The organism is Cupriavidus sp. CP313 (assembly GCF_054072015.1).
In genome coordinates this window covers 168,515-213,626 of record NZ_JBSVZB010000010.1, presented here as the reverse complement: position 1 = coordinate 213,626, position 45,112 = coordinate 168,515, and the positions used below count along the sequence as shown (strand labels likewise).

The window sequence follows — 45,112 nt, the reverse complement described above, 5'->3', positions numbered from 1 at the left end:
CGCCGCTTCGAATAGCCGTGCTTGCGTACCTTCCACTCGCCCTCACCGATACGCGCAAGAGAGAAAAAATGGACATCAGCCAGAGCCCTGCAAATACTAGAATCAGCAGACTACCGGGTGTCCATAGATCAGCAGAAAAAAATGGACACAACGACCGTCAGAATGTCCATTTCCAGTCGCAAGTTTCGCAGCTGATTTCGAGTGAAGATGCCCGCCGCAATCTAGCGTAGCTGCAAGGGCAGGACGCTACCGCCACGCAGCGCGGCCAGTTCCTTGCGCAGGCGAAACACCTGATGGAGCAGGGCAAGTTCACGAGCCAGCGATTCGTCAAGCTGTGCCTGCAGATCCTTCGCGTCGCCCTTTGCGCGGTTCAGACGCTCGGTGAGTTCGAGCTTCGGGCGCCCGGCCACTGCATTGGCCGCGTCGATCGCTGCGATCAGTTCGGTGAACTGTGGGCGCGACTTCTTGATGCTGCCCTTCTTGCGGCCCGCCTCGATCGCCACGGTGTCGTTGTTGATACGCGCACCCTTGCGGTTCTTCAGCCGCTCAAGAGCGGCATAGTAGTCGGTCATGGCGCCGCTCATGCTGCCTCCGATTTGATCAGTTTCTCCTGCGCTTCAAGCAGTCGTTGCAGCGCCTGCGCCTCGATACGGTATTCGACGCTCGTCTCATCGACCGCGCGCAGCTTCGCGACCGTAACCTGCTGCGCGTTGATCACGCGACGAAGCTTCGATGGCACGACCACGAGGTTACGGCAGTCCGATTCAAGACAATCCAGACGCATCCAGTCGAGTGGCGTCGACTTGCACTGCTCGACACTGGCGCAGCCGCCCAGCACCGTCTCGCGGTACGCCAGCTCGCCCTTCACGAACATCCTCATCGTCTGCTCGCGTGAGTAGACCGACACAGGCGAGGCCTGCACGGCACGGCTCTGCGTCCACGCTGCGTGGCCGCCGAACAGCCGCACGTCAGAGAACAGCACCTGCTCGGCGTATGCAAGGTACTCGGACAGGCCCTGTGCCCCGGCCCATTCGTTCGCGAAGTGGGTCCTATCAGTGTCGATGAAGCCCTTCGCGAATGCCGAGCCACGAGCGTAGTACATGCTCATCTCCTGCGTGATGTGCTGCAGCTGACGTTTGAGCGTCGGCAGCGTCACCAGTCCGCTGCGGTGCGCGTATAACGCGAGCGTCCTCCGAAGCTGGTGCCGCGTGAACGGCCACTGCCGCCCGACCGCGTACTTCGGCTCGTCTTCCCACGCGCGGTGCATGTCGACACGCTTTAGTTCAGCGATGTCCTCGACCGTGATCGTCGGGAAAACGCGCTCACGAAAGGCTTCGATATCGTTATGAACGGTACTCGCCGCCCGGTTTGCTACGTATCCCATATGCAGTCCCATCCGGCAGAACAGCAGGTGCGAACCGTCCGTCGATTCGGCGTAGCCCTGCGCGCCGTGTGCACGGTGTGCCTCTCCCGATAGCCGTTGTGCGAGCCCGACAGCACGGGCGGCGAGCGGGCTGGTCACCCAGCGTGCGCGCCTGGGACGCCCGCCCGACAGCTTGGTCGTGATGCCCTCGATGGTGTAGTGGGTTACGCCATCCAGACGGGTCTCGCTCAGGCAGTCGTATGGGAGGCTCTCTGCTTCTGTCGCACGCATGCCGGTGAACGACAGGATGACAAGCTGGCATAGCGCCCTGATCGACGCCACAAGCGACGACGCGACGTAAGGGACTGCCTTGTACCCGAAGTGTGCAGCTACCCTTACCAGTTCTGAAGGGACGGACGGACTCTCGCCGGCATACAGTCGTGCGAGGTAGTCTGACAGCACGTCGACGATCCCTTCAGCGACGCCGAGGTCATGTTCACAGGCCAACAGGAAGTGCTGGTAGATCCGCGTCGGGACGACAGGGTGTTGTGAGTTTCCAGCACGTTGCGCGAAGCGTTCGAGCAGAGGCTTGTGCAGTTGTGCCAGTGGTACGCGCAGCCCTGTGGTCCCGACGCCCAGACGGTGAAGCTTCACCAGAACTGAATGAAGGCGCTGGGCCTTCCTCTCCATCCCGGGTTGCGCCACATAGTCGAAGACAATAGCGACGCTGGACAGCCCCTCGTAGAGAGTAAGCTCACGTTCGGCGGCAAAGAACGCGAATCCCTTCAGGCAGGCTGAGCCAGAGTTAAGCGTACTGGACGCCGGTACCGTGTCGGTCGCTTCGTGCATCAGAAAGTAGATCACCTGCTTCCACTGTCGCGTAGTCGCTTCTGAAAGGGCTCGACTTGCGCCGTCAGGCAGGTGGCCCCTGAAGTAGATATGGGTGCGCGGCCCAATCGTATATGCCCGGATGTCCCAGGCAGCGTCACTAAACAGCGAAACAGCGTTCGCAGCCTTGTCGCGCGTAGCCACTGTATCGTCCTCGACACGATACCAGTCGGGGCGCTCAGCGATCGGCGCGATCAGCGTGTTGTTCATGCCACCCCCAATTCGTAAAGCTGGTCGAGCTTGGCCGACCAGAAAGCGTCCAGATTCCCATCGACATCAACGTCCTGCTCGATCTGATCGACCAGCGCGGCGTCGCGCTTACGCAGTTCATCCAGCAGGAAGTCAATGCGGCGCAGCACCGCGCCGAACGAACTGTCGTATTGCTCGATCGAGTCGGCACGTCCGCTCACGAGCCTGACGCAATGACGGCAGCCCAGCAGCTTGTGGATGTCGGCGGCGTCAGCGTGCACGCGATACTGGTCGCAGAAGAGACATCCTTCGGTCGAGCGGCAGTCCGGCTTCACGGTGACTGAAGCGGCGATCGGCACTGGCTTGCGGAATTCGATGCAGACGCCCACCGCGCTCCTGATGCTGCCAGCCGGGTCGTCGCCGGTCTTCAGCACAGTCTTCTCGACCGAAGCGAGGAACACGCCCATCTCGGCCTTGTGCGCGGCGTCCGTGCCGTTCGAGTACGAACGCAACGCTGTTTCCACCGAGTGCCCCATCAGCCTGGCTGCGATGACAGGGCCGTGGTTACTTACCGCCCAATCCTGCTTTGCCGCACGCCACTGACGTGCGCTAATGCGCGGCAGCACGATCCCGAGCGTGTCGAGTCGATCATAAAGAAGGGTCAGAAATTGGGTTGGGAGAGGCATGGGCCGTCGTCGCTGCGGGCTATGTCCGACTACGATGAACAACGCGTCGCAGCCTGCGTCCTGTACCAGATACTCGCGCAATGCGAGATACGCCTTGAGCTTCGGCATGAAGCCCAGCGAGACGGTGAACGTAATCTCTTTAGCCCCTGCACGATACTTGACCTCGCGAAACTTCTGACGCACAACCGACGCATCCTGCAGGCTCGCGGCAAGCTCCAGACTCCACTTCATGGCCAGCAGCTGTGCGAGGTTGACGCCCGTTTCGGCCAGAAACAGCGCGGCAAAGCAAAAGACGGCCATCGAAGCGTGTGAGCGCCGGATCTCTGACTGCGCGTCCTCGTTCGCCGCCGCAAGATGTTTAGCCGCACTTCTGGCGATGTCCCCCGAACGCTTAGAAGGGTTCTTGGCTTCAGCCTCAGCCATGCGCATCGTGAGTTCTTCCCGGGTGCGCGGCTCTCCCGTTTCCAGATTCCAGCCAGCCAGGCCGTGAGAGCCGTCGCCTCCGCGACGATGGTGTCTGCGCGGAACAAGGCAAAGACTCTCACCGCGCGCTGTGGTCACGTGTACCGGGTACGGCTTGAAGTCGAGCACCAGCGTGCTGATACCGCTGAAGAGCGCGTCAGCCCACGCGAGCAGGGTGGCCTGGGCTTCGGCGTCAGGCACCGCCGTCGGCACCGAAGCATCCCGTTGGCGGCCCAGCACCCTCGCGTCGGCGCAGAAGTCGTCGTTTCGGAATAACTCACGTAGCATCGACAACAGACGGCGCTGACTGATGTCGACGGAATTGCGCTTCAGGTTGCCCAGCGAGACCTGTTCGCGCCTCTCACGGAAGTAGCGATGAACCGCTTCCGCCGTAGTCTTCTCGTGACAGAGCACCTGATGCAAGCCCTGCCTGTCGGCCCAGTTGACGAACTCAAGCACGACGCGCAAAGCACCGTCGACCGTCCTTGGACGCATCGCGCCAAGGGTCATGCGCCCGGAAAGCTGCGTCACCAGCAGGCGTACGACCCTGGCGCGTTCACTGCTGAAGCTTGTGGGGTCGAAAGTGCGTCGCGTACACCGCAGGCTCGACGCGTCACGCTTCAAGTAGCAAATCTGCCCGATATCGGAACGTCCGCTCATGCCTTCCCACCTGAGCAGCGCGCGCTCGGGATGTAGCAGTGTTGTACCCTCCGCGAGCGGCATGCGCACTTCTTCGTACTGGCGGCTCATGCAGCCACCGCCGTGTCAAGGGTGCGCGCGACCAGCGTCGACAGGTGCACGCCCCAGCCATCCTGGACAGCGTCGAACAGCTTGCAATTCTCGCGGTAAGCGAGGTAGCGCTCGGTCGTAGACGGTTGCACGTGCCACATCAACTGCCGCAACTGATCGAGCGCCCGCGTGTACTTCGTCTCATTCGCTGTCATCGTGTCGACCATGTTCAGCCCGTAGGTCGCGCGCAGATCGTGGAAACTGAACTCGTACCTGGGGTTGCCAAGCTGCACGCGCATCATGGGTAACAGTTCGTCCCTGATGAACTGGCGCACGGCCTGCCCTGTCTTGACGTGGCGGCGTACCTGCGGGCCAGTGCTGACCGGGCCGCGCGACGCGCGATCCTCGTAGAGCGGCGCACCGCGATAGCTGAGAAAGAGCGGCTGGACGGGATGATCGCCGCCGTCTGCCAGCTGGCGACGCTTGCGCGCGCGATCGCTGTGCACATAGGTGTAGAGCCGTTCATAGAAACTGCGCGGCAGGTGCAGCACGCCCTTGACCCCGCCCTTCGTGTCGATGCCCGTACCCGGCCCGCAGGCGAGACGAATGTCGTCGCCGTGAAACTCGCCCGGTTTGCGCATCACGTGTCTCGCGCGCACGGTCAGTACCGTCTGAATGCGGGCGCCCGTCAACAGCGCGAACAGATGAACGAGCGTCATCTCGGTATTGCCGAGAGTGGCCAACGATTCAAGCAGCACCGACTGCTCGGCAGAGGGCAGCGGGCGCAAGCGACCACCGTCCTGGATGTGATCGTCCCACGGGTCATCTGCGCGCCGGCCACTGATCGACAGGTCGGTGGTCTTGACCTCGATCGCGCGGCTGAAGCCCTTATGGTCTCTGAACTCGATGAAGCGGCCAGATTCGGCCCACGGCGCGTTCGCGGGCCTGAAGCCTGCCTCGGTCATGAGCCAGCGATAAAAGCGCACTACGGCGCCCATACGACGCCTGGCGACGCCCGGAGACAGTTCGCCTGCCTGCACGGCCAGCCTGATCGAGGCACTGTAGCGGTAGGTTGGACGTTGCCGCTTGTTCGCGGGGAATGCCAGCCAGTCAACGCCCTCGTTATCCAGATAACGACGGAACGCCACCAGGTCGTCAGCAATGCTGGCGAACGTCAGCATGTTGGGCGACGGCTTCGACTCAATCATGTCGATGAGCCACAGGTTCGCCTCAGCCCACGGTGCGCCGTCAGCGAGCCGGACAACAGGAAAGAGAGGAAAGGTGCCTGTGATCCACTGCGGGCGGTCGTCGCGCCGCTTGCCGGTGTCAGGGTCTGCGAGTGGGACAGTGTGATAGATCGTGCCGCCCTCGGGCGTGGTAATGCTGACCGGCGTCGCGCCGGATGTGTTGCGGTCAACGACCTCGGTCAACGGCAGATGCCGGATGGTCGTTCGTCTTGCTGTCATCGCCCAGATCCTCATGCTGTGTTTGAGTGGTCGTCCTCATTAACACAACGTGCGAGTATCAAGAAATCGTTCCTGGCTTGCGCATACACCGAACACCTTCAGGCCGGTGCTGTCGACCACCAGATGCAGCTTTTGCCCCGCGCGCAGCGCGGGCAGAACGACCTCCAGGTCCTGTGCGCGACGGCTCAGGGTCGAGTAGTTCGGCACCGGCAGGTCCGCGAAGGCAAGCTTGCGCAGGCTTATGGCAAAGCCTTGGAGCGCGCGCAACGGCAAGTGGAACACTTGCTTGAGGCCAAGCAGCATCTGAATGACGGCATCCGGATAGACGCACGGGCGGCCGCGCTTGGACACACCCACGCCCGGCGACGCCAACACGCTTTGGTCTATCCACATCGTGACGTCTCCCCTTGCAATCAGACCGGCGTTGTATTGCGCCCAGTTCTTGACGCGATAGGTGCCCTTGGGCTCGGCTTGCTTCTGTGTGTCCCTGCGCATCTTCCCGGCAAAAGACGAGAATCTACGCACCCGGCCCGATTGTTTACAGCGCTATCTGCTCAGACCGTTGCGCGTAAACGTCAACTCGCCGTGCGCAGGGCGGATTTGTGCAACAACGCCAGGCACGACCGAATGCCAGTTGCGCACTTCTCGTGTCGCGCATGGCTTAGCGTATCCGTTTGATCTAATTGAGTCCAAGGAGGAGGGACATGTGCAACAACTACATCCCTGTGCAGGCCCAGTTGCTGCGCGACGTCTATGGCGTAGAACCTCCTGCCGAGGCATACCCGCCGGAAACCTGGCCCGACTATATGGCCCCGATCGTGCGGCTCGATGCCGCCGGCGGAAGGCTGGCTGTGCTGGGCAACTTTGGCATGATGCCGAAGTCCCGGATTCCACCCGGTGTCAAACCCTTTGAGACGACGAATGCCCGATCGGAGACTGTTGGGGAAAGGAGAACATTCTCGGCAGCCTGGAAAAATGGGCAGCTCTGCCTGGCCCCAGCATCCGCGTTATTCGAACCCAACTACGAGTCCGGGCCAAAGTCGGTGCGGTACCGCATCTGGGAGCGTGACCAAGAGAACTTTGCTATCGCCGGCCTGTGGCGTGACTGGCCGGACGGCTTCACATCCTGGACCATGCTTACGGTGAACGCCGAAAACCACCCGCTGATGCGCCGCATGCACGCCCCAGGGAAGGAGAAGCGATCGGTGGTGATCCTGCATCGCGATCAGTGGGACGACTGGTTGAGCTGCAGCGACCCAGAAGTCGCGCGCACCTTCCTCAATCTATACCCCGCCGATCTGATGGACACCGAGCCCGCGCCCAGAGCTTCGCGAAAGTCGAAGCCACAGCAAGCCTCCGATCAGGCAACGCCAGACCTTCCGTTCTGAAACGCGAAGCAGCGCCAGAACGGTTGGCGAACAACAGGCACGGCGCGGCACAAGTATCAAGCCCACCCCCGTGGGACGCGAGTGATGATGATCGCCGACAGGCGAGGCTAACCCATCGCCGTCAGCAAGGCCTTTGATCACGCTTCAACGTCACCGCATGCTGCTCGTCGTGCTCCGCGACCTTCTCCAGCAGATCTGCCGGGACATCGAACTCATCAAGGTCATCCGCATTGGGGCACCACATCTTGCCAGCGTGCTCGAGGCAGTCGAGCAACGCATTCTCCGGGGTGAGCGCCGGCAGCCCGTAGACAGGCTCACCCCAGGGAGAGAACTTTCGATACCACCGCATTGACCGTTTGAACACTTCCACACCTTCCATAGAGGGATGGCTGCCATCGTTCAAGACAGCGATGGCTACAGACTGGGGGATCTGCGTGATCCACCCGTAACGGTGCAGGACAGTTGGACCGATTACGACGGCAGATGGGTACGCCATCTTGATAGCGTGCGCGCGATTTTCTTCCCAGTTCGGATGTGTGACCAGATTGTAGTAGAGCCCGAGGCGGGGCCCGGCGGCATGCACCATGCCCTGCTCTTTCCATCGCGCAACAGTTGCCTTTACGGCAGCGTGGTCCTTGTCGAGCAGCATCGAGATGTCGCGCAGCGAAAACACCGCCGGCATTTTGCGCAGCGTCCTAAACGAGTTCACGGCTTCTCCGGGGCGATCCGGACGGGTTTGTCCTCCGGCGCGTTCTCGATCAGGATCGTGACCGCTCGCGAGCAATGGAGCTTGGTGACATCCACCATCTCCTGCACGGTGTGTGGCCACATTGCACTCCACATCGCCGGGGCGATCCAAGGTTTCAGCCCCACTTCCATGCTGGCCATCAACTCCTCGTTCGGCTTCTCCACCAAGCCCTGCAGACCCTCAATCGCGTCAAAGGCAGTCTGATCGTAGAGCGCCGCGGTGTTGTCCATCCAAGCAAGGAACTCCGGCACGTCGCCAAACACCTTGTCAGCATTGAATGCCTGCCCCGTTTCCGCAGACCCATCGCGCAGTTGCGTGGTGAGGAACCAGACGTCGAACACATCCCTTGGCTTCAGTCGCCCCCTGTGCGCGATGGCATTGAGCTTGTCAAAAAAGATCTGCTTGGGTGTCGCAACATTGAAGATGGGACGGACCGTCGTATAAAGGGTCGCGCCTCCGCTCGGGGCTAGAGTCCGGTGTACACCTTCGTAATGCGCTGCCTTGTCAGGCGGCACCTGCCAGAACTCGGTCTTCACCTTCACCTTGCCGACCACGTCCGGCAGGGTGATACCAATCTGGAACATGGCGAGCTGCTTGCCCTTTCCGCTCTTGTCGGCCAAGTCGACCTTGGCACCTGGATAGAAGGGAACAATTGCGTGCTGGACCTCGCGGGCGACGAGGTGCATTGCTTCGGACAGCTGCTCGGGCCTGACGTTGCCCGCGATGAAGTCCAGGTCCTCCGAGAAACGAGGGGAGGCCCAAGCCAAGGCTAGAGACGTCCCCCCCTGGAACGTAAGGGAATGGCGATCGAAGTCCGCGCTCTGCGACAGAGCGTTCAGGGTCAAGAAGTGCGCCAGGCTGGCCACTTCGCGTTCTGTCTGTGGATCGAGGGCCTTACGGGACGGTGCCATTGAAGTGTCTCTTTTCCGACATCCCGGGGAGTTCGCCCGGGTAACGTTTAGCTCACCACTTTCTGGCGAATTATAAGGCACCCCCGTGAATCTACCAAACACGATACGGTTTCCCGGAACTTATCCGCAACTTACTCGGGGAGGCCAGCCAACTTTCAAGCATGAAAGCGGTTCAATCTTAGAAAATTAGGGCCACACATACCGCTTACATGGATCAGAGGCTGCGCGTGCAAATACGATACGGTATTACGTGTCCTATTTACTCTTCCGCAAGGGCCTCTTGACGGCGTGCCTTCTCGCTCATCAGGCGGTCAACCATCTTGCGGGCCACGGTGGCTACGATGCCGTTCTCGTCCGCCTGCTCGTCGGCTCGCATGTTCATCCGGGCATCCTGGATTGCATGGCGGGCAGTCCCCGAGGGAAACGCCTTTGCCAGCTCTACAAGCCCACGCCAGGAATCACCACCGAGCCTTTCAACCACAGCCCGTCGAACACCGACGTCCAGCGCCGATGAGTTAAAAGCCCACCGCTCCAGACTGGAGGCGCTGTTATAGAGCAACTGCGAGACGTCACCTCGCTCGGCGGTCTTGAAGAGGCCGAAGAGCGGCGCACCCTTCTCGGTCGGGCCCAGGCAGTCGTTGGTGATGATCCGACGCTCGGATTCGCTCAGACCAAAGACCTTGGCCACCTCATGGGAAGCCTCCTCCGAGCCCACACCTAGGATGAAAAAGTTGGTCGCGTTGTCGCGCAGCGGCTTCGGAAAGTCCTGCAACATTTGTGACGACAGTAAAGGAACCAGGTTGTACTTGCGGCCGACCCGGAAGTCCTCGACGACGAGCGACATGACTGCCTCCTTCCCAGATGCCATGTGGAACTCGTCGTATTCCAAGAACTTCAATGTCTCCCACATGATCTTGACCCGTCGCGCTTGGTAGGCCTTGTACCGCTCGGGCATCAGCGGCTCGACCTCCTCCCACTTGAGGAAGTAGTTCTTCGCGCCGAGCTGCCGTGCAAACAGGATCATCATCTCCGCGCGCCGCTTGCTCTCCTCGGAGACCGACGAGGCGACCACCTCTTCCAGGTCAATGGCCACGATACGTGCGTCACCCAGATCGAAACGCGTAGTGGTCGAGAAAAGCGCATACTCGCGCATCGCTGTGGAGATCGATCGGGTGAATACGTCGGTGATAAGTTCACCAGACTTTGCCGGCGTCTTGGCGTAAAGGTCCTGTACCGATTTCATCCGGGCCGCGGCCACGAGCGACTCGAGAGTGGGGACGGCAAACCGCTGGGCCGTGGTAGCTGCGTGGACCTCGCCCAAATCAAAGAGCTTGTCGACGACCTCCCAAACTCGCGGGAGGCGATTCTCGTCAATCGAGAACCCAGCAGCGACGAGGCGTTCTGAGATCTCCGGGTCGAGCGCATACTGCCAGCGCTTCGCGTTGATGCTCGAGCGGTCGACGTCGCCGTATGCAGCATCAATGACAGCACCCACATACCGACTGCCCTCTTCGCCCAGGCCTGGGCAGATGGCAAGCACCATCGCGATCTGGAAATCCCGCTCACGCTCGGTTGGCCGTTCCGCCCCGAGCTGGGTGTCAAACATGTTGATGGCGAAATCCGGCGTGTTGCGCAGGCGGATTGACACTGCCTGGTGGCGTTTGCTCGCAGGAAGCATCGCACGGAGAGTCTCTACCAGGGCAGCCGAGGACATGCCATTGTCGATAATGGTCATGTACGGCAGCTCGGACAAACCCGGCGAGAAGGCCAGGCCGGCGTTGATGACGTTCATGAGGAACGATTTGCCGCGTCCGGGCGGCGCAAAGATAAGCGTGCCCCAGAAAGCCTGGATTGTGGTCCCAAACCCAACCGGATAGGGCTTGCCCTCGCGTGTGCGCAACAGAAGCTGCCCCTCAGTCCACGGAGAAGCAGGTCGGAACACCGGCAGCATGCGCGCAAAGGTCCCGATCGGACCGGGCAGGAAAGGGGCCGGGCTCCCGCGTCCCAGGCCGGGAGCGGCTGCCACATGCAGCGAAATCGGATCTCCAGACTCGTTGCTCGCAGTTGAGCCACCCCAATTCTGGATGTCCATTTTCACCTTGGCCAGCTGGTCGCAGGTTTCCTCCTTGCTGCGCGCCCAGGTCGAGCAGACAATCCGGATTGCCGCGATGTACATGCCGCGGTCCCGCATCGCTTTGAGCGAGTTCCAGGCATCTCGCAGCGCCCGATTGTGGGTGCCAAATCCACCAAAGAATCCGGCGAACATCTGGTCGAGCTTCTTGAACTCCAGGCCATTCGGGCTGATCTCGAACGACAAGGCAACCGGAAACTCCTTGCCGATCCGCTCCATCAGGGTCGAGAAGCTGGGTGCGGGATCGTCATGCGGACAGACGTCCATTTTGATGGCGCCATACCAGAATCCCGCCCTGCGGCAGAGTTCAAAGTCATCATAGACCTCGGTGGTCGGCTCGCTGAAAAGCTGGCGCGCTAACGGTGCCGGCATGGCATGGGCAATATCCCCCTTGCGCTGAAGCGCCGATGCGGTCGGTGCCCTGAATCCGAAGAGATCCGGCCGCCAACTGCCAGGCAGGTCGCTGCCGTTGACATAGCGCCCCAAGGCGGCGCCGGCCTCCGCGCAGTCAAGCTTGTCGATCATCAGGCCCAGGCCTGCCTCCTGGTTCTCGAAGTTGTGCTGCAAGCTCTTGAGCATGGCGTCGTGCCGCGCCTCGAGCAGCCCGGCGACTGGAACAATGGACTGAGAGAAGTCGGCATTGCCGCCACCGACGGCATTTGCCTTCGCCGCGGCCGCGACCTGGTCAGCAGCGGCAACTGTGGCGCGGTCAGCCTCCTTTTGCGCGAGGCCACCACGCAAGGTAAAGGCGGCCATTAAGATGGTCTCATCGCTCGCCACGGTGCTGAGCAGCTGGATTCGCTGCCTAAACCATTCCCGGGCATGGTCGCCTGCACCGAGCCGGGATGCCGTGTTGATAGATGAGTTGAGCGCCTCAGTGATCACCCGCTTCGTCCCATGCGGGGCTGAGAGGTAGCCAAACGCGACACTGTGCTGGCGCCCAGTTCCATCGCCAAGAATCGTACGGAGCTGGTGCCCAAGGCGATCGGCGAGCCTGTCAAAGTCGTCCGGACCGATATGTCGCTTGGCGCCCCGGATGCGAAAGTAGGACACCAGGTCGCCGGTCGACGTGATGAAGGTGTTCGGGCCAACAGGTGAGATCAGTGCAACCCGCGACTGGATATCCCCGCCGAGGAAAAAGCCGGAAAGGTAATACAGGGAGCGCTCCAGGGCGCCTTTGTTCACGATCGCCAGTGCCATGATGGCCAATACGACCACAGCGATCACAATGTAGGTAGAAATCATGTCGAGATTCAGTATCGGTCTATCTCAGGCGCCAGTCTCACGCGTGCGGTCTGCAGACGGCGGCTGCACCTGGTTCATCGTTGGGATCAAGGGGGCGGCTTGGCCCGCCGCGACATCGACCTGCAGTTGTTCGGCAAAGATCGCCATCAGGGCGCGTGTGCCCTCTTGCCGTTTGTCGCTCTGCGCGTACTTCTGGTAGAGCATCGTTGCACGCACCGCCGACTGCCTCGCCCCGTCCATTGCGAGATCGTCAAGTTCCACGATCATTTGCAGCCCACCACGGTCCAGCAAAGGCAAGAACGCGGCATCCGGCCCGGAGAAAGGCTCGAAGAAATCCGGATATCGGCCGGTCGTAATCAGTTCGTTTTCCATGTCAACTCCCAACTTCCACGTCATAGCTATCCGACGTCGTCACGGTACCCAAACCGCCCTCTCCTTCTTCACAAGGCGAGACGCCAGGCACCAGCGATTCAGCTGCGGGATACATAAACCCAAGGTCACGCTTGAACGTCAATAGAGCCTGGAGCTGGTCCTCCCGGACGCGTAGGCCAATCTCTCCGTCGCCGTAGCGCCTGACGAGAAACCCGGCTGCATGAGCGCGACAGGCGACCCCAAACATGAATCCCCGGTCATAGGCCCGCAGCCATGCTCCGGTGGCCGACGCAAACCGCCCTTTACTCCCTTGATAGCACTCGGCGGATAGGACGGCATCCAGATGTGCTTTACCCACCAGACCAGCGGAGTAAGACATGGTCAGTTGGGAGCGAACCGCGAGGGGTACCGGCATCTGCGATGGTGCTGCCAAGAGACAGTAGCCTCTCTCATTTATCAGCGCAGCGTGAACATGTACGCGGCAGAGTGGTCCCAGCCAGTCCAGCTCCGGCCCGCACGCCCAGAGGCGGAGTTGTTGCTTCCTCTTCCCCGTCTGGCCGAAAGCAGCAAGTGCGACCACATCCGGCGCCGTTTCACTCCAGTCGATAGCAAGGTTCACAAGTGTTGGCAGCCTGTCAAATCGCTGACCTTGCCCGACCTCTACCCAGTCCGCCCCCGCCGGAACTAGTTGAGCCAGTAACTGCCTGGCATACGCCAGGCGGTTGAACCGCAACGTCACCGGTACTAGCCTCTCGAGAGGCTCGAACGGCCAATTCGGAGCGGAGCGGTCTTGACAGGCGTGGCCGAGTCGGCTGCCAATCGAGTCGGCTGATGCCTTGTGCGGTGGCTCCATGCGCATCGCCATGGCAATATCTTCGGAGAGAGTCTCGCCATCTAAAGGCGAACCACCATCCAAGTCCCAGCCGTACACCCTCGACGCGACGGCCACCGCCCTGGACATGATTGTGGCGATTGCCACTCCCTCTTGCGCGTTCAGTGGGTAGCCGCGCGAATAAGCCAGTCCAAGATCGTAGGCAATGTCCGAGATGCTGGCGCCAAAATAGTCGCTTGCCCGCAGCCCGGGATGGGTACGAGAGATGCCCCGATCGGGCACGTTCGCCACCCAGAACATGTCCGTGCGAAGGTCGTTCATCGACCGGATCCGCTGCGGCAATGCATCAGGGAGATATGCGGTTCCCGCACCACGCTCCTGCGGGTCATCGAAGATCACCAGACCACAAGCAGTTGTCCTTTGGATCGGCGCATGGATTGCCAGCGACGGCCTTGCCGCAAGCGCCATCATAGGTTCTCCTTCTCGACGACGGCGTGCGTATCGAGCTTAATCAGTGTCCGTGAGGACAGCTCCGTCCAGCTGGATACGGGAAGGCCGCTCTGCTCTCCCTGGAGCTTGCTTCCGATGGCGGTGAGCAAGTGCTCGTGGAATGCCAGGCGCAGGTCCTCCACCGCCTCGCCCCGATGCGCGTACTCCGCATCGGAAAGCGCCAGCATGGCAGCGTGGAAGTCCCGCGGGGAAGCGGACCCCCAACTGGCCTTGGCGAATACAGTTGCTTCGTTGACTACCTGCAGGACTTTCAAGGCCTGATCTCGTTCGCGCGGGTCGATAAGCGCGCACGCGATCGCTCGATAGAGATGGTTGAGGTCGCCGGCAGAAATGCCACCATCGGCTACTGATGGCACGCGCATTAGGCGGGTCTGCAGTGCAATCTTCTCCCCCTGCGACCGCGCCGCTGGTGTGCGTTGGCCCACATGATGGTATGGGTGACAGAGCGCGCAAACCCCGGCCAGATTGCGAGCGCTGATATCGTCGTGATTTCCGTTGAGGTGAAGTGCCTCGGTTGTGGACTTGCTGCGAAATCCGCACACCGTGCAGGTGAAGTTTGCCGCAGCGATTGCTTTATCCTCAGCGAGCGCAATTGCAGCGTCATGGCTCTTGGCGCCTGCCGTTTGTAGTCGACGTTTGATGCCGACAAGTAGAGCGTTCACGAGCTCCTCCGTACGCATGAGTGAGATCGAAGGGTGCCGGGTGCCTAACACCCTGCCCGGCCAGGTTGGGAGGGGTCGAGCTCGATGATTGGGGCATCGAACTCCCAGGTAGGCTCTGGTAACTCTGTCCTTAGAAGCTCTGCTGACGACCGATGTCGCTCGAGCTACCGCCCGTGGTCTCAACCAGAGTAACAATCACAAACCAAATCACAATCAGGCCGGCACCGCCGCCGAGGGAGTAAAGGATGTGACCAACTTTCACGTTCTCCCGGTCATTGCTCCGGTCCTTGATCAGCTTGAGTCCGTACAGGACACCGGCCACGCCCATCACCAGCGCGATATTCACCAGCGTGGTCACAGACGCCTTGGCTGTGGCGTCGATGTTGCTGAGCATGCCGACAATACCGCCGGCGGCGTAGGCCGCCTTCGACGCATTCACACCCATTAGCGCCACAGCTGCCCGGGCGAACGAACCTTTCCATGCCGACCAGGTTGTAGCACTCAGGCGGCTCGCTTTGTTTTTGATACGTTGCATGTTTTCCCCTATTAATCACCAAAGAATTCCATCCGCACGCGGCGGAGTTCCCACCCAAGATGCGAAGCGACGTTGGGTACATCGCTTCGGCTTAACCTCCGAACCAGCTGCCGGCCAGACCGCCGATGTTGACCAGGCAGGCCCCGCCGAGCACATGCCAGAACCCGCGCCACCCAAGGTCCCTGCCGCCGGCCGACGCACCCTCACTGAGAGAGTTCCAAAGCAGCAGTCCACGAAACACAGCAGCCCACCCAAGCGCTGCCAGCCAGTAGACCGCGACGCTCACCACAAACATGAGGGTTTCGTTGCCGGCAACTTGACTGGGCATATACGAGAGCGCCTCGCGCGGATCCGAAATACCAGTGCCGAACAACAACTCGACGGTATTGCCCGCCACCGTGGCCAGCTGGGCGAGTAGCGCTGCGATCAGGAAATTGATGGCTACCGGACCGATCGTTGGCTGTCCTTGACGATGGCCCTTGCTAGCCGCGACGAGCTTACGCAGGCCGCTGAAAGCGATCCACGCCGCGCCGAGAACACACGCCCCCGAGGTCAGTAGCGAAACGAGCGCCTTGCAGAACGCGATCGATCCTTCCAGGAACGCTTGCCAATCCATCGTCTTGTCCCTTGGCTCACTTCACGCTGATCTTGCCGCCGTCCGCCAGGTAGACGGTGGTGCCGGCCAAGCGCGAAACCTTCACGCCATCGATCTCCGAGCCAACGGTCACCACGACCAGACCCTTGCCATTGGTAACCCACGCCTTCTCGGCCTTGCCCGTAGCCGGGTAGGTCGCCACCGTCCGATAGCCGCTCCAGCTCGACGGGTGCTCCGCCTCTGCCTTCGGCGCGCCGGTGCCTCCCGGCTTTCCGCGTACGACATCGGCTTCGTACGCAAGCTTGGTCTGTTGTTTCGCTTTGGCAGCATACGCCGCAGTTTGTTTGCGCGTGCTTTGATCAGTCGAAGTCGGCGCGGTCTGGCTCTTCGACTCCAGAGCAGCTACCCGCTCGGTGAGGGCTGCAATCTTGCCCTTGACCTCAGCGTTCGCCGCCTCGAGTGCAGAATCCCTGGCTTTTAGGTCGCTCAAGCCCGAGGCATCCGTCGACGGTGAAGCTACGACCGCCGGCTGCGCTGCCGCCGGCGCCGGGCCAGGCGCGATGGCGCTAGCAGGAGCAGGGCTCAAGTCGGACTTCGCTACAGCGATCGTGTCTGCAGCCGGCTGGATGTCGGGCTGCCGCGCCGCTTGCTGGGCAATGATAGGAGCGGCCGGCGCCGGTTGCCGCGGCGACTGACTTGCAGGTTGAGCCTTCACCACCGGCTCCGGCACGTACTCCTCTGCAGCCTGGTTCGAACGGCTCATCTTTATCGCCAGCCCGGAGCCAACGACGCCCACCAGGGCGACCGCCACGCCGGCGATCAATACATTTGCGGTGCGCTTCTTCTTTGCCTTCTCGGCCTCCGAGCCTCCCGGGCTCGCGGAAGCCGCAGCTGCGGCACCTCCGGCATTGTCAGCGCGCGATTGCGCGGTGGCCGCAACCGCCTCGCTTTCCCAATTCGGGTCCGAGGCCCAGGGGTCGTGGGATGGCGTGGCTGCAGTAGCCTGTGAATCAGCAGCAGCTGCTGCTGCAGCTGCCGGTTCCCGGTGTGTCGCCGGATCGTGAGAAGGCAGCGGGTCATCCCACCCGGTTGATTCAATCGTCATGCCAGAAGACATTCAATCTCTCCACTATCAATTGCTGGTGAATCAGCGAGGCCTACTGGCCGTGATCCTGTCAGTCGGCTGACATCACGGGTTGCCGGAAAAGCACACCGATCGCCGTCCGCGTGTCAAGCGTTCCCCGATTCGGGCGATTCGCATATCGCTGAGTCTCCCGCTCGGTAAGCTGCATGCTCTTCTCGATCCCCTTGCCGATACCCTGGTCCATCGCCTGGCTGGCGGATGGCGCTGGCTGCTGGACCACAGCATTGCCATTGACCGTCGTCCCGCCCACCACCACGGTGCTCGGAATATAGGTTGTCGGCGTCGTACCGCGCGCCGTGAAATACGTGGACGCGCCCGCAAGGCCAGCGACCAGCACGGGCATCACAAACCGCGAAAATGGCCGGTGATCGATGTCGGCATTCAGTGCATCCGAGGCGGTTTGCTCGTTAAGCAGTACAGCATCGACCTTGTAGGACTTACCCTTCCAGTTCATCGATGTCATGTGCGCGCTGACGTCCTCGCCCTGCGCAGATAGCACAGCCTCCCCGGTTAAGAACGCACCATCAAGTTTACCACCAACAATATACGCCGAAATATATTTGGTTCTGTCTGTGTCGACAGGCGAAGCCAGTTGGCCTGGGAAAATCTCCAGGCCCGCAACGATCTGTGTGCCCTTCGCTGTGGGTGTTGCCCCGGCGGCGCTCCCGGCTTCAGCAACGGCCGCGGCTGTAGTCGTCTTCTCAACCGTCGTGATGGCTACCGCCACGCCCTTGGCTGGCGCCATCGAACTGACGATTGTGGCGAGCTGGCGCTCCAAGCCCTTCTGGATATGCTCCAGCTCCGCTTGACGGGTGTCGCCGGAAACCCCGGGGCTAGCTTGTCCGGTCACCTGAGCGGCACGCGCACCATACTGCTGATAGGACGACGAGCCAGGACCTTGTCCTTGGCCTTGGCCCGGATCGGGATTCCGGGCTCCGACCGGCTCTTTGGGCCCCAGGTCGGCGGTATCGCCAAGATACATTCGGCCTTCCCGACGAGCGGCCTGCGCCTCGTTGTGCTGAACGTACGCGATCCGCTCCTTCATCGCGGGGCTCAGGTCCTCGACATCCCTGTTGCGCTGGGAACTGGCGGGTGCTGCAATCTGGCGCAGGTCGGCGGTTGACTCTGGCTTCTGCTGCGACTTGTTGGCCACCATGGCTACGGCCGTCACCAGGATAACGCCGCCGAGGATCGCGCCGCCGATGATCAGCAGATTTCGTTTGGCGCCAGCATCCAGCGGGCGCCGCGTCTTCTCTTTAGTATCGGTCATTGCTCTTTTGCACTCATTTTCATGACACCTGCCTTATCGCCACCACCGACACCGGGAGTCAGCCCCTTGATATGGACAGCACGGATCTGGCCGTCCACCGAGACGCGAAGTACTGGCACAGCGGGCAGCTCATAGACCGTCGTGCCGTCAGATGACGGCAGAACCTGGTAGGGGCCGGGAGAGGCCACCATGGCTTGAGTGCGTAGGATCAGCCGGCCACTGGGGTCTTGCCACGCCAATGCAAGAGGTAGATCCTGGACTTCGAGACGCCGGGCCCCATCCGGGGTCTGGCCGTAGAGGTAATTCTCCAGACCACGCTCCGCAATTCCCACGCGCGCAAGGCCACCCGCGAGCCGTGCCGGGGCGTCAGGCGAGCGACCGGGGACGATCAAGTCGGCGCGGTAGTCAATCTCGCTCTGGCTGGGAACCACGGTGAACGTGAGCGGCGTCGCCAGCCCCTTGAGCAGGACAGTCACGGATCCAGAAGCGTGGTCCGAGTTGCTCTCGACCGTCACCACGTGCGGGCCCAGCTGGGTAACCGTCATGGCCTGCTCATAGAAATTGCGCGCCTTCTCGATTGGCCAGGGATTTCCCGACGAGTCGAGAAAGCTGACCGTTGCACCCTGGCCGCGGAAGATCCGCACAACCGGGGGCGTCGCGCCTGGAGAAAGGTCGACCACAAAGCGCGAGGCGATCGGCTTCGCAGTGTTCTTTGCCGGCGCGGTCGCGGCGCCGGAGCGCTTGTAAAGCTCCTCGATGAGCGCTCGGGTCGTGGCAGCATCCATCGGCGCAGTTTGATCCAGCGCCTCCTTCTTCAGGTCAAGCTTCGGAGACGGAAGGGGCTGCGCGCTCACAACATTGGAAGTTTGGCCGCCGCTGCCGCCAGCCTTTTGTTGCGCGTCCATAGTTTGGACGCCAGCGGCTGGCGGGGTTGGCTGGTTGGACTGCGTTGCCGGTTGAGTGTTCGTTGCCGCGGGCGGCGCCGCCGGGCCTTGCGCCTGAAGCGCTGCGGCATTGCCAGCCGCCAGCGCCAGAGCTGCGGCTACGGCCGCGTAGACACGCGGATACTTCATGAGGGCGATACCCGCGCCTTGCTTACTGGTCATCTTGTCATCCCGCGTATGTCACTCGAAGAGAGCACCGCCGCTGTCCTGAATTCGCATACGCATCAGTACCCACGCAGTGACGACGCCCAAGGCGAACTGCGTCGGGGCGGTTTCCATCGCGTCCAGCAACCACGAGCGTGGGCCCGCCTGGACGCCGATTGCGATCTTTTCGAGGTATTCCCCATGTTCCTGATCGAGTTGATCGAAGAGCGTCGCGCCTTGCGTTGCAGCATGCCGGCCAACCTCCAGGAGGGGCCCGGTAAGGTCCGGTCCCAGTTCGAGCTGCACGTACTCGCGGGTGATGGCTGGCATGCGCTTGATCATAGGCTTGCCCTCACCTGTGTGAAACAGCAGCATGCCGTGTACCAGACCGACAGCTAGATCGGACGGCGCTGAGACTTGCACCCGTTCCAAGTCGCGCTGCGTCCTTGCAACCCTGATCTGCAGTCCGCCGACAGAGCGCAGCCACGTCGAGTGCGCCTCGTCGGCAAACGAACTCTGCAAGCGTCCGATTGTCTCTGTTGCCCCAACCTCGTCCCTTAGTCTTTCAATGTCGCCCACGAAATAGTCGACGTCCCGCCCGATGCCCTTTTCTAGCAACCGCACCGTACTTCTCCAATTGGCTTATTGTTCTTCTTCGCAGCGCCGTACCCAATATGGCGCTGCACCCTTGTCTCCCCGGCCTCTTAAGGCGCTATCGCTTCTGATATGGCGCTAGCTGCATCGAGTCGATTGCGACTCCTCGGGTGTTTTCTTCTAGTGGTACGCGCACCACCCGCACTGTGGCCAGCCGCTGCAATGGCGCGAACGATCCCGATTGACCGTTGTAATAGAGGGTGACCGGCGCCTGCACATCCCACGTAACCCGTCCGCCGGCGAGGTACGGCCCACGTGCAACCGTGGCAGGCTCGGTCACGGACGCCATGACCAAACGTCGCTCACGCAGATCCTTGAAGAACGGATCGATTGCCGTGGCGTAGGCCTTTCCACCAAGCTCCGTGTAGCACGGCATGGCGTCATTGAAGGTTCGCCTGTAGTTCACGAAGTCATGCGAAAAGGAGCGCCGCACACACTCGTCAACGGTCGAGAGCATTCGAGTTTCTGTGACAAATGCTTGATCCAACGGCACCGTCTTGATCACTGCCCCGGTGTCACTAATTGCCACGACGTCGGTGCGGCCTTTCATCAGCCGGATAAGCAATGCGCCATCGATCAACAGCAACGTCAAGGCGATCGCCACCGTGATGATTAGAGCCGTCAGAAGCTTGCCGATGTACGCGGCGTCACTGGTACCGTTCTCGCCCGGTCGACCAATGACGACCGCGAGGGCCGACTCTGCGGCGGCGAGCGCGGGATTTTTACGGGGCGCGAAACTGGAGGGTTGCATCGTCACTTACTCTTTCACTTCAGCCTATCGGCGTTCTTCTCTACCCAGGCGCGATTCGCTTCCCGAACTGGCCCGGTGTAGACCGACTTTGCGCCGGCGTTGTTGCAGCTCAGCGTGTCCATGGGCACTACCCAACCGCTACCGGAAAGGCCGACCAAGCGGGAGCATTGGGCGCCAATGGCCAGAAGCAGGGTGACCTGCGCTACGAGCAGCACGGCGATCACGATCAGCGTGACTCGGATAGAGCGAGCCAGAATTGGCGCGATCCATTGTTGGGCCTGCGCTCGCGAAAGTGTGACTTCGGTGTTCATTGCAGCTGATTCCCCGGCAAGGAGACCGCATGGGGTTGGCTTGGGCCCTACCCGCGCGGCGTCCGTGAGACCCAAGACAGGCGGAGGCGTGAGCTTGCGGACGTCAACATCAGAGCGCGCGGCTTCGTACGCGGCCTCGAATCGCTTCGCATATCGTTCAAACTCAAACCCGTTGCTTGGGTCAGGGATTTCCTTGCAAACGGTCGCCCAGCCGCCGAGGTGAGAGATCGCCTTGGCGACTTGCGGGTTGTCCAGGTTGGGGCTGCGGTATGGACCATGCCTCTTCACAGCTTGGACAACGTGATCTAGCGCCAGCCGCGGGGACACAGCGCTAGCACTGCCCGCGTCATCGCAGTCCTTCCCTGAACAGTTCGACCACTCATCTCAACCTCCCCAAGAAGACCCTTACGTCAGATGCTCCCGGGTAGGAAGCAGAGTTGCGCGGGTTAGTGGCATGCCGATATATTTGGTAGCACACCATTAGTGCGCAATATATCACTAGCAAAACTTGAGTGCAACCTTTCGGACACGAGAGACCTGATGACGACTTCCTTTCGATTTCCCTCTCAGTTCGCTGGCACAAAGTCGGCCGCTACCGGGCGGATGCCAAATCCGGAAACGACAATGACGACGCCGAGTCCTGTGCCTAGCCATGGGGCGGGCAAGGAGATGACCGGCGCGTTTTCGCCCGCTCCGTTTGGAATGCTCACCGTGATTGGCATCCCAACTGAAGTCTCGGACTCCCCGCCGGCTATCCGCTTCGGCACGCTCGCGGTCACCATCACCCCCGAAGATCTCAGTCAGATCCGGGGGGCGCTTGCCGGCGCGCCCGACAGCGCGGTGTTTGCCGTGTCGGCCGCGCTCTGCGGCGGCCAATGGAAAGCGCTGAGCTGCGTGCCAACGGTCGCCGCTCACCTTCCTGGCTCACCGGCGGTGGAGGCCCAAAGGCCCAGCGCCCCCGAGGCACCTCCGTGCACCCAAACCGCCACGCAACACGCTCGCCAACACTTGGCCCAGGACGAGCTGACTGGCCGCGGTGCCGGTAGACACAGCGGCCAATCGGCTCCCCGATTCACGACCAGAAATCCGATTGCCAAGTCAACGGCGGCATCGGCTGCTGCCACATCTTCGTCAGTCTCGTTTGCCCGGCATGCGTCTCAAATGGATCGCGCCCCTATGCCACAGACCCAGCTTGGCGAGATCGAGGACCTCGACAAGATTCAGGACATTCCCTATTGACTGCACGTCATATCGGCAGGCGATCACGGTGACTTAAGTGATGTTTAAGGCAGATTTATGAATTTCTTTCCGAGTTGAAAACATAGCGATTGCATCTGACGCCATATTCGACCCGCCGCCGCCAATGGAAGATGACGGTGAGACCGTCGAGCACACTGCTCGCATCGCGAGCCATGGCTTGACGGCGCCTTCCGCTGACGCGCTTACCGCCGTGGAGAGCGAGCGCGTCGTTCTGTCGCGGGTGCTCCGCAGTAGTCCGGACTTGGCGTTTGCTCAGCGGTTGGTCGGGTTGGTCGGTGAGGAGGACTTCTCGCTTCCCGCACATCGCGCGATTGCGCATGTGGCATCCAGCCTCCTGGAAGGTGGTCACTGTCCCTCACCGACCGCGGTGCTGGCCAGTGCAAAGGCCAAGGGACACGACGTTGGCGGCGTCGAATACCTGGCGCAGCTCGTTGCTGACCCAGTCTGGGCCAGGGCTGACGAGGCCGTTGTGCTGGCTGACGCCGCCATCGTGCGGGACCAAAGCGCGCGCCGCCGGATTCGAGCCAATCTACTTGGCCAGGTGGCGTCACTTGGCGGTCGCAGCGTCGAAGAGATCCTCGGCAGCGTTGTAGACGAGGCTACCGGCCTGGCTGACCGGCAGGCCGCGGGCGCCGGCCCGCGGCACATCAGCGGCGTGGTCGAGGAGATAGCCGACGCCGTGCTCTCCGACGAGCCGCCCACAACGGCCGTCTCCACCGGCTATCCCCCACTGAACGAGGCGCTGAACGGCGGGCTGCGGGATGGTGAGTTCATTCTCATAGGTGGCCGGCCATCCATGGGGAAGACCCCTTTGCCCTCAATCTCGGCCGGAACATCGCGGTGAATCGCGAACCGCTCCGAGGAGGCGGCCGCGCTGTCGTGGTTTTTTCCTTGGAAATGGGGGCCGCGGCGCTGGGCATGCGGGTCGTTTCCAGTGAGTCGGGCGTCCCGCTGCGGATGCTGCGCAGACACCACCTGCCCGACGAGCAGATCAATATGATGGCCGACGTCATGCACAGGTTCACCTACGACCAGGGGATGCGCCTTTGGATTGACGACCGGCCATCGCGGACCCCCGAGGATATCCGCACCGCGGCCCGCCAGTTCAAGCGCGAGCATGGTGAAATCGTCGTGGTGCTGGACTACCTGCAGATCGTTGCCCAAAGCGGCCGCGGCCGCGAGGACGAGGGGCGGCATGTAAGCCGGGTATCGGCGGGCCTCAAGCAGCTGGCCAAGGAACTGAACTGCCCGGTGATCGCCATCTCGCAGCTGAACCGCTCCCTCGAGCAGCGCGCGAGTAAGCGGCCAATCCTCGCGGACCTGCGTGAATCCGAGGACGCGGACATCATCCTATTCCTGTACCGAGATGTCATCTACGATCCCAACACCCCAGATCCCGATGCGGCCGAGGTGATCATCGCCAAGCAGCGCGACGGCGCGATCGGACCGTGCATTCTTCGCTACCACGGCGACGTCGGTCGGTTTGCCGCAGAGCTATCTGACTACTAGCCCCCCACAAGTGTGGGACCTACATCCGCCCCGCCGTTGCATACTCTGCACTTGGCGACACCCATATGCGACTGGCAAGTTTCGCATTAGACTGAGCATCCGCAATAGGTTAAAATGGCGAGGCTACCCCTTTGGTGGGGGGTTAAGTTTTCGCGCGTCCGTCCGATGGCGTGCCGCCTCAACCGGCCGAGGCCAGCTCTTGACGCAGCCTGGTAAGGTCTCAACCAGCAGACTTGGGACTTGGAAAGGTATCTGACGGGCGGTTGAACCGTGCAACACTCAGGAACTAAATGTCTCAGAAGAAGGCGGAAGCCAAGCGCGACGAGGGGCAATTATCGCGTATTCAACGACTAATACGCGATTATCGTTCCAACGAGAAGTTGTTTCGCCCGCTCACGAAGCAGGAGGTTGCCGAGCGAATCGGCAACCTGCCTCACCGTGCGGCCCTCGAGAATATTGAGCGCAAGCAATCCGGTGAATTCGATACGCTGGGTTTGCAACGGCTCAACACTCAGACCGTCCTCTTCATGCTGGGTTTGACGCCGAACCAGAGCATCAGCTATCAAGAGTCCGAAATTGCGTCTGTTGAGATGGAGATGTTGCTCTATTGCTACGAGGCCAAACCCCGACACATGTCGCTCGCCCTGCAAGGTTGGCACATGGACGACTTTATCGCCTACATTTACCGCGATTTTCTACTCCTGGCCGGCGTAGCAAGTTCGTTGGCCGAGTCGTCCATGCACGCGAAAGAGTATTTGCGAGCTGCCAGCCGCCCCACGCTGGAGGATAAGGCTGGGCGGATTCGAGTTGGCATTGCCACGCGCGTCACGGCAATGTTTGACCGACACCAGACGAGCTTCTATCGCTGGATGGCGCCTGAGTCTGGCCTGAGGGAGCAGCGCAATCTCATCGCGAAGCTACTGGAGCCGGACGACGACGCCGGGTACACCTGGGGGCGCCTTGCGCACTATAAACAGGTCCGAGAAGACCTCTACGAGCTTTCTCGTTTCTGCTGGGAGGCGCGCGGCGTGGACATCGACGAGAAGGCCTTTCCGCCTGAAGACCCTGCCTTCCTGGAGCAACGCCCTGTCCGTAGGGCAGCAGCCCAGCCTCGGGCTCGGAACATCGGCAAACGCGCTGCTTGAGCGATCAGATTAAACCCGTAACAGCCAAGGCCAAATTTCATGGATACCACCGAGACCCGCCGCGCTCAAGCGGAGCGCGCTGCTGCAGCTCAAGCCGCCGCCGCAATTGGCACAGCTCGTGGCACTAGCACGAGGGAAGAGGCACCGCACCTTGCGCGGTTCGGCTGTGTGCGCTTGGTGATGACCAGTTTCGCGCCGGAGGACAAGAAGATCCGCGGCGTCTCGCTAAAGCACGCTTCGGTACCCCTGTTGGACGACCAGGTCGAGCTCGACGACGCCGACCCGACCGCGAATGTCGCGCGCTACCGCGCTCGCAACGTCTTGACGGCCGTACCAGCCAAGAACCGTCTGAATATCCAGATGGATGCGAATCTGTACGCGAGCAGTCGGCAGATGTCCTTGCACGTCGCCCATTTGCAGTATCGGATCATGGATATCGAAGAGGGACAGCAGAAGGAAGCGGACATCCGTGCCACCAGGATTGCCAAGCGGGGCGGCAATGAGCTGAACAGTGATACCCGCATTAGCACCTGGGACGTCATGCGCAGCTGGGCCCGGATTAAGCCGCTCGATCTCACGCAGCTGCGGGTGCTGGAACTAGGCGACGCGCCCAAGGATATCCTGGCCTATCTGCATCCCTACCTGGTCAAGTGGCTCGACGAGGCCGGCTACGATGGGCCTGCGGTGGTCGCCGAATATAAGCCCTGGGGCACTCGGTACTGCAACCTGCTCGCGCGGGACTATCCCTTCATTGCGCACCGGATCTTCAAGTTGATTCCCGATATGCGGGTCCTCACCCACACGGCGCGAATCTTTGATTCCAAGATCGAACGCAGCGTCTGCTCGTTCCGCTACGATCCTGCCCTGATCGAATCACCTTTCATCCTGGACGCACCCCACATCCCTGTCGAGGTTTAAGAAGTCCGCAGATCTAGCCCGGCCCTCTTCGGAGGGCCTTTTCATTGGCAGTCCGCCGCGCGCTCGGTCGTGGCGCCTTTGCCTTCCCCCCTACTAAAGTTTGGTTCGCGATTGCCGACATAACAGGCATCCTCTCGTGCGCCCCGAAGGGAGGCTCCTTCGCCTTATCAGGGTAAGAAGAAATTTGCGTGGGTCACTTGTGGATCGATATTCTGATCTTACTGAACCCCCCAACAACAAGGAAAAATCATGAAGAAGAGTCTTGTCGCAGTGGCTGCCCTCTCCGCCCTCCTCGCGGCATGTGGTGGCGGCGGTGGTGACGGCGGGGACAGCCCTGCGACCACTCCGACCACGCCGACCACTCCGACCACGCCGCAGGCTCCGACGTCCGTCCCGCCCGCAACCAGCGTTCCGACGCCAACCTATGGCGCCGCAGATCAGCGACTCTCCGCCTTCGATGCCCTGAACACGCTCCGCCAGAAAATGGGCGTTGGCATGCTCAAGCAAGATGCTGTGCTGGATCTCGCCGCAGAGAACCATCTCAACTACGCGAAGGCCAACAACACCACCTCCCACCTTGAAACGCAGGGTTTGACGGGCTTTACCGGCGCCAATCCTTACGACCAGGTTGTCGCGGCCGGCGGTAGCAAGAACCAGTGGATCGGCCAGGAGCTTGGCAAAGCGGGATATATGAGCGGAGCCGAGTGCGTAGGGTCATTCCTGCATTCGATTTATCACCTGCAAGGCGCAACGAGCGGTCAGGAGACTGTTGGTATCGCATTCCATGACAACCTCTGCGTGATCAACTTTAGCGTTGTCACCGGTGCAAATGGCGGTGGTTACGGTCTGCCGCAATGGGGCGGCCAGCAACTGGCTGCAAACGCAGTAGCCTACTACCCGCTCGACAACGATACCGTTGTGGGTTCCTTCACGCCCGCAAGTGAGTCGCCAAATCCGGCACCCGACCTGGCCTCGGCAGGTACGCCGATCATGTTCCGTGTGGGCGCGCCCAACGCGAACGATGTGCTGACGGTGAGCTCCTTCACGCTTACCGGGCCGGGCGGTGCCTCGGTGCCTGTACGCGTTCTGGTAACATCGACGGCGCAGTCTGGCTCGATGTCCGGCGCGATTGCTGACTCGAACCTGTACGCAGGTGTCGTTTTCATGCTGCCCACCGCGCCCCTGGCTGCTGGTGCGTACACGGCTACCTTCGCAGGCGCTCGCAACGGTGTTGCGATCAGCAAATCGTGGAGCTTCAAGGCGTTCTGATATAGCCGATCCTAAGTTCGACGCCAAGAATGAGCAAGGCCCGCACTATGCGGGCCTTTGTTATTCCTGCTCAGTTGATCCACATATTGTAGTTCAGCATATCCGCCTCCCTCTATTTCCTACAAACTTCGTACACGCCGAGTCCCATGTTGTTGCCATTGCTCTGGTAGCTTTCCTTATTGGCGCCGGTGCGATATCCACTCGCGTCGATGCCGGCAACCGCCTGAGCGTTAAGGTCAGGCCACTCCATCCAGCCCGTCCACATTTGGGAGGCGACGACGCTGCCACCCCAGAGAATTTGGTACCCCTTGCCTTCACAGCCACCATCTGCTGTACATTGCCCCATATCACCGATAGCGATGCTATAGACATAAGGCTGATACAGGCACGCCGGCGGTGGTGGCGGCGGTGGGGGTGGTGGCGGCGGTGGTGGCTGGTTAATCGCACACCAGGGCATGCCGTTGGGCCGCCGTTCCCAATGCTGGTCCGCGCGACAGGTAGCTACTGTCATCGGAGGCGCCGGCAACTGGATCAGCTCAGCCGAGGCGTTTGGCGTCCATGTAGAGCCCGCGGCAAGAGCCACTGCCAGCGTCCGGAATGCATTTCGCACAGATATCCCTCCTATTGTTCTTAGTACGAGCAACCGGTGGTTACAGTGCCTACCAGTTGTCCCCCAATCGCACCCACATCATTTCCCGAGTACCAGGCGGCCGGAGACACGGCACTTGCCTGCGCGTACCAATATGTGCCGTAGTCGTTCAGCCAGAAGTAGACGCCTTGGATCGGCGGCAACACGTTCCCGGTGACGTTCACCATCTGCTGCTTTGGCGTGTAGAGCGCCCACGCCGTTCCGCCCGGACAGTAGTCCTTCCCGATCGTCACCCCGTCGGTAACGTTATCGAACTTGCGATTGATGGTCATATTCCCAAAGGCATTGCGAAAAAGCCTCCAGACGCCGCCGCGGCAGATATAGCCGCGACTGTTCACATCACTCATCACTTGATCTGCAAGCGAGCACGGTGCGCCGTCATAGATCCCCTCTAAAGCGTTGCCAACCGGTTGCCACTTACCATAGCCGCATACCACCAAGCTAGCCCACGTGTTCTGGTTCCGGCGCACCGACGCTTCTTGGCTACAGGCCGTGCCGGGAACGGCAGCAGCATAGAGATAGCTGTCCCTGTTGACCACCGCATCTTGCGTCGTCATCCGATTGGAAATCGTCGCCCGGGTAGCATTCACGTCCTGGGTCTGAACTGTAGTGGCTGTAGCCGTCTTGGCATTGTTGATATCCTGATTGTTCATGTCGATCGCTGTGTTCATGCGATTCAATTCAGGACGACCAGGTACGGCATTGCGCCATAGATAATCACCACTTCCGTCGCCGTCAGACGAGAAGAGTGCGGTTGCAATATGGCCAGCGCCAGGAGCCATGCCAAAATCACTGGCCAGCGCGCTCCATTGCCCGTCAGGCGCCTTGATCAAGTTGGCGTTGCTTGGTGCGATATAGCCACCGACGCCTCTTTGCATGCGAGCGATCCGCTGTGCGTTCTTTGGGCTGATGGTGGATCCACCAGAAGTGACGACAAGCGCCTCAAGCTTGGTTGCAGTCGCGCTAGGTCTGCGCACGACGATGTTGAAGCTTTGACCATACGGTGTGGTCGCACTCACCCCAGACGCAATGTAGCCGGCGTTCCGGATCGTCGCAAATGGGATGGATGTTGGCGTCGTACCGCTAAGCGCGGCCGTCACCGTCCCGATGTTGTCGTCGAGGTATTTGCGGGCCCCCTTGGCCACCAGCAACTGCTGATCCGCCGCGCTGCGGTTTACCAGCTCATCGGCGTAATCACCCAACATCGGCCACATCATGCCGAGTACGGAAACGATGATCGTCAATGTGACGGTCATCTCGATCAGAGTAAAGCCTCTCGCGCGGCGTCGACCAGGCCGGTTCCTCTTGTTGATCATGCTGTCTTGAGTACCTGATTGGTTGCGCCGCGGCGGGCCTGGTGCTCGATATCGTTTTCGAGGGTCTGGAGCTTGTTGTCCCGAATCTTGCTGCGAATCGCCAGGCCATCCTCACCGATGCACGACAGCGCCCGGACCGACAGCTGGCGCCCACCATTGGGAAGAATCAGCATGGTCTGCCAGATCACCATGGCCACGCCAAGCGACAGCATGTATCGCATGCTCTCGCTACTAGTACCTCCCTCGCCCGAGGAGGCCAGGATCGCAAGTTTCTCAAGCGCCTGCGATGCCGATCCGGCGTGAATCGTCCCGAACGTAAGCTGCCCGCTGGCCGATGCTCGGACAACCTCTGATGCGGCGGCACTATCACGGATCTCGCCAACCACAACCATATCGGCTTGCATTCGCAAGGCCCGCAACAGCGGCTCCCGATAGCCGCCGCTGAGTCGACTGGCGGGGAACTGGAACATATACCCGCCGCCATGGGCTCCGGACAGTTGCTGCTCGATTGGATCCTCCACGGTTACAGCGACTCCGCCACTCATATGCAGGCGCTGGACGACGGTGCTGAACAGAGAAGTTGACTTCCCTACCCCCGGCTCACCCGCGAACAAGACCAAACCCTTCAGATTGCTCGAAAGCAGATTCAGGCCTACGTGCCGCGGTAACCCCAGATCCCGGAATGGCTTGAGTGTGCGCTGGAACTGCCTAAGCACGAAGAGCACCGCACCAGTATGGTCTGCCTGCGCTGTTACCCGATAGAGCCGATTGTCTTCAACGATGCTGAACTCGGGCACCTGGGTCTCACTGTACGTGGCCTGGCAACGACCACGGATCTCATCGAGCTGCGTCTGTAGCTCGGGCGGCGCAACGTCCACCAGCTGACTTGAACCGGTCAGATTCTTAAGCAGCGCAACCTGCGGATGCAGGTACAGATCAAGGAAGGTCAGGTCCCCAAGTCTCATGTCGTCGTTCCTGTCGATAGCTGAAGCCGGACGCGAACACCTTAGAGGCACGGCCGGCAAATAGGCACGGGCCTTAGACGTCCGCCGACGACCAGATCAGCGTTACACGGGTGGCGGTGCCACAGAGCGTAGTGGCCGTAGCGGTGGTAACGGTCGCCATGTCGATCGTCGCCGTAGCGCCGACCCCGACCGAGCGGGGGATGCTCTTCTTCACACCAGTCACGAGCTTGCGGCACTCAGCGTTGGGAATGTTCGACGAGGCGATCGTCACGGTCCCGCCGCTGTCGATCGTCGTGAGCGTGTAGTTCCCGCCATAGGTATTCTTCAGGACGCCACCAGTGATCGTGACGTTTGAAGGGATAGTGTTCTGATCCTGCAGCGCCTGTACCAGGTTTGCAGAAGCCGGGTAGCCCTGAGACGAGCGGATATCACGCAGGGAAGCGAAAAGGTTTTGGATATTGGTCGATTCCTCCAGTGCCGAACCTTTGGTGATCGCCGTATTGCTCAGGCTACCGGCCAGGGCGTAGATGATCACCGCGATGGAGATAACAACCATCAGTTCGATCAGGGTGAAGCCACCCTGGGCAGCGTGCGCGCTTGTCTTCAGATGGCCACGGATCTTCGATTTCATTGCATTCCTCTCTAAGTAATGTTCCCGCGCTGGCCGCGGCACTAAATTATATCTTTTGCGTTAGTCTTATGCGCCGCATTAGATGAGATCAGCCCAAAGTTCCCATCGAGCTCTGGATCAACCCGAAGATCCCGAACACCATCACCAGCAGCAAGCCGCCGGCAAACAAGATGCCGATCGCCAGCAGATAGCGGCCAATCACTCGTACGGTTTCCAGTGATCGCTTCATCCATGATGAGGCGAACAGCGCCATGCTTTCCTCGAAACCGTCGACATCGGAAACCGCCCGAAGGATGTGGACAGCGCGAGGATCCGGGAACTCATACCCGGCTGCATGCATGGCCTCCCCTAATGTCTTCCCTTGATTGATCCCGTGCAAGATGGCCCGAACTCGGGTCCGCAGCCATGGCCCCCCCTCCTCCGAGAGGAGTAGCAACGCTTCACTCATCTGGATACCGGCTTTCAGCATCACCGACATGTTCACGAGAAATCCAGAGCCATGCAGCGCACGATAGAAGGACCATGGCGGGATCCTGTCTAGGTAGACTCGGATCTCCGCCTTGCTCAAGTTTGGAATCGACCAGGCGATTACCCCCAAAATCACAGGGAGGAGGAACACCAACGCCCAGTAGTTGTTCACCATGCTCGCTACCTGGTTGAGGAGCCGCGCAGCGCCATCCCAGCGGTCAGGTGGCGTAAGCTTGGACAACTTTGGCACCACTACGGTCGATATCATGTAGAGCATCCCGAAGGCCGAGCCGATTACGACCACTGGATATCCCATCGCGCTGAGAATGGTCCCAACCATCTCGCCTTTTGCCGCCAACATGTCGGCCACCACAGCGAGCTGGTCCTCGAGGTTGCCGGCCTCCTCGCCGGCCTTGACCAGCGCTACTTCTTGAGGCGAGCCCCATCTCTCCAGTGCCTCGCCTAGTGACTTGCCCTCCCGGATCGAGTGCATGATGTCTGCCAGCATCAAAGCTGCCGGCCTGCTGGGGCGACGGCCTTCGCTTGACTCGATGACGTAGAGTCGGTCCAAGGCCGTTAGGATCTGTAGGCCCATCTTCAGCATCAGGGACATCTGGTTGTAAAAGTCGATCCGCGCATCCACGCCAATCGCCTGCCGAGCTCTCCAGTGCTGCAGCTGTTCCCACAGTTCCACTGCCTTCTCAAACACTTCTGCTCCTTACGCGGCGCGCAGCCGGCTACCTGAGTTTGATGTACCGCCAGCGACACCAATCATGCGCAGATCGGTATCGAGCGGCGACACGTCGGCCTCCCCGTCTCGGGGATCGACATCGCCAGCGTTGATCCGCCTAATCATGGCTTGGCATTTGGTAACTCCGCCCAGCTCGGTTACCCAGTACTTTCGAGCCGCGATCTTGCCTCGATCCCGATAAATGTCCATAAATTCGCCGTTGGGTACGACAGTCTCTCCGACCATCACCCGGCCCACTGCACCGACGCGGCATTCGATACACCCCCTGCCGCGAAGACGGATGTTGGTCGGATCGCAATAACGCTCGATGCGCTCGATCAGATCCGCCGGCAACTCATGCTTGTGCTCCGCGTACGGCTTGGAGCAGGCCTTGCACAGCTTCTTGGTCAAGGACTGATTCACAAACCCCGTGGTGAGCATCGGATCAAGGATCATGCTCGAGTCAACACCGAGATCGACCAGGCGCTGTGGCACGGATGTGGCGTCGTTTGTATGCAAGGTCGTCCAGACCACGTGTCCAGTCATGGCCGCGCGGTATGCGGCGATTGCCGAGGATTTGTCCCGGATTTCGCCAATCATTAGGACATCCGGGTCCTTTCGCAGAAGATCGGAGATCCCAGTCGACCAGGCCTGGGAGATTTGCTGCTCGGTTGCCCCTTCTGCATTCAGCGGCGTGGCCAGCATGCCCGGGACGCTGTACTCAGGGGGATCCTCAATCGAGATCGCCCGAATGCCGGTAGGGCGACCACGACCACCCGCGGCTGGCGATCCAGCCATCCGCTGGCGGCCCTCCTCCAGCGTCTCTCCCATGATCACGGACAGCGTGAGCGACTTACCCGAACCGGTTGGCCCGGTCACAACGTTGATCCCATAACGAGACCTGCGCATCGTCTTCAGATCCTCTATCTGTTCTGGGAGGAAACCGAGTGATGCGATCGAGCTCGCCGCCCGATGCTTGCTGTACAAGAGCCGGATCACCATCATGATGCCCTTGTCGGTCGGCCTCGTGCTTACACGGGCACCGTAGATGCCCATCTGCTTGACATAGGCAGAGCTCAGCCTTGCGTCCTGACTGCGGGTAGTCTTAAAGGTCTCGTCGGCAACATCGCACATGGACTGGTAGATAGAGGACATCAGATCCCTGACGTGCTGCGCCGACAACTGGTAGAACTCGTACAAGTCGCCGTCCAGCCGAAACTCAATCGTTCCGACCTCGTCCCCAACAACCAAGTGGATATCGGAGGCATCCTCGGCAACGGCCTGTTTCACGTAGCCGATCACCTCGGTTTGCCGGTCCGACGCTTGGACCTCGTGTGCGCCCACCTTGCCCGTTTCGCCATCGCCAGAAAGCTCGCTGTAAAGAAGCTCCAGCTCGTGGTACCCAACCTCCCGTGTGCGGATCGAATCGCCCCCTCGCGCGCGCACCAGCTGCAGATAGCTCTTGACGTGTGGGTTAAGTTTCTGGCCGGTCAGGACATGCAGCACGCTGTCACTGGTGAGACACAGCAGCTTACGCGCCGCGTCATTGGCCGGATACAGTCCGCGCGCGGCGGACCATGCAACAAGCCCCCGCCTTCGCGCGTTCGCGATCGCATCGCGCACTCGGTCTGTCGCTTTATCCATCGTGCGCCTCTATTGCGCTTTGATTTGCGAGATGGGTGGCTGGCCTACCGTGACCGGAATCATCGCCGGCGGCGACAGCTGCGCGTTCTGGAAGCCCGGTTGGGTCACTGCCTGGGTTTGCGGCGCCGCCGCTCCGGCCTGGCTGGCGCTGCGCTCAGAGGCATACTTCAGTCGAACAGTCTTCTTCCCGCATCGAACCGGAACGCCCCGCTCTGCCGAGTCGGATACGGACTCTACCCGGCAACCGCTTCCACGCAGCCGCTCGCCGGCGCCAAGCTCCGCTTCTTGTCCGTCGGGGTACGTTACCACTGCGAACAACTTGCCCGATTCGCCACTGATGCGGGCTACGACTGGCATCCCAGTGTCCTTCCGCGTGGCCTCGGCGGCTGCCGCCGCTGCCTTAGCGCGGGCCGAAGAGCCTTGAAGCGCCTCGAGCTCCTGCTGCTTCTTTGCCAGCGTTAGCTGCGCCTCCACCACCATCGCCTGCTGGTGAAGGCTAGACCAGACGGCAAGCGATCGCTTCTGCGCGACAACGTCCGCGGGATCGTCTTGCGCCGCGGCCGCTGGCAGAGCAAGGACTGCACCGACTACTAGGGCAATTGCAGACCGAAGACTACTTTTTTGCATATACCACTCCATTGATCGTCCATTGCAGGCCAACTTGCTTTCCGGCCCCAAGCGCATCACCAGCGCCGGCCGAGAGTTTGACTTCCGAGATCACCAAACCGGGACCGAGGAGCGGTCCCATGACCTGGTCAATCGGAAACGGACTGGAAACCGAGAACGTGTACTCGTTCCACCAAAGATCCGGCACCTGCGCCTGAGCTTCGCCAATTAGCTTCACCAGGCTTGGCGGGGGTGGCTCTTTTGGCGGCGGCTGCTTCTTGGTGAGCTCGGGTACCTTCATCACATTCAGGCGCTGGAAGCGGGAGTTCCATTCCAGTTCAGCCTGCTCTGACGTTGTGAGGTGTACTTCCCCTCGCGGCAACATGGGAGCTTCGGCACCAACTGGTCCGATCGCCGTTCCGACCTCCGGTGTGACGCTCACGGACGGGAAGTGCGCCCGGGCAGCTGCCAGGAAGCTGTCCTCGCTGGCACCAGGGGTGCGGTCGTAGCTGACGGTCATGCGCGTGCCATCGCATGTCACGCTATTGAAGCGCCAACCTTCAATGACGGCGGGAATTCGGTCGTCATCTACAGTCGCATCCATACACCGGCTGAGCACCGTCGTGGCGGCCGGTTCATGTGGCCACTGCGGGATCGGGGCCTTGCGTTTGACCTGCTCGATGGCCGCCTTTCGTTCCCTCTCGAGGTTCTCAGCGTCGCGCGCAGCGGTGATTGCCGCCTGCGTCGCCTCTTCCTTCTCGCGGGCAACGTTAAGATAATGCTGAATGAGTGTGCCAGCGAGGGCAACCGCCGCGACGCCGCCGTACAGGATGACCTCGCGCCGTCCAAAATCCGGGCCGGTCGATCGAATCGGATATACGCGCGCACGGCCCGAGCGGGCCCGCTTCAAGGCGTCATGGCTCAACACCGCGTCCAGGCTGAGGCTCTCAGCTGAGGCGAAGAAACTCCGAGGCGCATAGATCTTGGCCCAAGGCAGCCCCACGATCTCGTCGAACCGCGCCCGGACGCTCGCCTCGCTTCCGGCCATGTCAGCCTCAGGAATGATCGCCCCATTGTGCACGCCGGCCATCACGAACATGCGCTCAGTGACCTCGAATACGCCGAGCCAGGACGTGCCAAGCTGATCCGCAAGCGTCGGCACCAGCGCCAGTGCTTTCCGAAACGGCCGCGTACCCGGCGCGGTCACAACGTAGCCTATCTGCGTCATCGAGCCTTCTCGCACGACGAACTGTCGGAGGCCATATTGCTTGGTGAATCCCTTAACCTCTCGCATGAAGCCCTTTGGCTTGGACGCCGACTGCCAGAGCAAACCGACAGCATAAGCCGTGCCCGCAATCACAATAACGTCCGTGGTCGGCGCCAGACTGGCCGTGCGGCCACCTCTCTTAGCTCTCGCCATGTCCGCCCTTTACTCGACGACCACGGGTGTCACCAAGAACACCATGACATCCTTCGAGGTTTTGCGGCTCTGATTTCCGCCCAGGAGCCAAAAACGCGCGTCGCCCGTGCCGCTGCGGGTGGTGTCATCCCCCATCTGCTCAAAGCCCGAGAGCACCCAGGTTTGGCCGGCTTTCAGCTTCACCTTCTGGCTGAGGATCCGGTTATCCAAATCTGGAGCTTCCATCTTGGAAGTACCGGCTTCGATGCGACGCAGATCAAGTAGCGAACTCAGGTTGACGTCGTATCGAAGTAGCAGCTCCTGACCATCGAGCAACAGTGGCAACAGGGACATGTTATAGCCGGTCGTGAAGTTGCCAGGCACGAGAGAGATCTGGTTACCCACGTTCGAGACGGCCGTACTGGAGGAGCTCGCAATGTAGGTCTGGCTGCGGCCAACCTGTAGTGGCGCAACCTGAAGGTTCAGCGTTGTCACGGACGCAGTTGTCACGGTCGACACTCGACCTTGCGTCGACAATGCATCAACCATCGCTTTGGTGCCTGCCCACGGGCTCGTGGGGCTGACGACGCCAAACGACGCCGATCCACCGCCCGTCGGCACGGAGAACGCCGACTTGAAGTTGATGCCGTATTTATTGAGCGACGAGTACACGGCGTCCCAGTTGAGCCCAACGCTGTCTTCGTCCTTCAGCGTGACGGTGAAGGCCTGAACGCTAAGCGTCACCTGACGGGTAAGGCGCTTGTTCTCCGCCTTCACGTAGGACTCTACGCGAGCAATACCGTCCGCACGGTCAGTAACCGTGACGGCCATCGTCGCCGGATTGAGATGCGCCTTACCGATGTTCGCTGTAACAAGGGCATTCAGAGTATTCTGCATCCCCTCGATCATGTCAGTCTGGAGTTCGAGTTTGGTGGACTGGCGGCTGCCTGCAGAGTCAAACTGATTCGATGCCTGCGTGCCGCTGCCGGTGGCCGAACTCCCGCTCGTCTTGCCTGACTGGACGGTCGTATTGACGTCAATCTTTCCCGGGATGATGTCCAGGTTGAATACCCGGGTGTCTACGTAGTAGATCGTGATGCCGCTATCGTCGACCTTGTAGCCGAGGCCGAGGCGAGCGGTAACAAGGTCGAGAAGCCCTCGAAGCGGCCGGTTACGCCACTGAATTCCGGTGATGACACCGCCCTGACTAACCCCGCGCGGCGCCGACATCGAACTGTTGGCCAGGCTTATCGTGTTTCCGCCACCATTGAGGTTCGGCGACGGCAACCCGCCCGCGGGTGTCCGGTTGGACGCTGTCGCCGGCGCCCCGGGCGAGCCAATGCCACTAAGCTGCTGCAACGCCTCCTGGGTAACGTTGACCGCCACGCGGCACCGCTTCGCTACGTCGTCAGCAAACTCGCTGATCGATGTGGGCGCATAGGGGCTGAAGGTCACCATGCAGTCCAGAGGGCTCTTCTCGCCCTTGCCCGCATTGCCACCAAGCGGAATCGGTGAGTCATCGACGTATAGCCCGGCCCCCTCGCGAATAGCCGAGTACGGCGACGAAGCCGGCTTCTGAGTGCGCATGCCGTTGACCAACGCCGAAGCCTGGTCGGCGACCTCCTTGCCCTTGTCCATCCCTTCGCTCACGCGCTGTAGCGCGCAACCGTTGGCCAGCAGCACGGCTGCCAGCGCGGTCGCCCCAACGCGGGCGACTCGGGCGTTGCCAGCTCGCTGGCCAATCGTGTCGTGCTTCATATTGTCTGGCCTCAGTTGCGCTTGTCCACGACTTCGAGAATCCCCTGCTCCTTATGGAGCACCACCTCGATCGGGCGCTTCACTCGCATGTACGGCGTCATGGTGCGGTCAACCGCCTCAAGGAAATCCCCACTCCACTCCATATCGGGTGCCGGATAGTCGGTCGATGCATTCCAGCGCAGCTTCCATTGGCCAGTACGGTCGACCCATTCCTTGAGCACCTGTTTGAGCGTCATCCCCTTGTCAGATTGGGAGACCCAGCGTTCGATCGGAGCAGGATTGAACGACGGCTGAGGGGCTGGTGAGCCCGCCGGCCTGGCCACTGGTAGCAACGCTGCAGGATCCTGATAGACGGGCGGCGCCAGCGGGCTGGACGAGAGCTGCCGCGCAGGCCCCAACTGTTCGGCCAGTGCCATCGGGCTCACGCGCATCGGTTCGATGCTCACGACGCTTCCCTTTACGCGCACCACCACCCCTGCGCGCTCGGCGACCGTGCGCAACGCTGCGCTACGCGCGACACCTTGGGGGATCACCACCGGCGTCTGCAGCAAACCCGACTCTCCCTCGAGCCTGATCGGACCGAGGATTGGCACCAGCTGCGCGATCAGAGAGTCCGCCAGGGGCATTGGGCCATATGGTCCTGGGTACGGGGCATACCACTCGGCCCCGGAGAAGTCGCCCTGCAAGGCATCCGGACCACGACGGGCTGCGCCAGGTACCACCATCGCGATGGAGGTCGCGGCTACAGCACCCGAAGGTGCAGCCGGTGACTGCGGTACAGCCTGCCGCTCATCAATAAAGCCAAACGCGGAGCTTGCCGCGACCGCCGTCGCGATCATTGCCCCCATACGAAGGGTGCTGCGACGCTGCATGCCATTTTTCAATTCGATTCCTCCACGGCCGCGCTTGCGGCAGTCGTCATATTTCATTTTAACAGGTAACGCCGAATTATCATCAATGGGGCCAACCGTTTTGATCGGATCTGCTCAGTACTCCTCGCCGGGGTCCTGCAGGCGGGAGAATCGGCGCACGTGCCAGATAGGTCGCGCTGAAACCCGCTCTCCTCGCAGCTTTGACCGGGCCCGGCGTATCATCCAGCTGAGCGTGTATCCCTTTCGCTGCAACCACCAGACGACGGCGGTCATGATGATGGCGAAGCCCATCGTCCACAGTCGCGCGTAGAACAGACATACCAGCATCGGGAAGCTGCAATACGCCGGGATGTTGGTGAATGGTAGCCCCATACTCTCGGCAGATCTCACCCAATCCGCGATCTTCATGCCGCCTCCAGAAGTAGCTCTCGGCTCGATGGGATCCGGTGAGTTTGCCCGTGTTCCTCCAGGAAGGCAGCTGCCTCGCGGATCGTCATATTGGTCACATCGCGGAATGCCTGAAAGTCCAGAACCCCTTCAGCGACAAGCGGAAGCGCCTGGTGGTCAAAGGAGGCTTTCCGCTGCTCGAGGAGCTCACGGGTGATCGATCCCCACCGCTCAAACGGCTGCTGCTCCAGAGCGCGTTTGACTTCGCGGTCAATCGTCAGCCAGGAGCGCACGGCAACACGCTTGCCATCGGTCGTGCGAGGAAGCTTTTGCGCGATGGCCAGCTTCAGGGTGTCGAGCAGCTTGTTTGCGGCTGCCGGCTGGGCCTCCTCAGGGAAGAAGCTCACCATGCGCGCGAAGACCTCTGCCGGGGTGTCCACGTGCAGGGTGGAGTAGACCGCGTGACCAGTCAGAGCCATCTCGAAGCAGGCGTTAATCGACTCGCGGTCACGCGACTCGCCCATGACGATGACGTCCGCTTTGCGGCGCATGGCATTTCGGCCGGCTTCCGCGAAAGATTTCAGATTGCTGCCAATCTGGACCTGTGATGGTTGCGGGGTTTGGCCGTAGCCATAGCCATAGGTGAACTCGATCGGGTCCTCGAAGGTGATGATTTTGACTGGCGCACCGGGCGTCTCAAGCCTGCGTCGGTTGGCGGATGCCAGTAGCGTCGACTTCCCGGAGCCGGTGGTACCGACAACCAGAACCAGGCCATAGCGCGGAAACAGGTTGTCCGTAATGTCCTGTGGCAGGTTGAGTTCGTCATAGGGCGGCGGCGCCTCGGGCACCACCCGCATCGTGATAGAGATCCCGCGCGCGATGCGGCCCACCCGCGACCCGGTCGCGTTCATCCGGTACCGGAGCACGCGATCAAAGTCCCCGGGCACCGCCTGGATCTCGACTTCGGCGTCGATTGGCTTGCCGTCGGCTAGTTGCGACACGCCAGAGCCGTCATACAGGAAGCTTAGCGCGCGCTCGATCTCGGTACCCTCAAGCATTCGGGTAGTCGCCTTCACCTGCTTACCATAGACCTCGACCCAGCCGTAGTCCCCGGACTGGATCAGGATATCTGAAGCAACAGATGTGGCAGCCCGCAGGAACTCGTAGAACTCGTCCCGCGTGAAGTTGACACTGAGGGGAAATGGCAAGCTAGATCCGCTCATGATCCGCTCCCTGCCCGGGGCGAGTCTTGCCACAGCGGCGCGTGGTATCCACTGCGTACGGGGACCGGCATTGGCGCAGGATCGGCGCGCGCGGGCGCCGAAGGGAGGTACACCACCCGCTGATAGGTGGGCGGTGGGGCGGCCTGCTGCTGAGCCAACTGAGGATAGCTTGGGCTGCTGTTCCAGGCCCCATGGTTCGCTGCCGGCGGCACCGGAGCGGCCATTGCCACATAGACTTGCTGACTGGCGACCGCGCTGGGCTGGCTGCCATACATCGCCGCCCCTGCCGACTGGGCTACCTGTAGCGCCTGGAGAGCCTTCATTGAGGCGAGTCGCGCCTCTTCCGCACGCTGTGCGAGCTGCGCCGCCTGCTCTGCCAGCGCCCGCATTTCGTCCACGGACGGAGCGTACTGGTGCGTGCGCGGAAGGCTTTCGATCTGAGCCACCGAGGCGGGGTTCGGCATGGCCGGCGTCATCACCTGGATCGGACTTTGGCCGGTTGGCTGTGGCTGGGGCGCCGGCATACGAGGCGGTACGGGCGCCGGCTGGGGGCTCATGGGGGACTGCGCAGCGGGCAGTTGCTGAATGAACCGCGTCAGGTCGTCTTCTGCCCGGAGAGGTTTTTGACTCGGCGGTGCGGCCGGCTCCGGTGGGCGACGCATCATCCGCTCAGTTCGCTCGGTGGCCGCACGAGTCTCAGCAGCGGGCGTGGCCATGAGGGGCACCCAGCGGTCTGGCTTCGTCACGAAGTCGCTATTGACCGTGATTCGGAACAAGGTGTCGCCTACGACAATGGTGTTCGGATCGTCCTTGTTGACGATGTCCTGTGTGCGGGCAATTTCGGGCAGGCTCACCATTCCACGTTGATACAGATCGTAGAACGTGCGCATGCCGAGGTAGACCTGCTTCAGATTCGCCAGGTTGTTATCAAAGATCTCTTGCGCCTGGCGCCGGCCGTCCTCGAAGGCCGCCTTGACCTGCTGGTCCCAGTACCTGCGCTCCTCAGCGTCCCGCGGCAGCAGCTGCTCGTTCGTCGGAAGCGCTGGCATTTCGTCGGCAGTCGGCAAACCCATCAGCAACCAGTCGCGCCAGCTCGGAGAGCCGCTCTGAAAGCGGGCCGGCTCGGAAATTTTGTAGACCGCTCCGGCAACGCGCATCGCGCTCTTTGAGACCGTCCGGGCGTTCTCGGTCTTGATGATCACCGGGGGTAGAACGCCCTGTCCCATCACCAGGTCACCAAAGCGGAAGCTGCGATCCAGATCCGCTTGGCGCCGCTCAATCACCCGTCCGATTTCCCGTGCACGCTCGATCATTCCGGTCTGCGTGCCTATGGCCTGCGCCGTCGCCCGAAGCGCCGCAGTACGCACCGGTGACAGCAAGACAAGCTGGTCGCCCTTTGTCGGGTTCAGCAGTCTCTGCAAGTTCTCCGAGCCAGGCTGGGCGTGCGCAGCCGTACTGGCCGCGACTTCCCAGGCCAGGCCGACGACCACCGCCATCAGCTTGAGTTTCATATATACCCTTCCTTGCGTAGCAGAGAGAAAGGCGGCCATCCGCCAATCATTTTTCGTATTGTAATGCTGCGACGAATTTTAAAGCAGCGGATGAAAGGGCTTACCGGTACCGGATCTCGATCAGATCGTTGCCCAAGACCACGTTAGCGCGCTGACCAAACTGCTTGTCGACATCACGCAACAGGTCCTCGAACGTCATTCCCTGGGAGTCAACAAAGACAAACAGCGGAAGCCGGGGGTTTGGGCCGGTTACCTGGAACCTCATGCCCCTCGATCGCGCCAAAACACTCAGCAGCTGCGCCGCGTCGCCCTGAAACGAGCCGGAGAGGTACTTGCCACCCAACGCGGCCGGCTGCGGCGCGGCGTCAGCTGCCACACTCCAGCCGGGCAGGTCCTTGACTTGAGAAATTGCACTATCAATCTGCGCGCTGATCGCCTTTTCTGCTTCGGTGGCGCCAGAGCTGCCGGGGGCTGCAGCGCAGCCTGCGAGGGCGGCTACTACGCCGATTGCACCGACGAGGATCAGGCTGCGTACGTGCGCAGCGTTCGCTCGAATCATCACTTTTTCCACTTCAGTTGAGAATTTCACTATGGGCAGTGGTTGTTGTTCTCGTCCCAGTTCCGGTCGCCGTCGCGCTTCCATTGGCAGTCCGCGCAGACGTCGCACGGTGGCGCCATCTTCGATCCACAACGCGGGCACGCTCCGGTGGGCGTGCACACCGGGCACACCCCTTCCAGCCTGTCAGCCGCAGGGTTGTAAATCCCAGGGTCACCGCGGCAACTCCGACAATGATTTGGCCACTTGGCCAGCCAAGCGGCGCGAGCAGCTTCAACAGCCGCCTTCCACTCGGACTCGTCGACCCGGAAGGGGCCAGGGGTAGAAAACGCCATAATCAGGGGATGGGGAGGGACTTGGTCTAGACCCTTATTCTTCGTTCATCGTAGGAACGGCTGCCATGGCAGCCTGCCCTTCTTCACCGCCGTGCTCAAGTGCAAGCAGTGCGGCCTTCAGTTCCGGCGACACCGCCACAATCCGGCTACCGGGCGCCGCGGCCGTCAGGCAACCAAGCTTCTGGCGAAACCATACCGCCAGGTCGGCCATCGCATTTCGAATGACCAGGTCGTCGGGACCTAGGTCGTACCGATCCGCCTGCGCAATCTCCATGAGGGTCTTCATTTATTGCTCTCCGAAGTTCTAGTTCGTCAGCCCATGAAGGCTGACGCCTTGGATTTCCCGCTACGCCGTGGCGGCCCGGGTTGGGTCAATTCGGCGTTCGCAGCAAACCCGCCCCGCGAAACGGGCGGATCTACTGGGGTCGGCAGCGCAGCCGCAGTCGGCAATTGCCGTTGCTCCTCCACTGGATACGCGGCGCCCGCCGGCGCATGTCGGCTCGCCGCAGCCTGCGCTGGCGGAGCTGACGCGGCAGGCGCCGCAGTCTGTCGACCCAGCACCGACCCGTCATTGCGATGCCTTAGGGGTGAGCCCTCTGCAAGCAAGCCGTCCTTGGCCACTTGGATCAAGCGGTCCCCCTCAATCGCTCGCAGCGCCATATCCGCTTTCGCGCCGAGCTTCAGAAGCCGAATCACCTCGGTACTACGGCCACCGCGGCGGCCGGCGCCGGCCTCGAGGTATGCCAGTTCGGGATGCTCTTCGAGGCTGATCGTGAAGTTGAGGCGAATGTCCGGCACGGCGCTCACCGTTGGAAGAGGCTTGCGTAGGCGGCCTTGTACATGCCGCGCGCGTTGGCGAATTCGGGCTCGTCGGGGATCCAGATGCCCTCGGCCGGAACGCCCGGGAAGACCTGGGCGCGACGGCTGGCAAGCAGTCGTGCCCCACCTCCGACGAAGAGGGTGCGACCGAAGATGCTGGCATCTTTCAGGCGCTTCGAAACCTCGTGGCCAACCTGCACCGCGAAGTCATCCAGTGCGTCGCTCACCATTTCGCTGACGTCGTGCTTCTTCCCGTACAGCATGTAGGTGCCGGTCTCAATTGCACGCTTGCGATAGGCGAAGGGAACCTCTTCCTTCAGCTGGAAGGCCTCGCGAAGGCGGCGGTCGAGTTGGTCATAGAGGTAGAGCGCGCCAACCTCTGCTGTGCCGGACTTCTCCGAATAGAGCCCAGCCCCGCCCTCCCGGACGACAGCGATGTCCGTAGTCTTGCCCCCGACGTCCACAACCGCCACCGGCATGACCTCTGAGATCTCGCTGAACTCCGGATCCTCGTTGCCATCGAAATCGAGCTGAGCGTCCAGGAACGCAGCCACCGCTTCGGAGATCACTGCGTGGTCCACCACCGTAGCAAGGGGCGCCAGACCTTCGGCTCCCGCCGGACGAGCGAGGGGGCGCAGCAGACTGCTCTTCTTCGCCTCAATCAGCTCAATGTTCTTGCTTCCTCGCAGGTAGAACCGGTCGACCGGCAGGCCGGTGACGATAGACACCTGGTGGCCGGCCACGCCGGCTTCGATCAGTGCATGCGCCACCAGGGCGCGGTTCACGCTCGAGGTCGGGTAATCCGCCGATCGGGTATCAACTGCGGGTGCCGCCACGTCGCTCGCTGTGATGGTCACAAACTCGCCGTCCGCCGTTTCGTAGACATTGTCGGGGGCCTGACTGTCATGGAACTGCGCCGTCAACAGCTTCCCTGCCCAGGCGCGGGCCGGCATGACGAAAGAGCGGCCAGGCCCAGCGACAACCTTGATACCAAAGTGACCGTCGTCCACACCGACCGGATGCACGCCGCCGGCTACGTCATTGAATTGGTTGCTCGCCATGATTTCCTCGAGATCTGATTTGATGGCAGCGCTGGCGGGCACCCGCCCGCCAGTGACCGCCGAACCGTGCCAGTCAAGCGCGTCCTAGCGCCTTCTAGCGCGTCTACGCGCGTTCAAGCGCGCTCCGAATTACGGGTGCGATTCTGCCGCTTTTTATTTCGTTGTGTCAACTTGCACCGAAATATAATTGGTTGGCTTTAGTCGGAACTCGTCGTGTCGATAAGACATCTCTATGGAACTCCACTCTGCAAGCCGGACCGCTTACGCCTATTTCGACCGCATCGAGGCTCTTGCCCAGGCCGAGGCTGACACCATGTTCGAGATCGCCGCCACGAAGGGGCCAGCGCACCATGTCGCTCTGCCTGCACCGGTTGCTCCTGCGCCAGAGGTGCCCGACGAGATCGACCATCCTCAAGTCCCACGTCGGGTTGACCTTGGCTACCTGACCATTATGGGTATCTCCCTTATTCTGGCCGGAGCAGTTGCTACGGCGACGGCTATGGCAATGCCGACTCCGGGTGCGGCCACGCTCGATGCTGTAGCCATCACCGGTTGCGCGGCATGGGTCGCGTGGCGCGGTCCGATGTCTGAGTGACCGGTATGCCGCAGTTCGCCTACTTCTCCCCGCTTACGGGGCTGACGCTGGTCGTTGAGCCGACCGAAGCGATCCCGCGCCCCACGGCGCTTGCCGAGACGCGCATCGCTGCGGTCGGCCTGCATCAGGCCGACGGTAATCCCATAGGATCCGTGACAGTGCTATTCGGGGAAGATGGGGACGACATCTGGTTGGTGGCGGCCGGGCCGATCGTTTGCCCGCGTGAGGCGATGGACGCATGGGAGCGCGCCGCGGACCCTCGCCTGACAGTATTGCTGTGCGACGGCCTAAAGAGACAACCCCTTGTCCGTCGCCTCGTCACCCTGCCCCATGATATGGTCCTTCACCTTCGAGCTGGCATTGTCACGCTTGGCGGCGAGGTCAATCCGGACGCGGCGCTGGCAGAGCATTGCTCACACGACTCCGACGCCAGCAGGCTTGCAGCCGGTCACCTTTGGCTGCTTAGGTAACGCAGCACCAAGCCGGCGCAGAACAAGCCCGCTTGGAGCCCTTCTGTCTGGCTCAAGGGCCCCAATCCCCAAGCGCTGAGCAGGGC

44 protein-coding genes and 1 pseudogene are annotated in these 45,112 nt (G+C 61.4%); 10 read left to right on the top strand and 35 right to left on the bottom strand.

Annotated elements, in window-relative coordinates; translation table 11 throughout:
* A partial coding sequence (locus ACW4E8_RS16525; RefSeq protein ID WP_456805489.1) for a hypothetical protein occupies positions 1–230 on the top strand: 230 nt, incomplete at its 5' end.
* Here ACW4E8_RS16525 and ACW4E8_RS16520 read toward each other — a convergent pair.
* The 5 genes and pseudogenes from ACW4E8_RS16520 to ACW4E8_RS16500 form a co-directional block, all read right to left on the bottom strand.
* Positions 222–572, bottom strand: a complete 351-nt coding sequence (locus ACW4E8_RS16520; protein WP_231881534.1) for a hypothetical protein — start codon at positions 570–572, stop codon at positions 222–224. The two genes, ACW4E8_RS16525 and ACW4E8_RS16520, sit on opposite strands and share 9 nt — an antisense overlap.
* Before the next feature lie 8 nt (positions 573–580).
* Complete coding sequence (locus ACW4E8_RS16515) at positions 581–2,461, bottom strand: integrase (RefSeq protein WP_456805302.1); 1,881 nt, start codon at positions 2,459–2,461, stop codon at positions 581–583.
* Positions 2,458–4,338: an integrase gene (locus ACW4E8_RS16510; RefSeq protein ID WP_456805301.1), complete on the bottom strand. Its 1,881-nt coding sequence runs from the start codon at positions 4,336–4,338 to the stop codon at positions 2,458–2,460. The genes ACW4E8_RS16515 and ACW4E8_RS16510 overlap by 4 nt, the downstream gene beginning before the upstream one ends.
* On the bottom strand, positions 4,335–5,783 hold the full coding sequence (locus ACW4E8_RS16505) for a site-specific integrase (RefSeq protein WP_456805300.1): 1,449 nt from the start codon (positions 5,781–5,783) through the stop codon (positions 4,335–4,337). Before ACW4E8_RS16505 ends, ACW4E8_RS16510 begins: the two co-directional genes overlap by 4 nt.
* Before the next feature lie 87 nt (positions 5,784–5,870).
* Positions 5,871–6,278, bottom strand: a pseudogene (locus tag ACW4E8_RS16500) (transposase); the annotation flags it as partial.
* Between the two features lie 209 nt (positions 6,279–6,487).
* Between ACW4E8_RS16500 and ACW4E8_RS16495 the strand changes: the two are divergent.
* Positions 6,488–7,171 (top strand): SOS response-associated peptidase, encoded by a 684-nt coding sequence (locus tag ACW4E8_RS16495; protein ID WP_456805488.1) that lies wholly within the window; start codon positions 6,488–6,490, stop codon positions 7,169–7,171.
* A gap of 121 nt (positions 7,172–7,292) precedes the next feature.
* Here the strand turns inward: ACW4E8_RS16495 and ACW4E8_RS16490 are convergent, their stop codons facing one another.
* The 14 genes from ACW4E8_RS16490 to ACW4E8_RS16425 all read right to left on the bottom strand — a co-directional run bounded on the left by ACW4E8_RS16490 (position 7,293) and on the right by ACW4E8_RS16425 (position 20,930).
* A complete protein-coding gene (locus ACW4E8_RS16490; RefSeq protein WP_456805487.1) occupies positions 7,293–7,880 on the bottom strand; it encodes a hypothetical protein in 588 nt (195 codons plus the stop codon).
* On the bottom strand, positions 7,877–8,830 hold the full coding sequence (locus tag ACW4E8_RS16485; protein ID WP_456805486.1) for a nucleotidyl transferase AbiEii/AbiGii toxin family protein: 954 nt from the start codon (positions 8,828–8,830) through the stop codon (positions 7,877–7,879). Before ACW4E8_RS16485 ends, ACW4E8_RS16490 begins: the two co-directional genes overlap by 4 nt.
* Before the next feature lie 259 nt (positions 8,831–9,089).
* On the bottom strand, positions 9,090–12,206 hold the full coding sequence (locus ACW4E8_RS16480; protein ID WP_456805485.1) for a hypothetical protein: 3,117 nt from the start codon (positions 12,204–12,206) through the stop codon (positions 9,090–9,092).
* Between the two features lie 24 nt (positions 12,207–12,230).
* Complete coding sequence (locus ACW4E8_RS16475) at positions 12,231–12,578, bottom strand: hypothetical protein (protein ID WP_456805484.1); 348 nt, start codon at positions 12,576–12,578, stop codon at positions 12,231–12,233.
* A gap of 1 nt (position 12,579) precedes the next feature.
* Positions 12,580–13,881, bottom strand: coding sequence for a hypothetical protein (locus tag ACW4E8_RS16470; RefSeq protein WP_456805483.1), 1,302 nt, complete (start codon positions 13,879–13,881; stop codon positions 12,580–12,582).
* The gene (locus tag ACW4E8_RS16465) at positions 13,878–14,582 is read right to left on the bottom strand and encodes a hypothetical protein (protein WP_456805482.1); all 705 of its coding nucleotides are present in this window, start codon (positions 14,580–14,582) and stop codon (positions 13,878–13,880) included. Before ACW4E8_RS16465 ends, ACW4E8_RS16470 begins: the two co-directional genes overlap by 4 nt.
* 130 nt (positions 14,583–14,712) lie before the next feature.
* On the bottom strand, positions 14,713–15,117 hold the full coding sequence (locus ACW4E8_RS16460) for a DUF6750 family protein (protein WP_456805481.1): 405 nt from the start codon (positions 15,115–15,117) through the stop codon (positions 14,713–14,715).
* Between the two features lie 91 nt (positions 15,118–15,208).
* Entirely contained in the window at positions 15,209–15,733 is a 525-nt protein-coding gene (locus ACW4E8_RS16455) for a hypothetical protein (protein WP_456805480.1), read from the bottom strand.
* A gap of 16 nt (positions 15,734–15,749) precedes the next feature.
* On the bottom strand, positions 15,750–16,829 hold the full coding sequence (locus tag ACW4E8_RS16450) for a hypothetical protein (RefSeq protein WP_456805479.1): 1,080 nt from the start codon (positions 16,827–16,829) through the stop codon (positions 15,750–15,752).
* 58 nt (positions 16,830–16,887) lie between these two features.
* A complete protein-coding gene (locus tag ACW4E8_RS16445) occupies positions 16,888–18,126 on the bottom strand; it encodes a DotG/IcmE/VirB10 family protein (protein WP_456805478.1) in 1,239 nt (412 codons plus the stop codon).
* Positions 18,123–19,232, bottom strand: coding sequence for a DotH/IcmK family type IV secretion protein (locus ACW4E8_RS16440; protein ID WP_456805477.1), 1,110 nt, complete (start codon positions 19,230–19,232; stop codon positions 18,123–18,125). The genes ACW4E8_RS16445 and ACW4E8_RS16440 overlap by 4 nt, the downstream gene beginning before the upstream one ends.
* An 18-nt stretch (positions 19,233–19,250) precedes the next feature.
* Positions 19,251–19,838 carry a hypothetical protein gene (locus tag ACW4E8_RS16435; protein WP_456805476.1) on the bottom strand — a complete coding sequence of 196 codons (588 nt, stop codon included), beginning with the start codon at positions 19,836–19,838 and terminating at the stop codon, positions 19,251–19,253.
* 88 nt (positions 19,839–19,926) lie between these two features.
* On the bottom strand, positions 19,927–20,619 hold the full coding sequence (locus ACW4E8_RS16430; protein ID WP_456805475.1) for a DotI/IcmL family type IV secretion protein: 693 nt from the start codon (positions 20,617–20,619) through the stop codon (positions 19,927–19,929).
* Positions 20,620–20,633: 14 nt separating this feature from the next.
* Complete coding sequence (locus tag ACW4E8_RS16425; protein ID WP_456805474.1) at positions 20,634–20,930, bottom strand: hypothetical protein; 297 nt, start codon at positions 20,928–20,930, stop codon at positions 20,634–20,636.
* Positions 20,931–21,554: 624 nt separating this feature from the next.
* Here ACW4E8_RS16425 and ACW4E8_RS16420 point away from each other — a divergent pair.
* From ACW4E8_RS16420 to ACW4E8_RS16395, 6 genes are all read left to right on the top strand, one after another.
* Positions 21,555–22,169 carry a hypothetical protein gene (locus ACW4E8_RS16420; protein ID WP_456805473.1) on the top strand — a complete coding sequence of 205 codons (615 nt, stop codon included), beginning with the start codon at positions 21,555–21,557 and terminating at the stop codon, positions 22,167–22,169.
* 124 nt (positions 22,170–22,293) lie between these two features.
* On the top strand, positions 22,294–23,034 hold the full coding sequence (locus ACW4E8_RS16415) for a DnaB-like helicase N-terminal domain-containing protein (protein ID WP_456805472.1): 741 nt from the start codon (positions 22,294–22,296) through the stop codon (positions 23,032–23,034).
* A complete protein-coding gene (locus ACW4E8_RS16410) occupies positions 23,031–23,699 on the top strand; it encodes a replicative DNA helicase (protein WP_456805471.1) in 669 nt (222 codons plus the stop codon). Before ACW4E8_RS16415 ends, ACW4E8_RS16410 begins: the two co-directional genes overlap by 4 nt.
* 290 nt (positions 23,700–23,989) lie before the next feature.
* Complete coding sequence (locus ACW4E8_RS16405) at positions 23,990–24,844, top strand: hypothetical protein (RefSeq protein WP_454740395.1); 855 nt, start codon at positions 23,990–23,992, stop codon at positions 24,842–24,844.
* A gap of 39 nt (positions 24,845–24,883) precedes the next feature.
* Positions 24,884–25,762 carry a hypothetical protein gene (locus tag ACW4E8_RS16400; RefSeq protein ID WP_456805470.1) on the top strand — a complete coding sequence of 293 codons (879 nt, stop codon included), beginning with the start codon at positions 24,884–24,886 and terminating at the stop codon, positions 25,760–25,762.
* A gap of 249 nt (positions 25,763–26,011) precedes the next feature.
* Complete coding sequence (locus ACW4E8_RS16395) at positions 26,012–27,031, top strand: CAP domain-containing protein (protein WP_456805469.1); 1,020 nt, start codon at positions 26,012–26,014, stop codon at positions 27,029–27,031.
* A gap of 630 nt (positions 27,032–27,661) precedes the next feature.
* On the opposite strand, the gene pilV is transcribed toward ACW4E8_RS16395, so the two are convergent.
* The 16 genes from pilV to parM form a co-directional block, all read right to left on the bottom strand.
* The gene (gene pilV, locus ACW4E8_RS16390) at positions 27,662–28,996 is read right to left on the bottom strand and encodes a shufflon system plasmid conjugative transfer pilus tip adhesin PilV (RefSeq protein ID WP_456805468.1); all 1,335 of its coding nucleotides are present in this window, start codon (positions 28,994–28,996) and stop codon (positions 27,662–27,664) included.
* Entirely contained in the window at positions 28,993–29,961 is a 969-nt protein-coding gene (locus tag ACW4E8_RS16385) for an ATPase, T2SS/T4P/T4SS family (RefSeq protein ID WP_456805467.1), read from the bottom strand. Before ACW4E8_RS16385 ends, pilV begins: the two co-directional genes overlap by 4 nt.
* Before the next feature lie 73 nt (positions 29,962–30,034).
* Positions 30,035–30,592 (bottom strand): type 4 pilus major pilin, encoded by a 558-nt coding sequence (locus ACW4E8_RS16380; RefSeq protein WP_456805466.1) that lies wholly within the window; start codon positions 30,590–30,592, stop codon positions 30,035–30,037.
* An 88-nt stretch (positions 30,593–30,680) separates the two neighbouring features.
* Complete coding sequence (locus ACW4E8_RS16375; RefSeq protein ID WP_456805465.1) at positions 30,681–31,769, bottom strand: type II secretion system F family protein; 1,089 nt, start codon at positions 31,767–31,769, stop codon at positions 30,681–30,683.
* Between the two features lie 9 nt (positions 31,770–31,778).
* Positions 31,779–33,434, bottom strand: coding sequence for a GspE/PulE family protein (locus ACW4E8_RS16370; protein ID WP_456805464.1), 1,656 nt, complete (start codon positions 33,432–33,434; stop codon positions 31,779–31,781).
* A gap of 9 nt (positions 33,435–33,443) precedes the next feature.
* Entirely contained in the window at positions 33,444–34,061 is a 618-nt protein-coding gene (gene pilP / locus ACW4E8_RS16365) for a type IV pilus biogenesis protein PilP (RefSeq protein WP_456805463.1), read from the bottom strand.
* Positions 34,048–35,400: a type 4b pilus protein PilO2 gene (pilO2, locus tag ACW4E8_RS16360; protein ID WP_456805462.1), complete on the bottom strand. Its 1,353-nt coding sequence runs from the start codon at positions 35,398–35,400 to the stop codon at positions 34,048–34,050. Before pilO2 ends, pilP begins: the two co-directional genes overlap by 14 nt.
* Before the next feature lie 69 nt (positions 35,401–35,469).
* Entirely contained in the window at positions 35,470–37,197 is a 1,728-nt protein-coding gene (gene pilN, locus ACW4E8_RS16355; protein ID WP_456805461.1) for a PilN family type IVB pilus formation outer membrane protein, read from the bottom strand.
* A gap of 11 nt (positions 37,198–37,208) precedes the next feature.
* Positions 37,209–38,126 carry a TcpQ domain-containing protein gene (locus ACW4E8_RS16350; protein WP_456805460.1) on the bottom strand — a complete coding sequence of 306 codons (918 nt, stop codon included), beginning with the start codon at positions 38,124–38,126 and terminating at the stop codon, positions 37,209–37,211.
* Between the two features lie 57 nt (positions 38,127–38,183).
* Positions 38,184–38,477, bottom strand: coding sequence for an IcmT/TraK family protein (gene icmT / locus ACW4E8_RS16345; RefSeq protein WP_042875535.1), 294 nt, complete (start codon positions 38,475–38,477; stop codon positions 38,184–38,186).
* Positions 38,474–39,679 carry a type IV pilus twitching motility protein PilT gene (locus ACW4E8_RS16340; protein WP_456805459.1) on the bottom strand — a complete coding sequence of 402 codons (1,206 nt, stop codon included), beginning with the start codon at positions 39,677–39,679 and terminating at the stop codon, positions 38,474–38,476. Before ACW4E8_RS16340 ends, icmT begins: the two co-directional genes overlap by 4 nt.
* Complete coding sequence (locus ACW4E8_RS16335) at positions 39,676–41,190, bottom strand: type IV secretory system conjugative DNA transfer family protein (RefSeq protein WP_456805458.1); 1,515 nt, start codon at positions 41,188–41,190, stop codon at positions 39,676–39,678. The genes ACW4E8_RS16340 and ACW4E8_RS16335 overlap by 4 nt, the downstream gene beginning before the upstream one ends.
* Before the next feature lie 100 nt (positions 41,191–41,290).
* Positions 41,291–41,881 (bottom strand): DotD/TraH family lipoprotein, encoded by a 591-nt coding sequence (locus ACW4E8_RS16330; RefSeq protein WP_456805457.1) that lies wholly within the window; start codon positions 41,879–41,881, stop codon positions 41,291–41,293.
* Between the two features lie 234 nt (positions 41,882–42,115).
* On the bottom strand, positions 42,116–42,367 hold the full coding sequence (locus ACW4E8_RS16325; RefSeq protein WP_456805456.1) for a hypothetical protein: 252 nt from the start codon (positions 42,365–42,367) through the stop codon (positions 42,116–42,118).
* 26 nt (positions 42,368–42,393) lie between these two features.
* Entirely contained in the window at positions 42,394–42,879 is a 486-nt protein-coding gene (locus ACW4E8_RS16320) for a hypothetical protein (protein WP_456805455.1), read from the bottom strand.
* A gap of 5 nt (positions 42,880–42,884) precedes the next feature.
* Positions 42,885–43,961, bottom strand: coding sequence for a plasmid segregation protein ParM domain-containing protein (gene parM / locus ACW4E8_RS16315; protein ID WP_456805454.1), 1,077 nt, complete (start codon positions 43,959–43,961; stop codon positions 42,885–42,887).
* 232 nt (positions 43,962–44,193) lie between these two features.
* Here parM and ACW4E8_RS16310 point away from each other — a divergent pair, with 232 nt between their 5' ends.
* Positions 44,194–44,556, top strand: a complete 363-nt coding sequence (locus ACW4E8_RS16310; protein ID WP_456805453.1) for a hypothetical protein — start codon at positions 44,194–44,196, stop codon at positions 44,554–44,556.
* 5 nt (positions 44,557–44,561) lie between these two features.
* Positions 44,562–45,026, top strand: a complete 465-nt coding sequence (locus ACW4E8_RS16305; protein ID WP_456805452.1) for a hypothetical protein — start codon at positions 44,562–44,564, stop codon at positions 45,024–45,026.
* Positions 45,027–45,112: the final 86 nt, after the last annotated feature.

What these genes read in the sequence shown, in the direction of transcription:
- ACW4E8_RS16520 (WP_231881534.1), bottom strand. Translation starts at nt 572, where the DNA reads ATGACCGACTACTATGCCGCTCTTGAGCGGCTGAAGAACCGCAAGGGT.
- ACW4E8_RS16515 (WP_456805302.1), bottom strand. Translation starts at nt 2,461, where the DNA reads ATGAACAACACGCTGATCGCGCCGATCGCTGAGCGCCCCGACTGGTAT.
- ACW4E8_RS16510 (WP_456805301.1), bottom strand. Translation starts at nt 4,338, where the DNA reads ATGAGCCGCCAGTACGAAGAAGTGCGCATGCCGCTCGCGGAGGGTACA.
- ACW4E8_RS16505 (WP_456805300.1), bottom strand. Translation starts at nt 5,783, where the DNA reads ATGACAGCAAGACGAACGACCATCCGGCATCTGCCGTTGACCGAGGTC.
- ACW4E8_RS16495 (WP_456805488.1), top strand. Translation starts at nt 6,488, where the DNA reads ATGTGCAACAACTACATCCCTGTGCAGGCCCAGTTGCTGCGCGACGTC.
- ACW4E8_RS16485 (WP_456805486.1), bottom strand. Translation starts at nt 8,830, where the DNA reads ATGGCACCGTCCCGTAAGGCCCTCGATCCACAGACAGAACGCGAAGTG.
- ACW4E8_RS16480 (WP_456805485.1), bottom strand. Translation starts at nt 12,206, where the DNA reads ATGATTTCTACCTACATTGTGATCGCTGTGGTCGTATTGGCCATCATG.
- ACW4E8_RS16475 (WP_456805484.1), bottom strand. Translation starts at nt 12,578, where the DNA reads ATGGAAAACGAACTGATTACGACCGGCCGATATCCGGATTTCTTCGAG.
- ACW4E8_RS16470 (WP_456805483.1), bottom strand. Translation starts at nt 13,881, where the DNA reads ATGATGGCGCTTGCGGCAAGGCCGTCGCTGGCAATCCATGCGCCGATC.
- ACW4E8_RS16460 (WP_456805481.1), bottom strand. Translation starts at nt 15,117, where the DNA reads ATGCAACGTATCAAAAACAAAGCGAGCCGCCTGAGTGCTACAACCTGG.
- ACW4E8_RS16455 (WP_456805480.1), bottom strand. Translation starts at nt 15,733, where the DNA reads ATGGATTGGCAAGCGTTCCTGGAAGGATCGATCGCGTTCTGCAAGGCG.
- ACW4E8_RS16450 (WP_456805479.1), bottom strand. Translation starts at nt 16,829, where the DNA reads ATGTCTTCTGGCATGACGATTGAATCAACCGGGTGGGATGACCCGCTG.
- ACW4E8_RS16445 (WP_456805478.1), bottom strand. Translation starts at nt 18,126, where the DNA reads ATGACCGATACTAAAGAGAAGACGCGGCGCCCGCTGGATGCTGGCGCC.
- ACW4E8_RS16440 (WP_456805477.1), bottom strand. Translation starts at nt 19,232, where the DNA reads ATGACCAGTAAGCAAGGCGCGGGTATCGCCCTCATGAAGTATCCGCGT.
- ACW4E8_RS16430 (WP_456805475.1), bottom strand. Translation starts at nt 20,619, where the DNA reads ATGCAACCCTCCAGTTTCGCGCCCCGTAAAAATCCCGCGCTCGCCGCC.
- ACW4E8_RS16425 (WP_456805474.1), bottom strand. Translation starts at nt 20,930, where the DNA reads ATGAACACCGAAGTCACACTTTCGCGAGCGCAGGCCCAACAATGGATC.
- ACW4E8_RS16420 (WP_456805473.1), top strand. Translation starts at nt 21,555, where the DNA reads ATGACGACGCCGAGTCCTGTGCCTAGCCATGGGGCGGGCAAGGAGATG.
- ACW4E8_RS16415 (WP_456805472.1), top strand. Translation starts at nt 22,294, where the DNA reads ATGGAAGATGACGGTGAGACCGTCGAGCACACTGCTCGCATCGCGAGC.
- ACW4E8_RS16405 (WP_454740395.1), top strand. Translation starts at nt 23,990, where the DNA reads ATGTCTCAGAAGAAGGCGGAAGCCAAGCGCGACGAGGGGCAATTATCG.
- ACW4E8_RS16400 (WP_456805470.1), top strand. Translation starts at nt 24,884, where the DNA reads ATGGATACCACCGAGACCCGCCGCGCTCAAGCGGAGCGCGCTGCTGCA.
- ACW4E8_RS16395 (WP_456805469.1), top strand. Translation starts at nt 26,012, where the DNA reads ATGAAGAAGAGTCTTGTCGCAGTGGCTGCCCTCTCCGCCCTCCTCGCG.
- pilV (WP_456805468.1), bottom strand. Translation starts at nt 28,996, where the DNA reads ATGATCAACAAGAGGAACCGGCCTGGTCGACGCCGCGCGAGAGGCTTT.
- ACW4E8_RS16385 (WP_456805467.1), bottom strand. Translation starts at nt 29,961, where the DNA reads ATGAGACTTGGGGACCTGACCTTCCTTGATCTGTACCTGCATCCGCAG.
- ACW4E8_RS16380 (WP_456805466.1), bottom strand. Translation starts at nt 30,592, where the DNA reads ATGAAATCGAAGATCCGTGGCCATCTGAAGACAAGCGCGCACGCTGCC.
- ACW4E8_RS16370 (WP_456805464.1), bottom strand. Translation starts at nt 33,434, where the DNA reads ATGGATAAAGCGACAGACCGAGTGCGCGATGCGATCGCGAACGCGCGA.
- pilP (WP_456805463.1), bottom strand. Translation starts at nt 34,061, where the DNA reads ATGCAAAAAAGTAGTCTTCGGTCTGCAATTGCCCTAGTAGTCGGTGCA.
- pilN (WP_456805461.1), bottom strand. Translation starts at nt 37,197, where the DNA reads ATGAAGCACGACACGATTGGCCAGCGAGCTGGCAACGCCCGAGTCGCC.
- ACW4E8_RS16350 (WP_456805460.1), bottom strand. Translation starts at nt 38,126, where the DNA reads ATGAAATATGACGACTGCCGCAAGCGCGGCCGTGGAGGAATCGAATTG.
- icmT (WP_042875535.1), bottom strand. Translation starts at nt 38,477, where the DNA reads ATGAAGATCGCGGATTGGGTGAGATCTGCCGAGAGTATGGGGCTACCA.
- ACW4E8_RS16340 (WP_456805459.1), bottom strand. Translation starts at nt 39,679, where the DNA reads ATGAGCGGATCTAGCTTGCCATTTCCCCTCAGTGTCAACTTCACGCGG.
- ACW4E8_RS16335 (WP_456805458.1), bottom strand. Translation starts at nt 41,190, where the DNA reads ATGAAACTCAAGCTGATGGCGGTGGTCGTCGGCCTGGCCTGGGAAGTC.
- ACW4E8_RS16325 (WP_456805456.1), bottom strand. Translation starts at nt 42,367, where the DNA reads ATGAAGACCCTCATGGAGATTGCGCAGGCGGATCGGTACGACCTAGGT.
- parM (WP_456805454.1), bottom strand. Translation starts at nt 43,961, where the DNA reads ATGGCGAGCAACCAATTCAATGACGTAGCCGGCGGCGTGCATCCGGTC.
- ACW4E8_RS16310 (WP_456805453.1), top strand. Translation starts at nt 44,194, where the DNA reads ATGGAACTCCACTCTGCAAGCCGGACCGCTTACGCCTATTTCGACCGC.
- ACW4E8_RS16305 (WP_456805452.1), top strand. Translation starts at nt 44,562, where the DNA reads ATGCCGCAGTTCGCCTACTTCTCCCCGCTTACGGGGCTGACGCTGGTC.